This is a genomic window from Ruegeria sp. AF7 (assembly GCF_056541885.1).
In genome coordinates this window covers 1-43,298 of record NZ_JBQFYX010000023.1, presented here as the reverse complement: position 1 = coordinate 43,298, position 43,298 = coordinate 1, and the positions used below count along the sequence as shown (strand labels likewise).

Below are 43,298 nucleotides of genomic sequence, written 5' to 3'. Positions count from 1 at the left end.
CGCCCGGCCTTCAGGGCCGGGCGCGCGCTGCACTTCCATGCACCGCATCAGAAGAGAGATCCCATGACACCCATCGAACCCAGCGATAGCAGCACCTCCCCTTTTCATCGGGGCGAACACATGGCGCAGGCGCGGATGGGTTTCCGCGATATTGAACACTGGGCCCGGAAAGTTGTCCGCGACCACATGCCCGAACAGCATCGGGATTTTCATACCGCCCTGCCGTTTCTTGTGATGGCCGCGCGCGATGCGCAAGGTCGACCATGGGTCACGCTATTGGAAGGGTCAGCCGGATTCGTCACTGCACCAGACAACAAAACGCTTTCCATAACCGCCTTGCCGACCCAAGGTGACGCGTTGCACGGTGCCATTCACCCCAAAAGTGATATTGGCATCCTGGGTATTGAGTTGGCCACGCGTCGGCGCAACCGTATCAATGGCCGCGCCGGACGCGTCACTCCAACAGGTTTTGACTTTCACGTGGACCAGACCTTTGGCAACTGCCCACAATACATCCGCGAACGTGCGTGGCACCGGGTTGAAGACTTAAGGCCTGGACCAATATCGCGCAGCCAATATTTGACGTTGGATCAGGTCCGGTGGGTCGAAACAGCCGACACTTTCTTTGTCGCCAGCGGCTACCGTGAAGAGGGCGAAAGCCCGACCTATGGAATGGATGCGTCCCATCGCGGTGGCGACCGCGGTTTCGTGCAGGTTCTGGACAACCGGAGACTGCGGTTTCCCGACTATGCTGGCAATAACCACTTCAACACAATCGGTAACCTGTTGCTCGACCCAAGGGCGGGATTTCTGTTCGTCGATTTCGAAAGCGGCAGCTTGCTACAACTGACCGGCGTCGCCTCGATCGACTGGGCCAGCGATGAGATCACAAATTTCCCCGGGGCGCGGCGGCTGGTGACTCTGGAGATTGACGAGGTCGTGGAAATCCGCGCGGCAGTCAGCCTCAGATGGACTTCGGATGCAGATTCAGTCCGGTCGCTCCGCCTGATCGAAAAGACCCGTGAAAGCGTCGATGTCACCTCGTTTGTTTTCGAAGCCCGCGATGGTGGCCCGCTAGCCGGGTTCGAGCCCGGCCAACACCTGCCAATCGAGCTTAAAGTTTCAGGGATCGCCGAACCGGTGCGCCGTACCTATTCGCTCAGCAACGGACCGAACAAGCATCGCTATCGGATCACGGTCAAGCGTGAGCCGCAGGGGATCGCCTCGCAATTTCTGCACGATCATTTGGAGCCAGGCGCAATCATCAATAGCCGTCGGCCTGCGGGTGATTTCGCAATGACCTGCGACCGGTGCCCCTTGGTTCTGGTCAGCGCAGGTGTTGGGATCACACCGATGTTAAGCATTCTGAATAAGGTTGCAGGCGAGCGTGGCAATCGCCCTGTCTGGTTCATCCACGGCGCTCGGGACGGTCAACACCATCCTATGGCCGGTGAAGTTCGCGATATGGCCTCCAGGCGGCCGGGGATCACGTCGCATGTGGCCTACAGCCAACCAACGGCAGAGGATGAGTTCGGGGTGAACTATGACTCGCATGGCCGTGTCGACGGGGCACTTGTGGCGCACCTGATCGACGATGCCAGCGCGCATTATTTTCTATGCGGCCCTGTCAATTTTATGGCCGAGATACAGGCAGATCTGGAACGCCGGGGCGTCCCTGCAGACCAAATTCACACCGAAAGTTTTGGCCCAGTTTGACGATCTTTCACGATCCTCAAGTGTTCGTGAAAGTCAGCCTATGAGGTCAAGGGTAAGTGAGCATTCCCTGATGTGACGCGTGTAGGTAATAACTATGCCGGCCAACAGGCGTCTTGGCTTTTGGGCGGCGAGCTGCACTATCGCACTTCGCCGCCGCAGCCCGCACATTCAGAAACTACGCAGAGCAGCCGCGTCAAGTCAGGTCAGATCGTCGACACGTGCGTCTGGTGCATTCCGTTTGACGGAATCGATCCCGTTATCCCGCCCTGAAGCGCTGGTATAGCTTTCACTGGTGCCGATGACCTGACCATTGCTTGCCTTCAAGTTGAACATATGGCCGCCGGACTTGGTTTCCTTGCGTTCATACCGACTGTCATCCGGCGCGTTTTTCTTAACAGACTCGATCCCGTTCGTGGCACTTGCCCTCTGAACATATCCTTCACTGGCCAGAATGGTTTCACCATTCCCCGCTTTCAGGCGAAACCGAAATTCACCGGCCTTATCTTTGTATAGTTCGAACTTTCCAGCCATTTGACGTCAACTCCCTTGTTCTACGATCAAATTTTTCGAAGACATTCCTATAATTACACAAACGTCTCAAGAAAAAAGATGACACTTTCATTCGCCTGCCGACACAGCAATTTCCTCGAAAAACGGTAAGAGTGGTGGGTCGAGATGCGATGCTTCAGTATTCCAATGCTGCCTCACGCTTCAGGCGACTTGCGGCAAATTCGACAAACGCGCGAACTTTTGCGGACACCATCCGCCCTTCGTGGTGCACGATGTGAACCGGCGCAGGAGCCGGTTCGAAATCAGATAATACAGCCCTGAGTCGTCCGCCCGCCAGATACGGTGCGATTTGATAAGACAAAAGCCGGGCCAGACCCTGACCGCGAAGCGCCATCTCGATCACGGCATCGTTCGTATTCATGCTGACCCGTGGATGAACACGCACAAGTTTCGGTTTGCCCAGTTGATCAAACTGCCATTGGCCCGACGGTGACAGGGGCTGAGAATTGATCAGTACATGACCGTTCAGATCTTCCGGTCTTTCGGGTTCACCTGCCCGTTCAAGGTATTCGGGTGCTGCAAAAACGACCTGTCTGACTGAACCACAACGCACTGCCATAAGGCTGGAATCCGCGAGCGGACCAATCCTGACACCAACATCCACACCTTCGTCGATTAAATTCACGACCCGTTCTACATAAAGTGTTCGCGCCTCGATTTTTGGATAGCGCTCCAGAAAATCAGCAAGAATTGGTGTGATGAACAATCTGCCAAACAACACAGACGAAGTGAGGTTGAGCAATCCTTTAGGTTCCGCATAGGTCCCGACCGCAGCGTTTTCTGCCTGTTCCAGATCAACGAGAATGCGCTTGGCATCTTCCAGAAATCTGCGCCCGCTTTCGGTCAGCATGACAGATCGTGTCGTTCTTACGAACAACCGGATGCCAAGATCCCGCTCCAGCAACAAGATAGTGCGCGTCACAGCCGGCGGCGACATGTTCAGGTTGCGCGAAGCAGCAGCAAAACCACCCAGGTCGGCCACTTTCGAAAAGACCAGAAGCGCGCGAAACTTGTCCATGCATTATTCCAAAATTGTAAATAACAAATTCAAACATACCATTATTCTGCTGACTGTTGAAACACACTACGTCTCAGGCGAAGACACTTTAACAAAGCAAAAGCGCCCGCAAGAAATGGGAGAAACGCCATGAATACAAGCCAAGCCATCGACCATAACGTGACTGTTCAGATCGTGCACGGTTTTGTGGACAACGGAGTAGGCGGCAACCCTGCCGGGGTTGTCCTGGACGCCGACGGGTTAACAGAAGCGCAGATGCTGAAGATCGCGTCACAGATTGGCCTTTCCGAAACCGCCTTTGTCTCGCAATCTGCGACCGAGGGTTTCAAACTGGACTTCTTCACCCCGAACCGCAGGATCGCGCATTGCGGTCATGCGACCATTGCCGCTTTTTCCCATCTGGATGCACTTGGGCGTATTCCTGATCCCGAAACCTCAAAAGAAACTGTAGACGGCCCCCGCCGGATCATGAACAAGGATGGTGCCGCGTTTATGGAACAATTGGCCCCTAGATATGAAACGCCTGAAGATTGGACCTCTCAGGGTGTCAGTTTGCAGGACGTTTTGGGTTCTCTGGGGTTGTCCCCGAGCAATCTGGATCAAGAAATGCCGCCCGTCCTGGTAAATACCGGCAACAGTTTTGTCGTGATCGGAGTTGCCGACAGGGAAACCCTGGCTTCGATCAAACCCGATTTCGAGCAGATCAAAACGATCAGCGACCGTCTGGACCTGATCGGATATTACGTGTTCACAACGGCCCAATGCTTGGACGGACGCGACGCTACCGCACGCATGTTTGCCCCCCGTTACGCAATCGATGAAGAGGCCGCGACGGGAATGGCCGCAGGGCCGCTGGCCTGTGTCCTGCACGACCTGGGCCACCGCCGTCAGCACGGATTTCTGATTGAACAGGGCATGTTCATGGACACCCCCTCGCCTAGTTTGATTCAGGTTGAACTCGAAGTTTGTGACGGCGCGATCACCGGCCTTATGGCCGGCGGGCATGGAAAAGTTATGAAATCCCTTCAAATTTCAGTTTGACGCGGACCGCATTTTGTGCGGCATCTACGTCGCTGTTATTGGAAGGGGTGCAGACGCCCCCTACCCTTTCTGGAGTGCCCCGCCAGTTATGCGCCGTGAGTTTTTGCAGCTGTAATCTCGGCGTGCTGTCGCCCGCTGACGTCGAAATCTGACAACACAAATTGACCAAGGTAGGTGGCTCGGAAACTGGAGGTACCTCACTCCTCCGAGGAATAGGCCAAGATCGCACCGGAAAGCCTCCGAGACGAGGAGCGAGATGTGGTGTTGTGCCAACAATAGGGTGTTGCCCAAGGCCTGCTTTTCGATGTTTTTTAACTCTGAGTTACCGTTCATCGGTCCGGACCTTCCCGGTGCTGGCTGGATCCAGCAATCGCTAGCCCCGGCTCCCCTTCCGCCATGTCTTATCAAGTACAGGAAGTTGGGCTATTGTTCCTAGCATTGCGCCTACATATGACGCGTCTAAAGCGCCGGAACCCCGTTTCATATGGTTGTTGTGAATTACAGGCAAAAAGACGCGTTGACCAACAAACCTGAAAGGTGACCCATGTCTTTCTCCAGCCGTTCTACAATTTCGCGACGCCGCTTCCTTGCCACGACAACCGCTGGTGCAGCGGCAATTACCCTGCACCCGTTTTCGGTGGCGGCGGCTAATAATCAGGCACATCTGCGCATCATGGAAACCACCGACATCCATGTCCATGTGTTCCCTTACGATTACTATTCGGACAAACCCCGTGACACGGTGGGCCTGTCCCGCACAGCGTCGATCATCAACGAAATCCGGTCCGAGGCGAAAAACTCGCTTTTGGTGGATAACGGCGATTTCCTGCAAGGCAACCCGATGGGTGACTACATCGCTTATGAGCGCGGCATGAAGGACGGCGACAGTCATCCCATCATCACGGCCTTCAATACGGTCGGGTATGATGCCGCGACGCTGGGCAATCACGAGTTCAACTACGGTCTGGAATTCCTGAACAAGGCTTTGGCCGGTGCCGAGTTCCCTGTTGTTCTGGCCAACGTCGCCAAGGAAAAAGGTGCAAACCCGCGTGACGACAAGACCCTTGTTCAGGCCTATGCCATTCTCGACCGAGACATCGAGATGGGCGACGGCACCAAACATCTAATCAGGATCGGTGTCATCGGCTTTACACCGCCACAAATCGTGAATTGGGACCGCAGGCACCTGGAGGGTAATGTTCAAGCCCGCGATATCGTCGAGACGGCTCAGGCCTATGTGCCCGAGATGAAGGAACAGGGATGTGACCTGATCATCGCCCTGTCGCATTCGGGGATCGGGGGTGCCGATCATGAAGACGGCATGGAAAACGCATCGGTGGTTCTGGCAGGTGTCGACGGGATCGACGCGCTGGTCACCGGCCACAATCACCTGGTTTTCCCGTCACCGACATTTGCTGACCGCCCAGGGATCGATGTGGAAAAAGGCACGCTGATGGGCAAACCTGCCGTCATGGGCGGTTTCTGGGGGTCGCATCTTGGCCTGCTGGACCTGCTTTTGGAACGGGACGGCAATGAATGGCGCGTCGTTACCACAACCTCCGAGGCGCGACCGATTTCCAAACGCAACGAAGACCGCTCGATCACCGCTCTGGTCGAAGATGATCAGAAGGTTCTGGATTCGGTTGCGAAAGCTCATGACGAAACGCTCGCCTATGTTCGGCGCGCGGTCGGCAAGACCTCGGCTCCGCTGCACAGCTATTTCGCATTGGTCGCGGATGATCCGTCTGTGCAGATCGTCTCGATCGCGCAGAAATGGTATGTCGAAGACATGCTGAAAGGCACCGAGCATGAAGGGCTGCCGATCCTGTCTGCGGCAGCACCGTTCAAGGCTGGCGGCCGAGGCGGTCCGGAGTATTACACCGATGTCCCGGTCGGGGACGTTGCCATCAAGAACGTGGCCGATCTGTACCTCTATCCAAACACGGTCCGCGCTGTTCGAGTGAACGGAGCGCAGGTGCGTGGCTGGCTGGAACGCTCGGCCGGAATGTTCAATCAGGTCGAGGCCGGATCCAAGGATGCGATCCTTCTGAACCCCGAGTTCCCGTCGTACAATTTCGACGTGATGGACGGCGTGACCTATCAGATTGACCTGTCACAGCCGTCGCGCTTTGGACCAAAGGGTGAAGAGGTGAATCCCGATGCGGCCCGGATCGTGAACCTTGCCTTCAATGGGGCCCCTGTCACGGATGACATGGAATTCATCATTGCCACCAACAATTACCGCGCATCAGGCGGCGGCGCGTTCCCGGGCGCATTGGGCGACACGATCGTGTTCGAAGCACCGGACACCAACCGCGACGTCATTGTGCGCTACATTGTCGAACAGGGCACAATCGATCCCAAAGCGGATGCCAACTGGTCGTTTTCGCCGCTGGCGGACACCACTGTGTTGTTCGAGACCGGTCCAAAAGCCCGCGACTATATGGGCGATGTCAAAGGTGTGACAATCGAGGACGCAGGGGAAGGCGCAGACGGTTTCGCAGCCTTCCGCATTAAACTTTGATCTAACCGGCTTGCTGCTTAGATAATCTCACCCACCACCATTTACACTGGTAGTGGGTGAGTACAAAATGTCTGTCCATCCAGTTCTGCAAAATCTAGCGCCAGATTGCCCGCACCATTCACCTGTCACTAATCTTGCCAAGCCATTCGGATGTCGCTTCTAGCCCTTCTCGCAGAATAGCAAACATATGTTCGATTTCGCTTTTTGAAATGATGAGGGGCGGTGAAAGAACACACATGTTGATCACGGGCCGTACAAGCAGACCGCGTTTTTGGCATTCCATATCGATACGGCTGCCAATCTCATAGTCGCGCCCCAGCTCGCTTTGGGGATCGCCATCGACTGAGCACTGAACACACCCCATCAATCCCATCCCACGCGCATCAGCCACGATGTCAATCTGACGTAACTGCTGAAGTTGATCCTGAAAAACCGGACCGACTTCTCGAACGTGTTCGAGTATCTTTTCCCGCTCGATAATCTCGATGTTTTTCAACCCGGCTGCCGCGCTGACCGGATGGCCCGAATAGGTATATCCATTCGAAAAGGTGGCATCTTTTCCCGCAACATCCGCAATCAACCGGTCTGAGATAATCGCGGCCCCCATCGGCGCATACCCGGATGTCATCCCCTTGGCGCAGGTAATTATGTCAGGTTGAATGCTAAAGACAGCCTCGGAGGCGAACCAATGACCCAATCGCCCGAAAGCCGTAACGACCTCGTCGGAAATATACAGAACATCATACTTCCTGCAGATGTTCAGGCAGCGTGCGTGATACCCAATTGGTGGCACAATGACGCCGCCCGAGGCCAAAACCGGCTCAGCGATAAAAGCGGCAACGTTTTCCGGGCCAAGTGCCACAAAGGCGTTTTCGAGATCAGCAACTTTCTCGTTCAGAAAACCTTCATCGCTTTGACCGGGCGTGCGGTAAAGCGGGTTCACGTTCGGCAGGAAATGCGCCAGGTCGTCAGCCTTGTCGAGCCAGAGCCTGTCACGTTCCTTCCCACTGACGCTGGCTGCCAGATATGTGCTTCCGTGATAGGCTTTTTGCCTTGAAATGATTTTCTTTTTCTCCGGCCGACCCGTAAGGTTGTTGCGGAAATGAACAAACCGGATGGCTGTATCAACCGCAGTCGAACCGCCGGTTGTAAAGAAGACATTATTCAGGTCGCCCGGCGCGCGTTTGGCGATTTCGCGGGCAAAATGTGCCGCAGTAGAGTTGGTGTTGTTGAAGGGCGAGAAATAGGCAAGGTTCCGGGCTTGCTCGGCCATTGCTTCGGCCATTTCCGCGCGCCCATACCCGATCTGAGTACACCACATACCCCCCGGTCCGTCGATCAGGCGTGCGCCCTTTTCGTTTATCAGATGAATGCCGCTGGCTCCTTCGATAAACGTGCGGTCGTTTTCACCCAAAGCCTCCATCCCTTCCCACGGATGCAGGAAGTGATCATTGTCCCATTGCTTGGCGTTTGAGTTATCCATGGCGGGCCATACTTTCTGCGCTAAGTATAATGGGGAATTCTTCGCGCACCCGAGCGTCCAAGGCGCCAAAATAGTTCGGGAAATGGCTGTCGAGGATGGAATTCGCCTTGTCGCGGGCGCGGTCCAACAGATCAGTTTTCCCCTCATTCTCCCAAGTATCCGTGCGCTCACGGTCCATCAGCTGAGGGTAGACGAATTCGCTGTTCATATAGCTAAGCGTGTGAGGATTGCCGAGGAAATGACCCGGATCTAAGGCACATTGGTGGATCACATCCACCGCCATGGTTTCATCGGTAACCTCTATCCCGCGCAACGATCGCAGAATCATGCCGCCCGCTTCGTCATCGATGACCATGCTTTCAAAGCTGCACCCCATAAGACTACCGATCATGCCACCAAACTCGCACAGGCGATTGGCACCGGCATGCGCTGCAAGGGTAAAGGTCAGCGCCTTTTCCAGCCCGTATTGCGCATCAGGTATTTTTGCATCGGTCATACCTGCACCCACCGAAGTAGGAAGGCCGTAGAAGTTGCCCATCTGAATTGCTGCGGCACCGATCAGCGCCTGTTCGCCGCTGCCGCCAGTAAAAGACCCGCTGCGCAGGTCCGTAATGAAGGGCCAGGCCGCAAAGCAGATGGGGCAACCCGGCGTGATCAGGTTGACGATGGCGACACAGGCAAGTGTTTCGGCCACGGTCTGAACCAGCGTTCCCGCAAGCGTCGCCGGAGCCGTGGCCCCGGCTTGAGGCGGCACGGCCAGATCGACAGTCAGGCCCAGCTTTGCAGTATCGATCAGGATTTCCATGTTTTCCTTGCCGATCCGCAGAGGGGAAACAATGGGGCAGCCGCCAAATATGACGCTTGGCTTTTTCAGGAAAGCCCCCTCGCCGCCCTGAGCCAGGTCAAACATGCGGATGGCATGTGGGATGTGGCTACGGTCGCGGAACGTCAGGCAAGCGGGTTTTTGGCTACCTGCAAGCATGGCATAAATGGTGTTCATGTCATGGGTGAAATCATCGGTCACATCCGTCGCCAGAACTGTGTCGCCCAGCATGTGGATGTTTTCCAAACGGTCGACCAGGCGGGTGAAATCATAAACATCACGCAGAACCGACGGACGATAGGTTTTGGTTTTGGAATCGAATGTTGTCACCGCGGTACCGGAATTGGCGAAATAGACGCTTTCTGCCGTGCAATGCATGTCGTCCTTGCCTTCGCGTTCCCCTCGGGCATAGACGTAAAACTCCTTGGCGGCGCCTGCCAGGATGTCTTCCATCAAGGCGCGTGGAAAGCACAGCCGGTTGAGGTCACTCAGCACTGCACCTTTGGGAAGCACCAGCTCAAGCAACTCGGGGAAATGATCGGTAATGCCGGTTTGTTCCAGAACGGTCAGGGCTGCATGATGGATGTTCTCCATATCGATTTGAGTCAGAGGTTTATAGCGTCCGCCGCTCAGACCCCCACGTACGGCTTCGTTACCCGTGGTCGTCTGTTGTACCTTCAGACGCGCTGCCCGCCCGCCGCCCCCGCGACGACGTGAACGGGTTGTTTCATTGGTGCTGTTCATGTCGCATCCTCTGCCAAATTAATAATCTCACGGCGAAACCAGTCTTTGTCTGCATCGGCCTTTGGGCGCTCGAAATCGCGGGCGGCGCGATGGCCGGCAAAAACCGCGTCTGCGATCAATCCCGGCGACGCGGCATCACCAATGAGGTCAAGGGTTTTCAAACCGGCGCCCTTCAGGCTGTCGAAAAGGGCGGTTTCACGCTCGCGCTCGGTCACCAGAACAGTTGAGGCGCACGGGATTTCAGTTTCGCGACCAGAAAATACACAGCCGATCCGCACCGCGCCGCCCTGAACCGCCGCAAGCACCTGATTGCAGCGGATATCCACCCCCAGTTCGATCATTCGGGCCTGAATGCGGGACTGTTCCAAAGTATGAACGGCGTAGGCTGAAACCAAACTCTCTGGCGTGGCAAAAATGACCTGATATCCGGCTGTCGCAAGTTTATCGGCAATCACTCCCGCCAGATAGATATGATCATCATCATAGATCATCACCGGACCGTCCGGGGGCAGAACGCCTTTCATGATGTCATCAGGCGTCAACACCTTGGCATCCGGCGTGACCCTAGGCAGGCGGCGTTGCGTATTGCGACCCACTCCATCGGCACGCCAATGGCTGCCGGTTGCAACAAAGACATGCTCGATGCCAAGCTCGGCGACTTGTCCGGCTTCGAGCTTGCTGTCAGTGAATAACTGAACGTTGGCCCGCTGTTTCAGATCGTTCAGGCGATAGTCAACCACGCGCGACCAGGCGGCGAGGCCGGGAAGTCTGCTTTCCATACCTACCCGTCCACCAAATTCGGCCGAGGCCTCGGCCAGAGTCACCTGATACCCGCGCCGTGCCAATTGCATCGTGCATTCCAACCCCGCAGGTCCGCCGCCGATGACCAGCACTTCGGCCTCGCTTTTTTTCGGCGCGATGATCTCGGGGTGCCAGCCACGGCGCCATTCCTCGCCCATGGTCGGGTTTTGTGTGCAACGGATCGGAATACCCAGATTGTCCGACGACACGCAGATATTGCAGCCGATGCATTCGCGGATTTCGTCGATCCTGCCTTCCTCGATCTTTTTTGGAATGAAAGGGTCCGCAATGGATGGCCGCGCGGCACCGATGAGGTCGACAATTCCCTTTTTGACCATCGACAGCATCATGTCCGGGGACGTCAGTCGGCCCACGCCAACAACAGGTTTTCGGGTGATCTGTTTGACGTGGGACAGAAACGCGTTCTGATAGCCATCTTCGGGCTGGAAACGGGTCGTTGCGCTGTCATTGGACCAATCCGCGACATTCACGTCCCACAGGTCGGGAAGATCGGCCAATAGCTCAACAACCGCGCGGCCTTCTTCTGCTGCCTGCATACCGTCGGCGCCCATCATCTCGTCAATGGCAAAGCGGAACGCAACGGCACAGCTGTCGCCTATGGCATCGTGGGTGTCTTCCAGCAACTCACGGGTCAGCCGCACACGGTTTTCAAGCGACCCCCCATATTCATCGCTGCGCTGGTTCATATGGGCTAGCATGAAATGTTGCGCCAATGTCATGTTGTGCCCGGCATAGACATAAACGATGTCAAAGCCGGCCTCTTTCGCGCGCAGGGCCGCGTCGCGGTGCCAGCGGCGGAGTTCCCGGATATCGGCCTTGTCCATGGCCTGCGCGTGCTTTGGTTGCGTCGTATCCACAGACATCTCGGACGGTGCAAGAACCGGAGCGCGGGTCAGCAGGTTTTGCGCGTGGTTGCCGTTATGAACCAGCTGTATGGCCGCCAACGCGCCATGTGAATGCACTGCATCTGTCATCAGCCGCAGCGCAGGCACATCGCGTGCGTCCCACAATCGCCCTTCGGGGAACGGGGACAAGTCCGAGGTCGGGTGAATCTCGGTCTCCTGATTGGACACCACGGCCCAGCCACCTTCTGCTTTCATTCCCCGAACGGCAGCGTCCGCCCGCGGCCTGAGATGCCCCATCCCGGTGCAATGCGGCACCTGATAAAAGCGGTTTCTGGCTGTGACGGGCCCGATCTGGACCGGTTCGAAAAGCAGAGCATATGGGTTCGCGTTCGACATAATCACGCGTTTTCCTGTAGTTGAGTTCCGGAGCCTAAAGGCTCCGGATAGTGGGTTATGTTAGAAGCCGGCTTTGATCCGCTCGAATTCGGCCAGCATCTTCGCCTCAAGCTCGGGGTTCACAGCATCAAAGAACAAACTGCCTTCGAAGAAGCTTTTGGGATCGGAAAAACCATAGGCTTCTATACTGCCCTGATCGGCGATTTCGAACGCTTTTGCGTTGGAATGCGGGTAGCCCCAGTTGTCGATGATGTACTGACCACTGGCAGGGTCCGTAAGCGCGTTCAAAAGGTCATAGACCTGATCGACCGGTGTCGTGGACGATTTCAGATGCACATAGCCACACGCCCAGGTCGCGATGCCCTTGTCCACGTTGCGCATCATGGCCGCGGGCACTTCGTTCCAGATCAGGTTCAGTTCGGACTGGTTCCAGGCCCACCCCATTTCGATCTCGCCACTGGTCATGGCCTGGTCAAACTGACCCGCATCGGACCAATAAAAACGCATATTCGGGTGGATCGAGCGCAGGAAATCCGATGCTTCCTTGAATTGCTCATCGCTCAGGTTGGTGTAGTCATCCGCGTTTCCGGTGGCCAGCGCGGCCAAGGCATAAGCAGACGATGCAGCATCCGGGATGGCGATTTTGCCTGCATAGGCCGGGTCCGCCATCAATTGCAGTGAGATGTCATCCCCTGATATCTTGTCGGTGCGATAGATAAGACCTGTGTTCCCCCATTCGAACGGCAGCATGTAAAGCTGGCCGTCCAGAACGATGGCGTCGACCTCTTTGATCTCGGGCAGCACATCCGCCCAATTGGTCAGCTTGCTTTCATCCAAAGGCTGAATCAGATCAGCTGCGACCCATTTTCTGACCGCGTCAGAACAAGGATGTGCCAGATCAGCGGTAAAACCGGAACTCAGCTTGGTAAAGGCTTCTTCCTGGCTTCCGAAATAGGAATAGCTTGGCGCTTCATCCCCGTATTTTTCCATGTAGCTGGCAAAGAATCCGGGATCTTCATATCCCGACCAGTCAAAAACCGTCAGATCGGCGCCACCTGCACTGGCACTGCCTGTCGTTATTGCCGTCGCACACGCGAAGGCCGCAATTCCCTGAAGTTTCATTCTATCCTCCCTCTGTTTTATTCCGAGATCGTACCAAGATCGATCACGCTAGCCGCCTGAAGCCCCAGCCAAACGACATCGCCGCGTTTAAAGTCGACCGTGTGGAAATAGTTCGGAACCGAGACCGAGATTGGTTTCTCGGCCCCAGCCACCTGAATGTGGTAGTGAATATTCTCACCGTAGAAGGCGACGTTGCTGACAGTGCCCTGAACCGTTGATGGGTAGTCTTCAGGACGGTCCTCAGCAATCTCCAACTGTTCCGGTCGAATACCGATGTTCATGTTTCTGGCGCTGGTCGCCACATTGGGGTTTCTCTCGATTTCCATCCGCCCGAAGGCAGCCGCATCGATTGACAACATGTCACCGCTTTCGCTCAGTAACCGGGCCGGCAATATGTTCATCTCACCGATGAAGCTGGCCACTTGTTGATCACAGGGACGGGCATAAAGCGTCGTTGGCGTGTCAACTTGTTTGAGTTGTCCGTTGAACATCACGCCGATACGGTCGGACATGGTCATAGCCTCGTACTGGTCATGCGTGACCATCACAAAGGTAATGCCAAGCGACTGTTGCAGATTGCGCATTTCAAACTGCATCTGTTCACGCAGCTTCTTGTCAAGCGCTGACAAGGGTTCATCCAAAAGCAACACCTTTGGCCGCATGATCAGCGCGCGGGCAAGCGCCACCCTTTGACGCTGCCCGCCCGACAACTCGCTTGCGCCGCGATCCTGAAGACCACCCAGTTCGACCATTTCCAAAGCTTCGGCGACGCGCTGGTCGATCTCGGCCTTGGGCGCTTTGCCCCGCAACCCGTAGGCTACGTTGTTCCCGACATTGAGGTGTGGGAAGATTGCGTAGCTTTGGAAGACCATGTTCGTCGGTCGGTTGTTGGCCGGCACTCCTTCCATATCCTGACCGTCAATCAGCACCTTCCCCCTGGTGGGTTCCTGAAAGCCCGCGATCATGCGTAAAACCGTGGTCTTGCCACACCCTGAAGGACCGAGGAGCGAAAAGAACTCACCCTCTTTGAGGTCAAGGTTTATTCCGCTCGCGGCCACAAATGTGCCGTAGCGCTTTTCGACGTCCCTGAGCTCTATGATGTTTCTGTTTGTCATCGGACCTCTGATGCGGATGAACGGCGGCGGAAGTATTCGGCCAGAACCAGAAGAAGGACCGAGGTTAGCAACAGGATCGATCCCAGTGCCAAAACGTTTGGAAGCTTGGCGGGGAAGCGGATCTGGCTCCAGATGTAAACCGGCAGGGTTGGCTGATTGCCGGACAGGAAAAAGGCAAGGACGAACTCATCGAAACTGACGGTGAATGTGACCAAAACACTGGCTACGATACCGGGGGCGACGACCGGCAGCGTCACGCGGCGGAAGGTTTCGAACACACCGACGCCCAGATCGTAAGATGCTTCCTCCAGGGATGCGTCGAAGTCATCAAAGGCGGACTTCAGGATCGAGACAGAGAACGGCAGCGCGAGAAACGTATGGCCCAGAATGACGGTCAGCAAAGACGGCTTGAGACCGAGGAACAGAAACAGGACCAGCATTGAAGAGGCGACTATTATGCCCGGGATCACCAAAGGCAGCATCACCAGACCTTCTGCCGCGCGTTGACCCCGAAAACGGTACCGAACGAAGGCACGGGCGGCGAACAATCCCATGGCAGTCGACAGAAGGGCAACAACAGTGCCGACAGCAAGCGAATTCCAAAGCGCCTGGATCAACGTGTCCTGCTCGCCCAGCTTCCGATACCAGTCCAGTGTCCAGCCCTTAATCGGGAACGCAACGATTGTGCCGCTGTTGAAAGAGAACAAAGGCAGGAACAAAACCGGCAGGTACAGAAACAGCAGATACAGGAACGCATAGGCTGTCAGGGTCGTAGGACGTCTCATCTGATCCGCCTCCCCAGCCGTGTGGCGGACATGACAAACACGATGGCCACAAAGCCCACCGACAGCATTGCGATTAACGATAGCGTAGCCCCAAGTGGCCAGTTGTTGGCGGCCCCGAACTGCACCTGAATAAGATTGGCGATCATCTTCCCATCTGAACCACCAACCAGAGCCGGGGTCACATAATCACCGACTGTAGGGATGAAGATGATCAGGCAAGCAGCAATGATACCTGGGATCGTCAGCGGCAGCGTCACCCGCATAAAACGTTGAATGGGGCTGTTTCCAAGATCTGTTGCAGCCTCAAGCAGACTGGGATCGATCTTTTGCAATGAGACATAGATCGGCAGGATCGCAAATGGTGCCCAGGCATGAGCGAGTGTCAGCACGACTGCGAATTCGTTGTAGAGCAGGAAGTCGAGAGGTTCGCTGATCAAACCCAGCGCCAGAAGCGCAGAGTTCATCACGCCGTTGAACCCCAGAATGAGCTTCCAGGCAAATACGCGCAGCAGATAGCTGGACCAAAACGGAATGGTGATGAGCAGAAGCCAGATGGTCTTTTTCTGGGCCTTCATCGCGATAAAATACGCGATGGGATAGGCCAGCGCGACGGTGACTATGGTCACCGCTCCGGCAATCCAGATTGATCTGAGCATCAGGTGCCGGACCAGCGGATCCGCAAACGCATCGCTGTAATTCTTCAGTGTCGGTGTCTTGTCGAGCGTCACATAGGTTTGGGTCCAGAATGAATAGGCAATCAGGATCACCAATGGCGCCGCGACCAGAAAGCCCACGTAAGCCGTGGCTGGCGCGCTGAGGGTATATCCCCGGGACGCTTCGCTGCGAAAGATCACCCAACCTCCCTTCCCGCAATTCACGAGTCACTAATGGACGATCGTCCATTAAATGTTGCGCCAGAATGGCCTTTCGTGTCAATATTCCTGTGAGCTACCTCTATGAGACATTCACAAACGGTTGGTAACATTGAATAAAGCGCAAAGTGTCAAGGAACAAAAACGCGGTTCAAAGCGGGATCCGGAAGCCAATAAACAGCTACTGATCGACGCGACTCTGGACACGATTGCCGATATTGGGGTTACCGATACCTCGGTCAGCCGAATCTGCGAGCGCTCCGGTCTGTCACGCGGAATGATCCATTTGCATTTCGGGGGTAAGGACAATTTACTGACCGCAGCCGCCCAGCATTTCAGCACCGAGTATTATGCCGAGATGGACAGACGGACAGATCTGGGCGCGAGCGCAAGACCCGAAGACCGTGTTATGGCAGTGATTGAGGCCGACCTGTCAGAAGCACTGCTCAATCCCCGCAGTACTAAAATCTGGCATGCGTTTCGGGGTATCGCAAGCTCTCATCCAGGTATCGCCCGTTACAGCAGCACTCAGGATGACAAACTTGTCGAAACCTTGCGGTCCGCGTTCACAGAGATAGCCTCGGAAAACAGGGGCGACCCGAACCTGGTAGATGACGCAACCAGCGGAACGCTGGCCTTGCTGGAGGGGATGTGGGTGAACTACCTAACCGATATGCAGGGATTTTCACGCCGCCGCTCTGTCAACCTTGTTCGAAGGTTTTTATGCGGACTCTTTCCCGGAAGATTTGAGCGTTAGGTGATGGCGGCACTCAAATTCGACTACCAAACTTGTCGCGTATGTGCGAGTGATCCCAAGGAATTTCTTACTATATCCGTGCGATCGGCAAGCTTCGTCGATACCTTGTTTCTTACAATAATCGGGGAAAATAGCGGATGAAGTTCATTCACATCACTGACATTCACTTCGTCCGCGACTCCGGTCCGCTAAATGGCGGCTTTCCGTCTCAGCGGCTGGACGCCTGTTTGGACGATATCACTCGGTGGCATTCCGATGCGGCGTTCTGTGTCATCTCTGGCGATTTGGCTGAATTTGCCGAGGAAGAGGCCTATCGGGCGCTCAAGGCGAGAATGGTCGCCTTTCCGCTCCGCTCTTTTCTGCTGATAGGAAATCACGACGACCGAGCTGTTTTCCAATCGGTCTTCCCGGATCATCCAAAGGATGCCAACGGGTTTGTCCAGCACCGGTTCGAAACGGATGAGGGTGTTTTCTTGTTTCTCGATTCAACCAAAGACGGGCGCGATGTGCATGAAGGGCAGCTTTGCCCTGCTCGGCTGGACTGGCTCAGGCAGCAACTGACCCAAGCCGAGGACAAGCCAACCTATGTGTTCCTGCACCACCCGCCCTTTGACCTTGGCATTCCCCTTGTGGACGAGATCAGGCTGGTCGAAGCGGACGCCTTTGCTGACGCACTCAAACACGGGCGCAACATTCGGCATGTGTTTTACGGCCATGTGCACCGCATGACCTATGTGAACTGGCGTGGCATTCCATTTACCAGCCTGCCCAGTCTCAACCATCAGATTCCGTTGAATGCGGCTAGTGTAGATGGCGAGTTCTGCGACGAACCTCCGGCCTACGGTGTCGTACAGATCGCCGAGGATCAGCTGACGGTGCATTTCAACACTTTCCTGCAACGCAACCCATTGCATCAGACCTGAGGTATGGAAGCCTATTGGATCGCATTGGTTCTGGTTTCGGCGGCAACCCACCCATTGCGCGACCTTACGCTGAAAGGGGTTGCGCATCCGGTGTCGTGCTATGTCGGAGTGTCTCTGACCTGGGTGATCATGGCTGCGGTTCATACGCTGGTCATGGGACATGATCTGAGCTTACCTTATGAGGTCTGGCCCTTTGTCGCGATTTCGGCCCTTGGACTAACCTTCTATTACTACGGCACGTTGTCGGCCCTGAGACGTGGGAACCTGTCGGTTTATTATCCGATTATCCGTTCGTCGCCGATTGCTATTGTCGCCTTCAGCTGGCTGGCCCTTGATCAGCATTACTCGTGGTTCACCCTGCTGGGGATCGCATTGGTCCTGCTAGGCAGCCTGATGATTCAGAAGTCGCCTGGCGGGCTGCTGCATGATCACAAAGCATTCGCGCTGGCAAGTATGGCGATGCTGGGATCGGCCGCTTATTCGCTAAGCGATGCCCAAGCGATGAAGCTGACCAATCCGGCACCTTTCCTGTTTTTCACCTATATTCTGGTGACACCGCTGCTTGCTGGCATCAGGGCGTGGGAAGATCGCCACTTGTCAGCCCCGTTTCTGGGGGTCGTGCGTGGCTGGGCACAGGCACCGGTGCGGATCGCTTTTGCCGGGATTGCGTCCTATCTGTCTTACTTGTTCATCCTGACCGCATTCCAGCTTGGGGCCGAAGCCGCCACAGTCAGCGCGGTACGGCAAGCATCGATCCCGGTTTCAGTGACCCTCGCGGCGATCATCTTGAAGGAATCCCGTTTTCTGCACCGTATCGGCTGGGCAAGCCTGATCGCATTGGGAATCCTTTTGATTACGCTGTCCCGAGGTTAACCCTGTATCCGCTGAAACTGCCGTGCTTCAGGGCGGGAGAAAACGCTATACTGCGGCGGCCAACACTCAGGAATTCCGACTACGCGGGTCAAGATCAGACGGTCTAAAGCGCTATGTAGCCGGGAAAACCTGACGGTTCCTTTCCTTCAGTAAAAGCGCCCCAGTTCCTTGATCCCTTGCGGATAGTCTTCTGGAAATCGCCAGATGATCTCTCCGGATGCGCGCACCAGGCCGCGCGCGGCTGGGTCTTTGTCGGTCAACAATGACAGGAAAAGATCGCTGCTGGCCCATGGCGAAGATCTGAAATACCAATGCCCGTTGCCGGTGCCCGCCTCTTCGGCATCCGTCACGTCGATGACATGCAGCCTTGGGGTCCGGGCCAGTTCCGCTTGCACCGCAGGCACTGCTTCGCCGGGCGGCGAGGTCTCTCCGACGCGCTTGCGGCCAAAGACAAACCTAGACATCGCCAGCGCGGAATCCGTTTGCGACTGATAGATCGTCAGGTCCGTAACCGCATCGAGAAGACCGTCCTCGATAGCATGAAGGAAATAAGCGCGGTCCAGGTCGCTGCCGATCAGGATGAGTTTGCCCAACCGCGCATTTTCCTCGGCTCCCAACGCGATTTGATAAGCGGCATCAAAGGCCAGCCTAGTCCCGGCGCTGTAGCCGATCAGGTGAATGCGACGGGCATCGGTATGAGTCGAAAGAAAGGCAATCAGCTCGCGCAGATAGCGTCGCGAGGCCAGCGCCGATTCCTGATCGCGGAAATAGGCCAGCGTACTTGGGGTTGCTGTCCAATTGTAACTGATGAAAGCGCCCTGATAGCCCAGGAAATGCTGCAACTGGCTTGAGACCAGGGTGGAATAGTCGAAGTCCACATTATAGCCGTGGATGTAAATGAAAATGTCGTTGTTGGCCGATTGCGCCAATTGCGCATTGATTTGTGACGCAAAACGGCGACCGGCAGATTCGACCTCGGCACGGCTGGGTGGCGTATCCATGTATTTGATTGCGCTGAACGGCAGAATGCCGGTCTCGGTCACGCCCGCCACACGTAGCCTATAGTCCCGATCCCGCGCCGCGGCGAGCGTGATGCGCCTTGCGTTTTCCCAGCTTTCAAGCGGCGGGTCCGACGCAATCTGCGCGACACCCGCCCGCAACACGTGCCCCCGTGCGTTATTGTAGCTTTTCTGTGGGTCGTCCGGTTCCGCAGGCTGGCGGTCGGTTGCGTAAAACAGACGCGTCCGCGCCTCAAAATTGCCCTCGGTCACATCCTCGAACGGATCGAGCGTGCCATTGGCAAAGACCGTTGGCGAAGGCATGATGTCAATTTCATTGTAGGTTTTCGCCGCACACCCTGTCAGGGCGACACAGATCAATAGCCACCAAAACCTATGCATCAGACCCTTTACGCTCCGGATGTTCCCGCCGCTTTGTGAATTCGCGGCACAAGATTTCACACATTTCTTTTGCAAATAGTACGACATTGGCAAACGTTTATTGCCACGCGCGACCATAGGTATCAGTCGCAAAAGGGGTGCGGTTTCGATGCCCGGCGCGACCTCAATGGGTCTAGTCCGCCAGAACTGGGTCAGATCCTGTGCGCCGCTGGGTTCGGTAGAGAGAGGGCGAAACGCCTGTCCAGCGGTTGAAAGCGCGTCGGAAGCTGCGGGGGTCTTTATAACCAAGCGTACTGGCGATCTGGTCAATTGACCTGTCGGTGTGAGTCAGCAGATGCTGTGCCTTGCTTTTTGCAAAGCGGGATTGGACGGCATTGAAGGACGTACCTTCCTGACGCAGCGCGCGCTGCAGGGTTCGCGGCCCTATCGCAAGATGGCTTGCTACGGTTTCCTCGGACATGTCCGCGTTTGCGACAGTGATCTGTAATATCTGCTCCACTGCATCCCCAATGGTCTGCACAGGATTAACGCCCATCAACGCCGCCAGATCATCAAGGTCGATGTTCGCATCCAGACTGCGGGGCGAACGGTTGCGCGTTTGCAAATCGCTCAGTCGGATGGCAATACCAGGCGGGCTGTCCCGAAGACGCACTGGAGCCCCAATCATCTCTTCGATCTGCGGGACATCGACGCGCGCCTCATGTGGCAGTTCAATCCAGTCCGGGTGCCAGCCTTTGCCCAGAAAATGGCGAATAACGGTGACGAGGAGAAACACCGAGCCTTCGTCCAGGTGTCTGTGACCCATGACCGTCAGCCCGACCGCGCTGCGCCCGACCACGACATGTGTCTCGGTCTGACGGAATACGATCTCTGAACCTGGGTGTATCAGCAAGAACGCACGTGCCCCACGCGCCAGCGCGGTAGCCAGGTCAGGCGCACTCAGCACAAAACTGGAATACGCACCATAACGCGCGTAATCGAATTTGCGGCCAATCCGGGCACCAAGAAGCCTGTCGCCCATCGCTCGGGCCACCGTTTCGACCAGAATGCCCTCTGATGCGTAGGGTGCAAAACCCGCTTTCAGAGATAAAACAGAACGGTCCAGGCCGGCCGCTTGAAGTGCGTCAGTGACGGTGCTTGCCCCTGCGAAATCTTCAAGCAGTTCCACGACATGGGCCAACTCGCGAATTGTAACCATGTTTCGACGCATTGGGTTAGTTTGTCGGGAATTGTCCGGTGACACAACCCATCAGGGCGCTGCACAATTGCCCTGCGACAACGGGTTACACCGCCGTTCCCCGAACCCGTAATCACCGACGAAACCTCTGATTTCATAAGGGACATGTTTGTGAGTAAGTCTTCCCCCGTCTCAATCAGTCTGTCGCTGACGTTGCTGGCCACGATCTGGATTCAGGCGGCGTACGCGCAGGAAATGGATACAACCGTCGACAGTTTAAGTGACAGCCGCGAGATCCCGATTACCATCGACAATTTCATCCGCGCCGCGACTGATCTTGAGCTGGGCAAATATGTGTCTCTGGCCGGAGGCGTGAACAGGTTCTTTCACTTTCGCGAGCCGACCCCGGTGGATGATCAACCAACAATCCGAATGAACCGCGACACGCTGTACAGCACCGCTGTTATCGACATCAGCGAAGGCGCAACCCTGACGCTGCCAAATGCAGATGGCCGCTATATGACCGCAATGGTCCTCAATCAGGATCACTACATCGAAGAGGTGTTTCACGGCGGTGGTACCTATGCGCTGGATGTCGAGACTTTCGGCACGCCCTATGTCGTCGTCTTCATGCGCGTGCTGGTCGATGCCGCTGATCCTTCGGATGTGGCCGCCGTCAACGCGTTGCAGGACCAGATGCTGGTCGAGGCCGGATCGGCCCGTCCGTTCATCCTTCCTAATTATGACGAAGCCAGTTTTGAAGGGCTGTTAAAAAGCATTTTAGCCCTTGGCCCCTATGTGCCGGACAGTTCCCATATGTTCGGCGCGCGTGATCAGGTTCAGGCGGTCCGGCATCTGATCGGCACCGCTGGCGGTTGGGGCGGGCTGCCCGAACATGAGGCCTATTACGTCGGTGTCGAGCCCAATCTGCCAGTGGCTGAGTATCGCATCGATGTCCCCGCCGAGGTGCCGGTCGGGGCGTTCTGGTCTGTCAGCCTTTATAACGCCAGGGGCTTTTTCCAGCCCAACGCACAAGGCGCTTATAACGTCAATTCGGTGACAGGTGCGCGCAATGGTGATGGATCAATGACCATTCACCTGGGCGGGTGTATGGATGGGCGGGTCAACTGCCTGCCGATCATGGAGGGCTGGAATTATACCGTGCGTATGTATCAGCCCGGACCCGAGGTTCTGGATGGGACGTGGAGCTTCCCCCCGGCCCGCCTTTTGAATTAACGGAAAGGATTTCTCATGCGACGTCTTCTTTTTGCCCTTGCGCTTTGCGCGCCCACTGTTGCCGTGTCTGAACAGGTGCGCATCCACAACCTTGTGCGAGCGGAATCTGACACGATGATCCGGGCAAATCTTGCCGCCTATGGGGTAGGCGTGGGCGAAATCGTGCACGAACGTGCGCTGGTTTCAGCGGATGCTCCGCAGCCGATCATCCGCGCAAATCAGGACACGCTTTATTCCGCGGTGATCCTAGACCTATCCCAGCCGGTCCAGATCACTTTGCCCGAAAGCGATGGTCGCTTTCAGTCGATGCTGGCTATCAGCCAGGATCACTATGCCTTTGTCGAGGCAACGCCGGGCACCTATGACCTGACCGAGGAAAATGTCGGCACACGCTTTGCGTTTATCCTATTCCGGACATTTGTTGATGCTGCTGACGCAGAAGATCTGAACAAGGCACATGCGGCGCAGGATGGAATCGTGCTCAGCGGCGGCGGCAACGGCCCGTTCGAGGCTCCGGACTGGGATATGGAAAGCCTGGTCGAAGCGCGCAAGGCGGTGAACGATTTGGCAAGCGCGGTCGGCTTTGATGCTGCCAATGCCTTTGGCCGCAAGGACGAGGTCGACCCGATCGATCACCTGGTCGGCGCCATCGCTGGTTGGGCCGGGCAACCGGCGAGCACGGCATCGGCCGTTATCGCCAGTGTCGATGCAAATGATGGCGAAACACCCCATGCGATTACGGTCAGCGACGTCCCGGTCGACGCGTTTTGGTCGATCACAGTTTACAATGCCGACGGCTATCTTGAGCCGAACGAGCTTGGCCGCAACAGTTACAACAACGTTTCAGCCAAGCCCAACGAGGACGGGTCATACACTATCAATTTCGGCGCATGTGACGATGGCCGGAACAACTGTATCCCGACCCCGCCAAACTGGAACTACACCGTCCGCCTGTACCAGCCGCGCGCCGAAATTCTGGATGGAACCTGGACCTTTCCATCGGCCGAACGAGTCAACTGAACCGACAAGGAGACAGAGATATGCCGTTTTCAACAAAGTCACAGGCCACCGCATTCGCCTTGCTGATGGCTGCAATCCTGGCCTTACCACTACCAGCAGAGGCCCAGTCAAAACGAACAAAGAACACGGTTGGCGGCGCCGTCGTGGGGGCTGGTGTTGGGTATCTCGTTTCCGGAAGTGACGGCGCAAAGGCCGGAGCCGTCGTCGGAGCCATCGCCGGCTATCGTAAAAAACGCTAGGGCCACGCTGCACTTGCCGAACGCTATTAGACAAATGAGGTAGATCACATGAAACTTGTTCCCCATTCGGCCATTTTTGGGATGTGCATGACGGCGCTGGCGAGCACTGCCTCTGCCGATGCGGAGATGGACGAAATCATCGCCGCAGCTGCACCGTTCATGCATCTTAGCTGCGCCAGTGTTCTTGCAGAACACGAGGATGACCCCGATCAGGTAAGCCAGATCGTGCGTCTGATGGCGATGGTGTCGCTCTACAACCGTCAGATCGATGTCGTAGCCACCGTCCCCGAAGAATATCTGGGCGACCTCAAGACCGAGTTCGTCGAAGAGCTTGAAGACGCCTGCGACAACGATGGTGGCAGGTTGCTGGCCGGGGCCGTTGACGATGCTGTGCGAGAGACGTTTGAAGAGTTCGAATAAACGAGAACGCTTCGGCGCATCATAGCATGGTTAGAAGATGAGACGGGACGCTGCGAAAAGCTGTGGCAGATCGGGTGATGAAGGGCATCTAACTCAAGGTGTGAAAGAAGCGCTCCTTACAAGGCAAAATCAACCCCGGCAGGTCTGGAAGACGACAGCCTGCATTCCATCTGCGTGCATCACTGATACGTGTCTGTCATGTCGCGCTCCTTTTTATTGCCAAAACCGGTCACTAACCGGCATACGGGGTGTTATGTATTGATCAACCACCACCAAAGCTCTTGGCAATTCTGTGTGTTTCACCACAACAGACCCCGCAAAGTGAACCTTTGAGCAGACTAAAAAAACGGCGTCTGAGGCTTGTCGGAGTATTCCGGATTCTCAAGCGGTATCATCCTCGACAGACGTCCTGACAGCGGAAACAGACAGGCTTGCAACGAGTGATAGATGTCCGGCTTGCCGTCAAAGATGGACGTCACAACAGCCCCTGCCCCATCTACTGCTGGATACCAGCCGCCATGCTGATGATCGACAAATGTTTCATTCGCATAGGTCCAGAGCTTTCTGTACCAGTCCTCGTCTTCTGGCCTTCTGTCTAGCACGATCAGAGCGGCAACCGCCCCGATGGCTTCGGTGATAGGCCACCAGAACCGCGAAGCGTTGGCAACGCGGCCATCAAAATCAAGTGTGTAAGCCAACCCGCCACCAGGCAGCCACGCATCTTTCAAAGCCTGCGCAATCAGGTGGCGCGCCGTGTTCGGAGCATTAGGGTTCGTTCGGCCAGACAAATCCCAATGCTGAAGCTGAAGCCGACCCAATTCGAACGAATGCCCCGGCGTTGTTCCGGAAGGCCTGAACATCGGATTGCCCGTATAATCCCGGTTAATTTGCCAATCAGACGAATAGTGTTCGGGAAGCCGCCAGTTTTCACCGGGTGCAATTTTGCCAATGAAAAAGTCCAGAATGCGACCGGCGCGGGACAGGTAGGTTTCGTCCCCTGTTGCCTCAAAGGCAGCCAGCATCGCCTCAACGCCGTGCATATTGGCATTCATTCCACGATATGCGGAAAACGGCGTCCAATCCCTGTTCCATTCATCGCGAAACAGGCCCGCTTCTTCGTCCCAGAAGTGTTTTTCCAGAACATTTCGGACATCTGTCATTAGTTTGTCTGCATCCGGATGACCCGCCATTTTCGCACTTGCCGAGGCAAGAAGGACAAAGACGTGCCCATAAGCAAGCTTGCGGTCATCCTTGATCTGAGCCCCTTCCAGCGCCCAAAGATATCCGCCGTGGTCGCGATCTCGGTGATGGCTTTCAAGATATGCCATACCGTGATCGATGATCCGTTCAGCACCTTGAAAACCAGATAGATGTCCTAATGCATAAGAATGAATCAACCGGGTTGTCGTGTGCAGCTCCTGCAGCTTGCCGGGCAGCGGGCGACCATCGTGACCAAGTGTATAGAACCCGGGCTCATCCCGGCAACTTGCGCTGAAGAACGTAAGTTGCCGCTTGGCCTGGTTCATCAACCAATCGCGGTGTCTTGGCGTTTCAATCCAAAACCCGGTCTCGGACTGTGACCCCGGAAGCAATAACTGATTGTCGGTCATCTAAATATCCCGCGGATGGAGTCCTGTCGTGCGCGACTTGGCCCGATCTTCCAAATTGCCCATCATCTCAGCAAGCCCGTCGCAACGCTGTACCATCCGAAGCAAACAGATGTGCATTCTGTGCTTGAATGCGCAAACCGAGGCGATCCCCGGATTTCACGGGGATATTGCCATGCTTGCGCACCATCATGGGGCCGATCCCCTCGGCATTAACGTAGATGTTCGTGTCCGACCCCAGATGTTCAACAACATCCGCAACGGCCGACAGATCACCGGCACCGTTTTCCACAACATCGATGTGTTCCGGCCTTACACCCAGTTCTTTGGCCTGAGCGGCAAGGGGTTGATCGAGAATTTTAATTTCAACCCCATTCCCGACATTCACGCCAGTTTCAGTTCCCAATACAGGCACAACATTCATGGTGGGTGAGCCGATAAACTGCGCAACAAACTTGTTGGCCGGTCTTTCATAAAGCTCAAGCGGGCTGCCGACTTGCTGGATGTCGCCTGCGTTCAGAACAACGATCCGATCTGCCAGCGTCAACGCTTCGACCTGATCATGGGTCACATAGATCATGGTCGCGCTGAGCTTTTGATGCAGCCGCGCAATCTCCAGCCGCATCTCGACACGCAGAGCGGCGTCAAGGTTTGACAATGGCTCGTCAAACAGGAAGGCCCGCGGGTCTCGGATGATGGCCCGCCCCATGGCAACCCGCTGACGTTGACCACCCGAAAGGGCCTTGGGCAAGCGATCCGTCAATTTGGTCAATCCCAGCGTCTCTGCCGCCTGGGCGACCTTTGATATGCGTTCAGCCACCGGAGCTTTGCGGATTTCCATCGAGAAACCCATGTTCCGAGCGACATCCATATGCGGATAGAGAGCGTAGGATTGGAACACCATCGCGATGTCCCGGTCCCTTGGCCTCACATCGTTCATACGCTCGCCATCGATCAGAAAGTCGCCGCTTGATATCGGTTCAAGACCAGCAACCATGCGCAGCAAAGTGGATTTGCCGCAGCCTGACGGGCCGACCAGAACGATGAACTCACCATCCTGAATTTCAAGATTGATGTTGCGCAGGACCTCAACGGATCCATAGCGTTTTGCAACGTCACGAAGTTCGATACGTGCCATGATCTGGCCTCCTATCCTTTGACCGCGCCGGACGTGAGGCCCTGCACGAGATAGCGTTGAATGAAGATGAAGAAGAGGCAACTTGGGATCAGAGCCAGCACGCCGGCCGCCATCATTTGTCCCCAATCGACCGAGAATTTGGAAACAAATGTCAACAAGCCAACCGGGAATGTCATCGCGTCGTTCTTTGAAATCAGCATCAACGCAAACAACAGCTCGGACCATGCGGCAGTAAAGACAAATCCAAGCGTCGCCCCGAGACCGGGCAATGTCAGTGGGAACACCACTTTGCGCAGCGCCTGAAACCGCGTACAGCCATCCATCATCGCAGCGTCTTCCAGATCTTTGGGAATGCCATCAAAGAAAGACTGCATCAGGAAAGTAGCAAAGGGGATGTTGAACGCAGTGTAGACAACGATCAGACTTGTCAGCGAATTCAGCAGTCCGAGGTCGGCAACAATCTTATAGATCGGTGCAATGATCATCAGAAGCGGGAACATCTGGGTGATAAGCATCAAGGCAATGATGATGCGTTTGCCCGCGAAAACGAAGCGCGAAAAGGCATAGCCCGCCCCAGCCGCAAACAGAGTAGTAAAGAACGCAGCCCCCAGCGACACCACAAGAGAGTTCCGGAAATAGGCCACAAAGTCGGTCTGAAAAATGACCGTCTTGAAATTTGAAAAGGTGACCTCGCTTGGAAACAGCCGGGTGCCCTCTGAAAAGATCAGCGCGTCCGGGGTCAACCCGATCTTGAGCAACCAGTAAAGCGGGAACAACGCAAAGATCAGATAGAACGCAAGTGCCGCGTACTTGCCCACAACCAGCAGGGGGTTGGGTTTCCTGACAGCTGACATGGCCAACTCCTCAAATCTTGACCAGCTTCTTGCGAAGCCAGAGCAGGATAACGGCGTAGATCAGAAGGATCAGCAACAGCGCCACAGCAATGGTTGACGCGTAGCCGAAGTCCAATTTTCGAAAAGCGGTGGTGAAGATATAGGTCGACAGGATTTGCGTCGAATTCGCAGGCCCGCCACCGGTCATCACATAGATCAGGTCGGCAAAGTTGGCGATCCAGATTGTCCGCAGCATCACGGTGATCGCGATCATCGGAGCAAGGAATGGCAACGTGATCTTGGTGAAGGTCTGCCAGGGGGTCGCGCCATCGACTTCTGCGGCCTCATAAAGCTCATCGGGTATTGATTGCAAAGCCGCCAGCAGCGTGATCGCAAAGAACGGCACGCCAAACCAGATATTTGCTGTGATCGGACCCCAAATGGCAAGCTTGGGGTCGCCAAGGATATTGTAGGGCTCTGACAGAATGCCAAGCGCGGCCAGCCAATGCGGCAGCGGGCCGATGACAGGGTTGAAAAGCCACGCCCAAGTCAGCGCGGAAAGGAAGGTCGGGACAGCCCAGGGTAGGAAAACAAGCGCCTGAAAAAGTTTCTTTCCAAAGAACTGCGTGTTCAAAAGCATGGCAAGGCCAAGGCCAAGCAGAAACTGGAGCGTTATCGACCAAAAGGTCCAGAACAGCGTGTTCTCCATCGCGATCCAGAACTTGCGGTCTCGCCACAGGTCAACGTAGTTTTCAAACCCGATCCAGCCAGAAGCAAAAGGCTTTAACAGCTCAATGGATTGGAACGAATATGAGATTCCGATGATTAGCGGAACCATGATCACCGCACCGATCAGAAGAATTGCGGGCGACAAATAGAAAAAAGGCTCGACCATGTATTGCAGGTAGAGCGAGCGTCTTGCCCGGGCTTCCCCGGGCCGGACAGTTTTCTGAGTGCGCGAAATCACTGTTTTGCCTTCCACTTGGCATGCTCGTCGGTGAGGAACTCTGCCCACTCATCCGCGACGTCCTGCGCGCTGCGCTGCCCCAACAGGGCTTCCTGACTGGTTTCCAGCAGAAGTGTGCTGCCGAAGTAGCCCCACTGCTCCAGGTTGGTTGGCATTGTTGTCGGCACATATTGCTCACCGTTCAGTTCTTCGAACCAGCCTTTGAATTGCTCGGTCTGGAAATGAGGATCCTGGTCGGCGCCTTTGTGGATCGGAATGACGCCAACACGCTTTGCCCACGTGGCGTTGGCTTCGGGCGTCGACAAGGCCGCAACCAGATCAAAGGCTTCGGCTTCATGTTCAGTCGCATTGAAGATCGACCAGCCTGCGAACCCAATTGTTGGGAAAGCTTTGCCCGAAGGCCCAACAGGCATCGGAATGACCGCGAAATCTTCGGCAGGCATCCGCTCGGCAATAGCGATCAGTGCGTCCGGGTCCTGATCGAGGAATGCACAGGTGCCGGAATAGAAACCAGCCACAATCTCGTTAAAGCCCCAACTGACGGCATCCTTGGGCGCATATCCGTTCTGATACATGTCGATCATGAACTGGATGCCTTCGACCGAGCCGGGCTCGTTGATGCGGCTGGTGCCGTCTTCTGTGAAAAACTCGTTGGTGCCGTTCATGGCTGCGGCGAACATGATCCAGCCATTTGTTCCACCGGGACCACCGCGCAGACAGTATCCGTACTTGCCTTCAAGCTCGGACACCGCGGCAGAGGCAGCCTTGAACTCCTCCATCGTAGTCGGAGGGGTGTCGATACCGGCTTCGGCCAGCAGTTTTTTGTTGTAGAACATCGCCCGCAGGTAGAAGCCGTACGGGATCATATAGAGATCACCCGCCTGGCTGCCCATGGCAACGGTCTTGTCTGTCAGCGTTGCCCCGTGTTCCCATCCAGCGACATGGTCCTTGAGACTGACCAGCTGGTCGGACCCGGCATAAAGAGCCTGCCAGGTATCAGGCATTTCAACCACATCCGGGATGTCGCCACCTGCCACCATTGTCGCCAGCTTTTCGAACGCGTTGCCCCACGGCAGCGATACAATCTCGACAGTGACGTCGGGATTATTGGCTTCAAATTCATCAACCAGCCCCTGAAGCACCTCTGTACGCTCGGGGCTCGTAATAACCTCGACCAGTTTCAGTGTGGTCTCGGCATAAGATGCCGAACCCATGAACACGGCCGCAGCCGTCATTCCTGATAGTAGTTTTTTCATGTTTTCCTCCTGTTGATTTTATTGAGCGAACAGTTCTAAGCCGTGCTTTCGGCGAGAGCCGAAGCAAAATCGGCCCACAAGTCTTCTGCCGACTCGAGCCCCAAACTCAGGCGCACCAGATTGGGTGAGACCCCAAATTTCTGCATTGAGTTCTGTTCGCCAGCCTGAGCAAGCCCAACGCGTGCAGGCAGGATCAGACTTTCGAAGCCGCCCCAGCTCACGCCGAGGCGGAATAGGTTCAAAGCATCAGAAAACTTTGCGATGTCGACACTGTCATCAAACTCAACCGACATAAGTCCGGACCGCCCCGTCAACCCGGGAACGTCGTTGGCCCCGGGTGAGTTGACTCGCCTCACCTGCGGAACAGTGGCCAGGTGATCGACGAACAAGTTGGCCGTCGTCTGATGCTGCATCATGCGCGCATGCAAAGTACGCAGGCCGCGCGTCAACAGGAACGCTTCAAAAGGTGCCAGTTTAGCACCAAGCAAAGGAAGTGTCAGATCACGGATGCGGGCGATATGGTTTTTGGAGGCAACCGCCACGCCCGCAACCGTGTCCGAGTGCCCCGAGATATATTTCGAGGCTGAGTGGATGACGATATCGATGCCCAGTGTGAGGGGGCGTTGGAATACCGGGCTTGCCCATGAATTATCGATCATCGTCAGCACATTGTGGCGTCTGGCATGCTCTGCGACGCGGCGCAGATCCATCGCCTCAAAAACGACGGAACCGGGACTCTCCAGATAGGCAAGCGTTACATCGGCAAGCAGTTCGGGGTCGTTTTCGAAACGCTCCGGCGCGTGATAGTCGATATGCACCCCGAACGGGCGCAGGATGCGCTCCATAAACCGGAATGTGTCCGGATAGACATGTTCGACGCAGGCAATCCGGTCACCGGGTTTGACAAATGCCAGCAGCGTCGAAGATATTGCGGCCATCCCGGAAGCAAATGCAACGGCTGTCTGACCTTGTTCGGCTTCAGCCATGAGCGTTTCAAACGCGGCGACGGTCGGGTTTTCCACGCGCGTGTAGATGGCTGTTTCTGATCTTCCCGCCATCCGGTCTTCAAAACTCTGATAATTGTCGAAAGTGAATAGTGAGGTTTGAACAATAGGCGGCGTGACCGAACCTGCCGCGTCCGGGAAGATTGCTGCAAGACGCGTTGCAAGGTCTTTGTAATCAGACATTCTGACTTTCCATGATTTCCAGGACTTCTGCTTCGACCATGTCCATGATCTCGCCGACAATCCTTGCGGCTTCTTCTGCTCTGCCAGCGACGACTGCTTCGGCAAGTTGCGTGTGCATTGGAATTGAGGCCTGACCCAAGTGCGGTTGGCCGAATGGTGCTTCGTATACTTCGTTAAAGGCTTCTTGAATCTGCCGGATTAGCTGCCCGAACAATGGGTTTCCGCACGCTTCGTGCAGTGAAGCGTGAAACCGGTAGTCTGCCTGACGCCAGTCCTCACCGGCAGAATGAACAGCTATGAGTTCTGCAACGCGGGCCGAAATCAAAAGCCGCTGCGCGTCTGAGCAATTCAGTGCTGCCAACCTTGCTGCCTCAATTTCCAGTGGCCGACGCACGGCGTGCGTCCGCAAAAGGCTTTCGGCTTCGAGCTTCAGCGTGAATGGAAGGTGGATCGTGTTGGCAGATACCTCGGCCGCCAATCGCGTCCCGGCTTTCTTGTTCCGCACAACGATGCCCATGTTCTGCCAGCTTGTCAGAGCCTCCCGAACCTTCGCCCTTCCGATCCCAAGCTGATTTGCAATTTCGATCTCTGGCGGCAGGCGATCGCCTACTTTCAAACCTTCCAGTTCGATCATTCCAGAGAGAGCATCCAGAACGTCCCGGCTACTACTGCCAGGCGGCAGCGCCCTCAGGGAATTGCCGACACTCTCAGCCGTTTCTTGTGGAGGTGTTCTTGTTTCCACGTGCCACTGCTCCGAATCATAGTCCATTCATTACTACATTTAATGTCCGACAAAATAAACCATAATGTCGGACATTAAATTTCTTCGTAAGACAACCCGAAAGAGTTCAGCGCAGATTATCCGCAGTCAATTGCAGCAGGATCGTCACCTGTCACAGGTAAGCGAAGGAAGGTGTAGCGGCCCAATATCTGAAGCCACTGACCTGGTCCCCATAGTCGCAAAGACGAGGGGATCAGCAGTCAAGCAACTGAATCGCATAGGGATTAACCGAGTTTGGAAAACGGAAACCCTTCAGGCGCGTGTGGGGATTTGGATTGCGACCTTCAGGTTCCGCTACCGCAGGTGCAATCTAGAATCTTGGCCACCGATACCGCACCGATCGATCTTCTGGCCATCTAAGAGTCGGCGTGCAACTAGACAGAGATTGTCCCATCGGCCCGCCAGCCGTCGAAAATCTCCAGCGCCTTGTCCGAGAATGCCTTGTCGTTGATATGACAGGCCAGCCTGTATGCCTCGACCGTCTTGGGCAAGTTGGCTTCAATTCCTGTTAGAAACGCCTTAAGGCCATCCGGATTATGGAGGTCCGCGCCCTCGCGATCCCATTCCCCCAGGCCATGCTCAGGTAGAATGATCGCTGTGGGCCCCTTCGCCTTGGCGAGTTGATCACAGTGGGCCAGCGCTACCAGGTTCGTTTCGGCGGCTTGCAGAACGACCGAAGTAATCAGGCGGTTGTGGGCGTGCTTGAGGTGACTGTCCCACTTTGTTGCAACAGGCTGCCAGCCAACCACATCGACAAGATCATAGCACCCGGGAGATACGATCTGTGGCGTTCCGGTCAACCCGGCATTTGTCAATCGATCCGCACCAGCCGAGATGTTTGATCCGTTGACATGGTTGCCCAGCTCCTGCGTGCAGAAATCGAACACACAGGCAAAGGCTCCTTGTGCTGCGAGGCTTTCAAAGGCGCGCCCGCCCATGCCGGTCGCATGGAATACAGCCACTTCGAAACCGCGCGCCTCTAGCGCGGGTTTCAGCGGGATCACGTATTTCAGTGCAGAGGTGCCAAGTGACGTCATTCCAACAAGCGGCTTGTCAGGGTTTGGCCTCTGCGCCGCCTTGGCAGCACCTAGTACAGCGCCCGCAGCCTGACTGAGGGAGGCCTTGCAGACCGAGTTCAAACCGTACAGCCCACCAGCCCAGAGGATCATCTGCGTGTCAGCAGCTAGTCTTTCGGCAGGGATCAGTGGCGAAAAGGATACCGTTGAGACGATGTATTTTGGGGTGCCGAGTGGCAGAGCCGAGGCCACGTCCAGCGCAAGATCCGTACCCATCGTACCGCCCAGCACAATCATGCCGTCAAATTGTCCTTCGGCGTGAAGGCGCGCCGCCAGCAGACTGGCACCTCGGGCCATGATTTGCATCGCGTGGTTTTCATCACCGCTATCGATAGCGGCCTGTATCGTGCTGCCACCTTCTGCGGCGACATCATGTTTCGAGTAGTCCGTAGGCTTTGACGGGTCTCCAAGTACTGAGACATCCATCGTCAGGACTTTACCGCCCTGGTCGCGGATCACGCCCGAAAGAAAGCCAAGCTCATCATCTTTGGTGTCAAAAGTGCCAATGACCAGAATTGTTTTTGCGTCATTCATAGCTTTATCCACGCGGTTTTAAGATTCACGTATTTCTCGATGGCATGCAAAGACTTATCGGATCCATTTCCGGATTGCCCTACACCACCCAATGGCACCGTACCATCGGCCCCGCCATATGTGTTGATATGCATGACCCCGGTTCGAACGGACTTTACCATGTGGTGAGCGCGGCTGAGGTTGCTGGTCCATGCCGCCCCGGCAAGCCCGAAAACTGTGGAATTAGCCAATGAGATTGCTTCTTCCTCTGTTGCGAACGAGGTAACGCCCAGAACCGGACCGAACACTTCCTTTTGTGCCAAAGTCGCGTCGCGGGTCACACCGGTCACGATTGTCGGGGCCATGTAGTAGCCGCCCGTGTCTTGCAAAACACGGGATCCACCCATGACAACCCGCCCACCTTCCCGTGTTGCGGTGTCAACGAAAGCAAGGTTCGCTTGCAACTGCGCTTCTGAATTTACAGCCCCGATTTGAGTGTCGATCCTCAACGGATCACCCACACGCATTGCTTCGGACACCTTTACGACAGCGGCGACAAAATCGTCATGGATCGCATCCTCAACCAGCAGACGCGACCCAGCCACGCAAACTTGACCTGCATTACGGAAGATCCCGGCGGCCGTAACCTTGGCGGCTTCATCCAGATCTGGGGCGTCGGCAAAGACTATGTTGGGGGACTTGCCGCCCAACTCCAGATACACCCGTTTCAAATTGGACCGCGCTGAATATTCCATCAGCCGCCGCCCCGTCATCCCCGAGCCAGTAAAAACAAGGACATCCACATCCATCGACAAGCCCAATGTCTCGCCTACGACATGGCCCTTGCCAGTGACGGCGTTAAAGACACCGGGTGGCAGTCCGGCTTCTAGCGCCAGGTCCGCCATCCGCATTAACGACAGCGAAGCGGTTTCGGCCGGTTTTAGGACCACAGAATTGCCCATTGCCAAGGCAGGTCCCAGCTTCCACGCACCGATCATCAGCGGAAAGTTCCAAGGGATGATTGCCCCCACGACACCCACAGGCTCTTTATGGATCATACCGAGGATGTCGCCGGGCGTCGGAGCGATCTCGCCATAAATCTTGTCGAGGGCTTCTGCGTAGTACCGGATCGTCGCGGCGGCAGAGAGAGGCTCGGCCTTCAGCGCCATGCTGATTTCGGTTCCATTGTCGCGCACACCAAGGACAGCCAGTTCCAAGGCGTTGACCTCGATCAGATCGGCCCATTTCAACAGCACTTTCTTGCGAGCGGCTGGTGGTTGACCTGCCCAGCGGCCATCGTCGAAAGCGGCGCGGGCTGATGCGATTGCTGCTTCCATGTCGGCAGGTGTACCAGCCGCTACCGTGGTCAGGACCGTTCCGTCGATTGGCGAGATTATCTCCATCCGCCCACCATCGGAAGCGGCGACATGCCTGCCGTCGATCAAGTGATCAAACGCGGCCACCGGTCGGGCCCGCAGGGCATCGATCTTGGACTGATCCATCACGTTACCTCGTATGGCTGTCGTGCATGTCGTGATCTTCTTCCGGCTGATGAGCGCGCCATTCCTTGATCAGCGTCCGTAAGTGCAGCGCCAGAACAATGACGATCAGACCGAATATTATTGCCGCAATCGGTCGGTCGATCATGTCCAATGGTGTCTTCAACCGTGGCAGAGCCGAGCGCAGCTTTACCTCCATGATACCACCAAGGACCATGCCCAGAATGATTGGGACAATCGGCAAGTTCAGTCGCTTTAGAACAAGGCCCAACACGCCAAAGCCTGCCGAGATCATGCAGTCGGTCAGTGAATTGCGGAGCGAATAGACACCCACAAAGGACAACAACAAGATCATCACACCCAGAAAGCGTGTCGGTACGCGGATAATCTTGGTCATAAGGTTTGTAGAAAACAGCAGAAAGACCATAACGATGACGTTTAGAGCGATCAGCGCAAAGTAGAGGCCGTAGACCAGATCAATATTGTTCTGGAACAGCTGCGGTCCCGGGATAACATTGTGAACATAAAAGACCGACAGCATCATCGCTGTCAGCGCCTCACCCGGAATGCCAAGCGCGAGCAGCGGGATCATTGCCGCAGCTGGAACCGCATTGTTGGCCGCCTCCGAAGCAATCAGACCTTCCGGGGATCCTTTACCGAAACTATCCGGATCTTTCGAAGTTTTTTGCGCGTAGGTGTAGGACATGAACTGGGCGGTGAACTCGCCCGTGCCGGGGATCATCCCCAACAGGACACCAAAGCTCGAGGCAACAGTTGCTACGCGCTTGTGGCCCAGCAGTTCCTTAATACCGGCCCCCATCCGGCCGGTAACTGGCTGGGCGTCGGGGCTGTTATCGGGTGTTGTTAATAGAAAAAAAGCTTGGCTAAGCGCGAAGAGGCCCAACACCACCACAATAAGGTTCACCCCCGACGACAAGAACGATAGCCCAAACGTGTAGCGTTGTGTGTATGTCACTGCGTCAAGGCCAATGGTCTGCAGGAAGATTCCGAACATCGCCAACAAACCTGCTGCAAAGATCTGCCCCCGATGCGCAAGGATCACCAGAATGATGCCTAACAAAGCGGCAAGAAAGATTTCTCGGCTACCAAACATTGGCGCGATTAAAGCAAGCACCGGAGACAGCAGGATCAGGCACAGAATGCCAAATATACCACCCCAGAACGATGCTGAATATGCGAGTGATACCGCACGGTGTGCCTCACCCCGTTCTGTCATCGGATAGCCATCATACGAGGTCAGGGCGTTTACCGCCGTGCCTGGCGTGTTGATCAGAACTGCTGGAATGGCACCTCCGTACATTGACGATCCGTAAATTCCCAACAGCATCGTAAGACCAACGATTGGATCTAGGGAGAATGTCGCCGGTAGCAAAATCGCAATAGCGACAGCCGGTCCGACGCCGGGAATTGCTCCGATAATCACGCCGCCGATTGAACCCACGAGCAAAGCCAGCATGACATCCCAGCGCGCAAGCATTTCCAGTCCAGCAATCAGGTTTTCCATATTTTGCGGCCTCTAGAAATGCGTCAGCATGATCTGCCGCAGACCTTCGGGCAAGCTCTCGTAGATCAGCCCTGACGGCAGATTGACTTTCAGAAAGGTCTTGAACAGAAGTACGATCACAACCGCCGAAAAGGCCGCAGCGATCAGGGTAGAAACCTTTCGGTAACCGGCACGCAAGGACAATGCCAAAGCGAACACGACGGTGGACGGCAGATATCCCAAATACTGAACGACCAGAGCATACAGGACAAACCAGCCTGCATATTCCAACGACGCGAGCCAGAGCTGAACTTCTTGCCAGCGGCCATTTAAGCGCTCGGACAAGACGGACCCCAAAAGGTGAAACGCTGCAAAGATCACCATACCGCTCAGCGACACCGCTGGCCAGAACCGGGGTTGCGCAAACAGTTTCCCGCCATTGCGCCACGCGGTTTGGTCCATCAGTTGCGACAGAAGAAAGACCGAGACGACTAGAACTAGCCACGCGAAGACAATATCGCCGGGCCTGCGGTAGCGCTTGAAGAGCGACTGGAGCGTTTTGACGCGCGACATGGATTTATCCGTTCCAGGAGAAAGCAGGTGGATGGCTGGGCAGTCCAATGCTGCCCAGCAGGCAGGTCCAGTCCTATTCGGACAGCATGGATTCGATTCCGGCCAGAGTCTGCGTATCCTTCTCAATTTGTGAGACTACGTCCGCTGCAGGCTGCCAGTAAACCAATGCGCCAGTCTCGGCAGCCAGCGCTTGGGCGCGGTCGGACATCACGGTCTTTTCCGCGACTGCGATGATTTTGTCCTGCACGTCCTGAGGAGTGTCGGCACGGACAAAAAGTCCATTCCAGAGAGACACGTCCAGAGTAGGTGCAAGTTCTGCCACAGTCGGTGTGTCCGGCGTCAAATTGATGCGCTCGGACCCGATGGATGCCAGAACGCTCACATCTTCGAGGCAGGGCAGGATCAGCTGCAGCGTAGTGTTGATGACATCGACGTCGCCCGACGCCAGAGTGTTGCAGTCAAGCGCGTCAAAAGCGGCGTCAGAGGCGTAGGAGAAACCCATCTCCTTGGCCAGCCCAAGCGTCACCTGCGTCGGAACCAATGGCGCGCCGAAGTGACCGAGCACAACGTCGTTGTCCTGTGCGTAGGCCGCCAGTTCTTCCATCGTCGTATAGCCCGAGTCACCGCTCGTCGCGATCACGAAAGGATAGGTTAGAAAGTTGCCAAGCGGCACGAAAGGGTCGGGGTTCAGCTCTGGGATACCGATTTGTGGGCCCACAACCGGGATGGCGATGATGAATGACCCAATCGTATAGCCATCAGCGGGGGCATTTGCGACTTCAATCGCACCGGGGAATGGACCACCGCCGCCACCGGGCTTGTTCACGACAGCGGTGGGAACGCCATAAGCCTCTGAGAAGTCCTCGGCGATCATACGCGTCAAGACATCTTCCAGGTCGCCCGGAGGCCATGGAACAACAAACTCAACGGGTTTTTCCGGATATTCTGCCTGCGCTGCTCCAGCAACCGCTGAAATCGCAATCGCCATGGCCGTTGCGGATTTGGTTAGTTTCAACATTTCGCGCTCCCAGTTGGTGGTTCATATAACGAACCGTTGTTTTATAAAAAAGGTTGCCTTGTTAATGAACTTCTGTCAAACTTTTTTTGCGCCCCGCAATTGAAAGGTTCTCAATGTCGTCGGCTACGAAAGCTCTTGAACTGCTGTCTTACTTCTCGATCTCTCGCCCGGAAATCGGGTTGTCGCAGCTGTGCCGGATTGCAAAAAGAGACAAGGCGACAACATATCGACATCTTCAATCCCTTGAAAATGCAGGGTTTATTGAACAAAATGCACTTACCAAGCAGTACCGCTTAGGTCCTGCGGTCATGCAACTTGCGCAGATACGCGAGGCCACGGTTCCCCGTAAAGAAGGCGCACGCCACGCTCTTACCGCCCTCGCGGATGCGACGGGCGAGACTGCGCATGCCACAGTACTCTCCGGGCAAACCCTTTATGGACTATGCGAATGCGAATCCCCTCGCCACGCGATCCGTGCCGTCATTGACCTGAACACCTTTCCCCTTCATGCGACTGCATCTGGCCTGTGCGCACTGGCGTTTGGGCCAGAAGATCTTCTCTGCGTCGCGGCACAGGATCTTGAAAGATTCACCGCGAACACACCAACTGATACCGATGGCCTGACCTCATTGGTTGACGCCGCCCGCGCAACCGGTATTGGACGCGCCTACAAAAGTTATGCGGAAGAAACCTATGGGCTGTCAGCCCCGGTCTTTGACCACACAGGTCACTTCGCCGGCGCGGTGGCTGTTGCTTCTGTCGCCACGCGCTTCACTCCGATGTTAGAGCAAACAATCCTGGCAGAACTGATCATCGCCGCACGCGAGATTACCCGAAACTGGGGCGGAGTAATTCCCGCCCATGTCGAGGCGGCCTGGGCTCTCTCCGTCAAGCAATCGAATGCTATGGAACCTGCATCATGAAAGATTCAAATTTCCTGAAAGAACACAACGGTCGTCTGATGTGGCACCCGATGACCTCTCCGAAGGACAGTGCCGACCATCCGCCGAAGATTATAACCGGTTCAGAAGATGTATCAATTATTGACGTCGACGGGCATCGGGTGGTCGACGGCGTTGGCGGTCTCTGGAACGTCAATCTCGGCTATTCTTGCCAACCCGTCAAAGATGCAATTGCTGCCCAGCTTGACACCCTCCCCTATTATTCCACGTTTCGCGGCACTTCGAATGACGTCGCCATCGAGCTCTCGTTTGAGCTAAACGCATTCTTTGCGCCCGATGGCCTTTCGCGTGCGTTCTTCACCTCGGGCGGTTCGGACAGCGTCGAGACGACTTTGCGCCTCGCACGGCAATATCACAAGCTTCGGGGTGAGGCCGGGCGCACAAAATTCCTCAGCCTAAAGAAAGGATACCACGGAACGCATGTCGGTGGGGCCTCTGTCAACGGAAACGCGAATTTTCGCAACGCTTACGAGCCTTTGTTGCCTGGCTGTTTCCACATCCCCGCGCCTTACACATATCGCAACCCTTTCAACGAAACAGACCCCGAGAAGCTGGCACAGCTATGCCTACAGGCATTGGAAGACGAGATTACGTTTCAGGGAGCCAACACAATCGCAGCCATGATCATGGAACCAATCCTTGGGGCGGGTGGCGTGATCCCACCGCATCCGTCTTTCGCTCCTGCAGTGCAAGAGATTTGTAACCGAAACGGGATCCTGCTGATCACGGACGAAGTCATCACAGCCTATGGCCGTACCGGCGCGTGGTCTGGTGCCCGCCTTTGGGGCATCAAGCCAGACATGATGGCCACCGCGAAGGCGATTACCAACGGATACTTCCCGTTTGGTGCGGTGATGCTTGGCGACCGGATGGTCGAGACCTTCGAAAACAACCCTGACGCCAAGATTGGCCATGGTTACACCTATTCCGGCCATCCAGTCGGGGCTGCCGCTGCGCTTGCTTGCCTTGCTGAAACCAAACGGCTCAACGTGGTCGAAAACGCAGCGGCACGCGGCACCCAGCTTTATGAGGGTTGCATCGCACTGATGAAGAAATACGACGTCATCGGAGATGTGCGTGGTGGCTACGGCCTGATGACTGCAGTTGAAATGGTCAGCGACCGTAACACCAAAAAACCGATAGACGCACCAACCGCGTCAACCGTTCAGGAGGTGGCCTATCAGAACGGAGCAATGGTACGGGTCTCGGGACCCAACTTGATCCTTTCACCGCCTTTGGTGCTGACCGAGTACGATGCCAGCTTAATCCTGGCCGCGCTTGACGCCGGTTTCACAGCCGCAATGGAAGGTTAAGCGTGCCCGAGACCGGCATTGCCTTTCCGGGGGCAAATAGCAGACCTGCGATCCGGGCCGGAACCGCGATGCGCCAAAAACCTCTCGTGCGATCAACGGCCACAACATCGTCGTTGAGCTCAGGTCATGACGGAATGGGGATTAAGCTTTGACCCGCAGTACAGCAGATCTGGTGGCCGCGCGCAGGCGGCTGATGGGGCCAAATGTTTCGACATTCTATGAGGACCCCGTCCACATTGTGAAAGGCGACGGGGTGTGGCTCTGGGATGCGGGCGGCCGCAAGTACCTGGATTGCTATAACAACGTGCCGCATGTCGGGCATTGTAACCCCCGGGTGGTCGACGCGATTTGTCAGCAAGCCAGCACATTGAACACCCACACACGCTATCTGCACGAGGGAATCCTTGAGTATATCGAGCGTCTGACTGGAACGATGGCCGCTACGTTGGATACGGCAATCTTGACCTGCACCGGGTCCGAGGCCAATGACATCGCCTTGCGGATGGCCGAGGCCATCACCGGCAAACGCGGTATCATCGCCACGGATGCCACTTATCATGGAAATACCTCACTCGTTAGCCTGCTCAGTAAGTCTAACGAGCCCACTGTGAGCTTTGGTCTGGAAAAGTACTTCCGCTTTGTCGATGCCCCGGACAGTTATCGTTCACCTGACGCCAACGGGGTTCACTTCGCCAACACAGTAGCGGCCCAGATTGCACAGCTGAAAGCTGACGGTACCGGTTTTGCGGCCCTTGTCGTTTGCCCCTACTTCCTGAACGAGGGTTTTCCCAACAATCCGGATGGCTGGCTGAAACCCGTGGCGGAAATCGTGCGCAACGCGGGGGGCATGTTGATATGTGACGAAGTTCAGTCGGGCTTTGGTCGCACAGGCACACATATGTGGGCCCATGAAAAGATGGGTGTCATCCCTGATATTGTGACCATGGGAAAACCGATGGCCAATGGTCATCCGGTTGGGGGCGTGGTTGCGAATGCAGATACAGTCGCGGCTTTCCGAAAGGGTTATCGTTATTTCAACACCTTCGGCGGAAACCCCGTCTCTTGTGCCGCTGCGATGGCCGTACTCGAAGAGATCGAGAACAGGGCACTTATTGAAAACGCAAAACATGTCGGGGACTATGCCCGCGAAAGGTTGCGGGCGTTAGCCAAACGGCATGATGTCATCGGGGACGTCCGTGGGTCCGGCCTGATTTTCGGAACCGAGATGGTCATGGATCGCGACAGCAAGACACCTGCGACCGAATTCACAGATCGCGTTATCAATGCGATGCGACAACATGGAATTCTGTTGTCCAGATTAGGGCGCCATAAGAACACGCTGAAAATACGACCACCAATGCCATTTTCCAAAGAGAACGCCGATCTGTTGGTCGATACACTGGATTTGGTCCTGAACGAGGTGCCGCTGCACCCATGACCAATGTTGAACTCGCATTATCTCTCTGGGGTCTCGAGAACACAGAAACGACGCTCATCGCAGAACGGGAAAACGCCATCTACCGCGTTGATACACCGTTGGATCGGTATGTCCTCCGACTCCACCGCCGAGGCTATCGAACAGACGCACAGCTGCAAGCGGAACTTGCGTGGATGGCTTGGCTGGATAACGCAGGCCTCTCAGTACCCGCCCCGGTTCCAAGTCTTGCTGGTCCAAATTTACAGTTCGTCTCAGGGACACAAGTCGACATCCTGACATGGCTGGATGGTAAAACTCTTGATGTAGCTTTGTTGTCCTTGCCGTTATCCCAACAATGTGACCTCTTCTTTCGCCTCGGTCAGACCATGGCTCAACTTCATGACACTAGTGACCAGTGGCCGAGTGCTAAGAGATGTGACAGACCGCATTGGGATATTGATGGACTTGTCGGCAAAGATCCCATGTGGGGCAGGTTTTGGGACAATCCAGGGCTCACACCTGACGAGAAAGCGCTTTTCCTCGCCTTTAGAACCAAAGCCCGGGATCATCTGACGCGGCTTTCTGCAACGTTGGATTATGGCCTCATCCACGCTGACCTCGTGCCTGGCAATGTTATGTGCTCAGCCGACGCATTGCATCTTATCGACTTTGACGATGGCGGCTTCGGTTTCCGTGTGTTTGAACTGGCCACGGCGCTGCTGAAACATCGCTGGGACCCAGGTTATCCGGCTTTCAAAGCCGCGATGATCGACGGATATACGCGTACTCGCCCAATGAACACAAACCACCTTCTGCTGTTTCTCGCTCTTCGCGCCGCGACCTATGTGGGCTGGAATATCACGCGCGCAAACGAAGATCCGACACAAACCCGAAATGCACGTTTCATCGCGCAAGCCAAGGAACTGGCGGTTGCGTATCTTGAGCGGTATCATCAAGTTTTAAGGGATTGAGCTATCGGATCGACGAAACAACAGACCGCTTTAAAGTACGCAATGCAGATGCGGTGCTTTCATTCGCCAATGTCGTTCAAGTCGGTAGTGCGTATATTTCACTCATAACTCAGAATGATCTCTGTCAGACCTGCCGGGATCAAAGCAGGAGGCGGATGGTCAGTGTCTGGAGAAAACACTTTGTACCGTACCACAACGCCTTCCATGTCACCTGCAATGCGCCCGGATGGCGGCGCTTGGGACTTCTCGCTCTGGCGGGTATTTCTACCTGAAACGATCTGCACCGCGTCCTCACTTGCACCGGTTTTCCACCTCCTCATCTCTGAGTAAGTCGAGTCGAAGTTGTTCCTTCTAGGTTGGACTGAAATTCAGCAGGGCGCCATCAATGTCTCCGGAAGACAACAGATACTTCTCTCCCAGTTTTGGACTGTTTGTTTCTTACCTATTTCCAGACAATCTTATCTCGGCCAACATCCTGATATTATGATTGAAAATATGTTCAAATACTCGGGACGAACAACTCGAAGACCTGCCATTGTTGCGTTGGTATCGGCGAGGTGACATCAACCTAGAAAGTCTAACGAAGGGATGGCTGGGCACGTTACGACCGCAAGAGGACATCACTATCGAATGGCCTGAGCGAATAACTGTTGACCCAACCCCCTGAAATCAGGCCATCGAGGTGTTAGTAATCCGTCCAAGAAAAGGATGGACCATGAAACGCAGATTTTCAGACGAACAGATTATTGGAATGATCAAGGA

37 protein-coding genes and 1 pseudogene are annotated in these 43,298 nt (G+C 55.6%); 15 read left to right on the top strand and 23 right to left on the bottom strand.

What is annotated here, in order from left to right:
* A partial coding sequence (locus ACR0AP_RS19545) for an FAD-binding oxidoreductase (RefSeq protein WP_480508790.1) occupies positions 1-1,716 on the top strand: 1,716 nt, incomplete at its 5' end.
* Positions 1,717-1,914: 198 nt separating this feature from the next.
* Here ACR0AP_RS19545 and ACR0AP_RS19540 read toward each other — a convergent pair.
* The gene (locus ACR0AP_RS19540; protein WP_209506795.1) at positions 1,915-2,247 is read right to left on the bottom strand and encodes a YegP family protein; all 333 of its coding nucleotides are present in this window, start codon (positions 2,245-2,247) and stop codon (positions 1,915-1,917) included.
* Positions 2,248-2,401: 154 nt separating this feature from the next.
* Positions 2,402-3,304 carry a LysR family transcriptional regulator gene (locus ACR0AP_RS19535; protein ID WP_480508788.1) on the bottom strand — a complete coding sequence of 301 codons (903 nt, stop codon included), beginning with the start codon at positions 3,302-3,304 and terminating at the stop codon, positions 2,402-2,404.
* 129 nt (positions 3,305-3,433) lie between these two features.
* Between ACR0AP_RS19535 and ACR0AP_RS19530 the strand changes: the two genes are divergently transcribed.
* Positions 3,434-4,345 carry a PhzF family phenazine biosynthesis protein gene (locus ACR0AP_RS19530; RefSeq protein ID WP_480508786.1) on the top strand — a complete coding sequence of 304 codons (912 nt, stop codon included), beginning with the start codon at positions 3,434-3,436 and terminating at the stop codon, positions 4,343-4,345.
* A 544-nt stretch (positions 4,346-4,889) separates the two neighbouring features.
* Positions 4,890-6,869: a bifunctional 2',3'-cyclic-nucleotide 2'-phosphodiesterase/3'-nucleotidase gene (locus ACR0AP_RS19525; protein ID WP_480508784.1), complete on the top strand. Its 1,980-nt coding sequence runs from the start codon at positions 4,890-4,892 to the stop codon at positions 6,867-6,869.
* A 118-nt stretch (positions 6,870-6,987) separates the two neighbouring features.
* Here ACR0AP_RS19525 and ACR0AP_RS19520 read toward each other — a convergent pair whose 3' ends face one another.
* The 7 genes from ACR0AP_RS19520 to ACR0AP_RS19490 are packed head-to-tail and all read right to left on the bottom strand — an operon-like array spanning position 6,988 to position 15,858.
* On the bottom strand, positions 6,988-8,352 hold the full coding sequence (locus ACR0AP_RS19520) for an aminotransferase (RefSeq protein WP_480508782.1): 1,365 nt from the start codon (positions 8,350-8,352) through the stop codon (positions 6,988-6,990).
* Positions 8,345-9,919, bottom strand: a complete 1,575-nt coding sequence (locus tag ACR0AP_RS19515; protein ID WP_480508780.1) for a trimethylamine methyltransferase family protein — start codon at positions 9,917-9,919, stop codon at positions 8,345-8,347. Before ACR0AP_RS19515 ends, ACR0AP_RS19520 begins: the two co-directional genes overlap by 8 nt.
* The gene (locus ACR0AP_RS19510) at positions 9,916-11,982 is read right to left on the bottom strand and encodes an FAD-dependent oxidoreductase (RefSeq protein ID WP_480508778.1); all 2,067 of its coding nucleotides are present in this window, start codon (positions 11,980-11,982) and stop codon (positions 9,916-9,918) included. Before ACR0AP_RS19510 ends, ACR0AP_RS19515 begins: the two co-directional genes overlap by 4 nt.
* Before the next feature lie 60 nt (positions 11,983-12,042).
* Positions 12,043-13,104: an ABC transporter substrate-binding protein gene (locus ACR0AP_RS19505; RefSeq protein WP_480483509.1), complete on the bottom strand. Its 1,062-nt coding sequence runs from the start codon at positions 13,102-13,104 to the stop codon at positions 12,043-12,045.
* Between the two features lie 17 nt (positions 13,105-13,121).
* On the bottom strand, positions 13,122-14,219 hold the full coding sequence (locus ACR0AP_RS19500) for an ABC transporter ATP-binding protein (RefSeq protein ID WP_480508776.1): 1,098 nt from the start codon (positions 14,217-14,219) through the stop codon (positions 13,122-13,124).
* Positions 14,216-15,004 carry an ABC transporter permease gene (locus ACR0AP_RS19495; protein WP_209599079.1) on the bottom strand — a complete coding sequence of 263 codons (789 nt, stop codon included), beginning with the start codon at positions 15,002-15,004 and terminating at the stop codon, positions 14,216-14,218. The genes ACR0AP_RS19500 and ACR0AP_RS19495 overlap by 4 nt, the downstream gene beginning before the upstream one ends.
* Positions 15,001-15,858: an ABC transporter permease gene (locus tag ACR0AP_RS19490; protein WP_480508774.1), complete on the bottom strand. Its 858-nt coding sequence runs from the start codon at positions 15,856-15,858 to the stop codon at positions 15,001-15,003. The genes ACR0AP_RS19495 and ACR0AP_RS19490 overlap by 4 nt, the downstream gene beginning before the upstream one ends.
* A gap of 130 nt (positions 15,859-15,988) precedes the next feature.
* Between ACR0AP_RS19490 and ACR0AP_RS19485 the strand changes: the two genes are divergently transcribed.
* The 3 genes from ACR0AP_RS19485 (at position 15,989) to ACR0AP_RS19475 (ending at position 18,429) form a co-directional block, all read left to right on the top strand.
* Positions 15,989-16,633 carry a TetR family transcriptional regulator C-terminal domain-containing protein gene (locus ACR0AP_RS19485; RefSeq protein ID WP_267366089.1) on the top strand — a complete coding sequence of 215 codons (645 nt, stop codon included), beginning with the start codon at positions 15,989-15,991 and terminating at the stop codon, positions 16,631-16,633.
* A 137-nt stretch (positions 16,634-16,770) separates the two neighbouring features.
* Positions 16,771-17,556 (top strand): phosphodiesterase, encoded by a 786-nt coding sequence (locus ACR0AP_RS19480; RefSeq protein WP_480508771.1) that lies wholly within the window; start codon positions 16,771-16,773, stop codon positions 17,554-17,556.
* 3 nt (positions 17,557-17,559) lie between these two features.
* Complete coding sequence (locus ACR0AP_RS19475; protein WP_480508769.1) at positions 17,560-18,429, top strand: EamA family transporter; 870 nt, start codon at positions 17,560-17,562, stop codon at positions 18,427-18,429.
* Positions 18,430-18,575: 146 nt separating this feature from the next.
* Here ACR0AP_RS19475 and ACR0AP_RS19470 read toward each other — a convergent pair whose 3' ends face one another.
* Entirely contained in the window at positions 18,576-19,751 is a 1,176-nt protein-coding gene (locus ACR0AP_RS19470; RefSeq protein WP_480508767.1) for an alpha/beta hydrolase, read from the bottom strand.
* 250 nt (positions 19,752-20,001) lie between these two features.
* Positions 20,002-21,027, bottom strand: coding sequence for a helix-turn-helix domain-containing protein (locus ACR0AP_RS19465; protein ID WP_480508765.1), 1,026 nt, complete (start codon positions 21,025-21,027; stop codon positions 20,002-20,004).
* A gap of 150 nt (positions 21,028-21,177) precedes the next feature.
* On the opposite strand from ACR0AP_RS19465, the gene ACR0AP_RS19460 reads away from it, so the two are divergent.
* From ACR0AP_RS19460 to ACR0AP_RS19445, 4 genes are read left to right on the top strand one after another with little or no spacing between them, the layout of a single operon-like run.
* Complete coding sequence (locus ACR0AP_RS19460; RefSeq protein WP_480508763.1) at positions 21,178-22,242, top strand: DUF1214 domain-containing protein; 1,065 nt, start codon at positions 21,178-21,180, stop codon at positions 22,240-22,242.
* 15 nt (positions 22,243-22,257) lie between these two features.
* On the top strand, positions 22,258-23,262 hold the full coding sequence (locus ACR0AP_RS19455) for a DUF1214 domain-containing protein (protein WP_480508761.1): 1,005 nt from the start codon (positions 22,258-22,260) through the stop codon (positions 23,260-23,262).
* Between the two features lie 20 nt (positions 23,263-23,282).
* Positions 23,283-23,501: a glycine zipper 2TM domain-containing protein gene (locus ACR0AP_RS19450; protein ID WP_480508759.1), complete on the top strand. Its 219-nt coding sequence runs from the start codon at positions 23,283-23,285 to the stop codon at positions 23,499-23,501.
* 48 nt (positions 23,502-23,549) lie between these two features.
* Positions 23,550-23,921 (top strand): hypothetical protein, encoded by a 372-nt coding sequence (locus tag ACR0AP_RS19445; protein WP_480508757.1) that lies wholly within the window; start codon positions 23,550-23,552, stop codon positions 23,919-23,921.
* A 338-nt stretch (positions 23,922-24,259) separates the two neighbouring features.
* On the opposite strand, the gene ACR0AP_RS19440 is transcribed toward ACR0AP_RS19445, so the two are convergent.
* From ACR0AP_RS19440 to ACR0AP_RS19385, 12 genes are all read right to left on the bottom strand, one after another.
* Entirely contained in the window at positions 24,260-25,531 is a 1,272-nt protein-coding gene (locus ACR0AP_RS19440; protein ID WP_480508755.1) for an AGE family epimerase/isomerase, read from the bottom strand.
* A 67-nt stretch (positions 25,532-25,598) separates the two neighbouring features.
* Positions 25,599-26,666, bottom strand: a complete 1,068-nt coding sequence (locus ACR0AP_RS19435; protein ID WP_480508753.1) for an ABC transporter ATP-binding protein — start codon at positions 26,664-26,666, stop codon at positions 25,599-25,601.
* 11 nt (positions 26,667-26,677) lie between these two features.
* Positions 26,678-27,520 (bottom strand): carbohydrate ABC transporter permease, encoded by an 843-nt coding sequence (locus ACR0AP_RS19430; protein ID WP_209506774.1) that lies wholly within the window; start codon positions 27,518-27,520, stop codon positions 26,678-26,680.
* A 10-nt stretch (positions 27,521-27,530) separates the two neighbouring features.
* Positions 27,531-28,481 (bottom strand): carbohydrate ABC transporter permease, encoded by a 951-nt coding sequence (locus tag ACR0AP_RS19425; protein WP_480508751.1) that lies wholly within the window; start codon positions 28,479-28,481, stop codon positions 27,531-27,533.
* On the bottom strand, positions 28,463-29,722 hold the full coding sequence (locus ACR0AP_RS19420; protein ID WP_480508749.1) for an ABC transporter substrate-binding protein: 1,260 nt from the start codon (positions 29,720-29,722) through the stop codon (positions 28,463-28,465). The genes ACR0AP_RS19425 and ACR0AP_RS19420 overlap by 19 nt, the downstream gene beginning before the upstream one ends.
* Before the next feature lie 35 nt (positions 29,723-29,757).
* Positions 29,758-30,909, bottom strand: coding sequence for an aminotransferase class I/II-fold pyridoxal phosphate-dependent enzyme (locus tag ACR0AP_RS19415; protein WP_480508747.1), 1,152 nt, complete (start codon positions 30,907-30,909; stop codon positions 29,758-29,760).
* The gene (locus tag ACR0AP_RS19410) at positions 30,902-31,678 is read right to left on the bottom strand and encodes a FadR/GntR family transcriptional regulator (protein WP_480508745.1); all 777 of its coding nucleotides are present in this window, start codon (positions 31,676-31,678) and stop codon (positions 30,902-30,904) included. The genes ACR0AP_RS19415 and ACR0AP_RS19410 overlap by 8 nt, the downstream gene beginning before the upstream one ends.
* 386 nt (positions 31,679-32,064) lie before the next feature.
* The gene (locus tag ACR0AP_RS19405) at positions 32,065-33,300 is read right to left on the bottom strand and encodes a Tm-1-like ATP-binding domain-containing protein (RefSeq protein WP_480508743.1); all 1,236 of its coding nucleotides are present in this window, start codon (positions 33,298-33,300) and stop codon (positions 32,065-32,067) included.
* Positions 33,297-34,781 (bottom strand): aldehyde dehydrogenase family protein, encoded by a 1,485-nt coding sequence (locus ACR0AP_RS19400; RefSeq protein ID WP_480508741.1) that lies wholly within the window; start codon positions 34,779-34,781, stop codon positions 33,297-33,299. The genes ACR0AP_RS19405 and ACR0AP_RS19400 overlap by 4 nt, the downstream gene beginning before the upstream one ends.
* Before the next feature lie 4 nt (positions 34,782-34,785).
* Positions 34,786-36,303 (bottom strand): tripartite tricarboxylate transporter permease, encoded by a 1,518-nt coding sequence (locus tag ACR0AP_RS19395; protein WP_480508739.1) that lies wholly within the window; start codon positions 36,301-36,303, stop codon positions 34,786-34,788.
* Between the two features lie 12 nt (positions 36,304-36,315).
* The gene (locus tag ACR0AP_RS19390; RefSeq protein WP_480508737.1) at positions 36,316-36,855 is read right to left on the bottom strand and encodes a tripartite tricarboxylate transporter TctB family protein; all 540 of its coding nucleotides are present in this window, start codon (positions 36,853-36,855) and stop codon (positions 36,316-36,318) included.
* 73 nt (positions 36,856-36,928) lie between these two features.
* Positions 36,929-37,873, bottom strand: a complete 945-nt coding sequence (locus tag ACR0AP_RS19385) for a tripartite tricarboxylate transporter substrate-binding protein (RefSeq protein ID WP_209599094.1) — start codon at positions 37,871-37,873, stop codon at positions 36,929-36,931.
* 113 nt (positions 37,874-37,986) lie between these two features.
* On the opposite strand from ACR0AP_RS19385, the pseudogene ACR0AP_RS19380 reads away from it, so the two are divergent.
* The 5 genes and pseudogenes from ACR0AP_RS19380 to ACR0AP_RS19360 form a co-directional block, all read left to right on the top strand.
* A pseudogene (locus ACR0AP_RS19380) lies at positions 37,987-38,133 on the top strand (helix-turn-helix domain-containing protein); the annotation flags it as partial.
* Positions 38,134-38,181: 48 nt separating this feature from the next.
* Positions 38,182-38,796 (top strand): IclR family transcriptional regulator domain-containing protein, encoded by a 615-nt coding sequence (locus tag ACR0AP_RS19375; protein WP_480508792.1) that lies wholly within the window; start codon positions 38,182-38,184, stop codon positions 38,794-38,796.
* Entirely contained in the window at positions 38,793-40,148 is a 1,356-nt protein-coding gene (locus tag ACR0AP_RS19370) for an aminotransferase class III-fold pyridoxal phosphate-dependent enzyme (RefSeq protein WP_480508735.1), read from the top strand. The genes ACR0AP_RS19375 and ACR0AP_RS19370 overlap by 4 nt, the downstream gene beginning before the upstream one ends.
* Before the next feature lie 148 nt (positions 40,149-40,296).
* Entirely contained in the window at positions 40,297-41,586 is a 1,290-nt protein-coding gene (locus ACR0AP_RS19365; RefSeq protein WP_480508733.1) for an aspartate aminotransferase family protein, read from the top strand.
* A complete protein-coding gene (locus ACR0AP_RS19360; protein ID WP_480508731.1) occupies positions 41,583-42,536 on the top strand; it encodes a phosphotransferase enzyme family protein in 954 nt (317 codons plus the stop codon). The genes ACR0AP_RS19365 and ACR0AP_RS19360 overlap by 4 nt, the downstream gene beginning before the upstream one ends.
* Positions 42,537-43,298 lie beyond the last annotated feature (762 nt).

What these genes read in the sequence shown, in the direction of transcription:
- ACR0AP_RS19445 (WP_480508757.1), top strand. Translation starts at nt 23,550, where the DNA reads ATGAAACTTGTTCCCCATTCGGCCATTTTTGGGATGTGCATGACGGCG.
- ACR0AP_RS19395 (WP_480508739.1), bottom strand. Translation starts at nt 36,303, where the DNA reads ATGGAAAACCTGATTGCTGGACTGGAAATGCTTGCGCGCTGGGATGTC.
- ACR0AP_RS19535 (WP_480508788.1), bottom strand. Translation starts at nt 3,304, where the DNA reads ATGGACAAGTTTCGCGCGCTTCTGGTCTTTTCGAAAGTGGCCGACCTG.
- ACR0AP_RS19435 (WP_480508753.1), bottom strand. Translation starts at nt 26,666, where the DNA reads ATGGCACGTATCGAACTTCGTGACGTTGCAAAACGCTATGGATCCGTT.
- ACR0AP_RS19520 (WP_480508782.1), bottom strand. Translation starts at nt 8,352, where the DNA reads ATGGATAACTCAAACGCCAAGCAATGGGACAATGATCACTTCCTGCAT.
- ACR0AP_RS19465 (WP_480508765.1), bottom strand. Translation starts at nt 21,027, where the DNA reads ATGGTTACAATTCGCGAGTTGGCCCATGTCGTGGAACTGCTTGAAGAT.
- ACR0AP_RS19530 (WP_480508786.1), top strand. Translation starts at nt 3,434, where the DNA reads ATGAATACAAGCCAAGCCATCGACCATAACGTGACTGTTCAGATCGTG.
- ACR0AP_RS19390 (WP_480508737.1), bottom strand. Translation starts at nt 36,855, where the DNA reads ATGTCGCGCGTCAAAACGCTCCAGTCGCTCTTCAAGCGCTACCGCAGG.
- ACR0AP_RS19525 (WP_480508784.1), top strand. Translation starts at nt 4,890, where the DNA reads ATGTCTTTCTCCAGCCGTTCTACAATTTCGCGACGCCGCTTCCTTGCC.
- ACR0AP_RS19410 (WP_480508745.1), bottom strand. Translation starts at nt 31,678, where the DNA reads ATGGACTATGATTCGGAGCAGTGGCACGTGGAAACAAGAACACCTCCA.
- ACR0AP_RS19405 (WP_480508743.1), bottom strand. Translation starts at nt 33,300, where the DNA reads ATGAATGACGCAAAAACAATTCTGGTCATTGGCACTTTTGACACCAAA.
- ACR0AP_RS19505 (WP_480483509.1), bottom strand. Translation starts at nt 13,104, where the DNA reads ATGAAACTTCAGGGAATTGCGGCCTTCGCGTGTGCGACGGCAATAACG.
- ACR0AP_RS19360 (WP_480508731.1), top strand. Translation starts at nt 41,583, where the DNA reads ATGACCAATGTTGAACTCGCATTATCTCTCTGGGGTCTCGAGAACACA.
- ACR0AP_RS19470 (WP_480508767.1), bottom strand. Translation starts at nt 19,751, where the DNA reads ATGCCTTCGCCAACGGTCTTTGCCAATGGCACGCTCGATCCGTTCGAG.
- ACR0AP_RS19375 (WP_480508792.1), top strand. Translation starts at nt 38,182, where the DNA reads ATGCAACTTGCGCAGATACGCGAGGCCACGGTTCCCCGTAAAGAAGGC.
- ACR0AP_RS19495 (WP_209599079.1), bottom strand. Translation starts at nt 15,004, where the DNA reads ATGAGACGTCCTACGACCCTGACAGCCTATGCGTTCCTGTATCTGCTG.
- ACR0AP_RS19515 (WP_480508780.1), bottom strand. Translation starts at nt 9,919, where the DNA reads ATGAACAGCACCAATGAAACAACCCGTTCACGTCGTCGCGGGGGCGGC.
- ACR0AP_RS19440 (WP_480508755.1), bottom strand. Translation starts at nt 25,531, where the DNA reads ATGACCGACAATCAGTTATTGCTTCCGGGGTCACAGTCCGAGACCGGG.
- ACR0AP_RS19370 (WP_480508735.1), top strand. Translation starts at nt 38,793, where the DNA reads ATGAAAGATTCAAATTTCCTGAAAGAACACAACGGTCGTCTGATGTGG.
- ACR0AP_RS19420 (WP_480508749.1), bottom strand. Translation starts at nt 29,722, where the DNA reads ATGAAAAAACTACTATCAGGAATGACGGCTGCGGCCGTGTTCATGGGT.
- ACR0AP_RS19415 (WP_480508747.1), bottom strand. Translation starts at nt 30,909, where the DNA reads ATGTCTGATTACAAAGACCTTGCAACGCGTCTTGCAGCAATCTTCCCG.
- ACR0AP_RS19480 (WP_480508771.1), top strand. Translation starts at nt 16,771, where the DNA reads ATGAAGTTCATTCACATCACTGACATTCACTTCGTCCGCGACTCCGGT.
- ACR0AP_RS19500 (WP_480508776.1), bottom strand. Translation starts at nt 14,219, where the DNA reads ATGACAAACAGAAACATCATAGAGCTCAGGGACGTCGAAAAGCGCTAC.
- ACR0AP_RS19400 (WP_480508741.1), bottom strand. Translation starts at nt 34,781, where the DNA reads ATGGATCAGTCCAAGATCGATGCCCTGCGGGCCCGACCGGTGGCCGCG.
- ACR0AP_RS19475 (WP_480508769.1), top strand. Translation starts at nt 17,560, where the DNA reads ATGGAAGCCTATTGGATCGCATTGGTTCTGGTTTCGGCGGCAACCCAC.
- ACR0AP_RS19450 (WP_480508759.1), top strand. Translation starts at nt 23,283, where the DNA reads ATGCCGTTTTCAACAAAGTCACAGGCCACCGCATTCGCCTTGCTGATG.
- ACR0AP_RS19510 (WP_480508778.1), bottom strand. Translation starts at nt 11,982, where the DNA reads ATGTCGAACGCGAACCCATATGCTCTGCTTTTCGAACCGGTCCAGATC.
- ACR0AP_RS19540 (WP_209506795.1), bottom strand. Translation starts at nt 2,247, where the DNA reads ATGGCTGGAAAGTTCGAACTATACAAAGATAAGGCCGGTGAATTTCGG.
- ACR0AP_RS19455 (WP_480508761.1), top strand. Translation starts at nt 22,258, where the DNA reads ATGCGACGTCTTCTTTTTGCCCTTGCGCTTTGCGCGCCCACTGTTGCC.
- ACR0AP_RS19385 (WP_209599094.1), bottom strand. Translation starts at nt 37,873, where the DNA reads ATGTTGAAACTAACCAAATCCGCAACGGCCATGGCGATTGCGATTTCA.
- ACR0AP_RS19430 (WP_209506774.1), bottom strand. Translation starts at nt 27,520, where the DNA reads ATGTCAGCTGTCAGGAAACCCAACCCCCTGCTGGTTGTGGGCAAGTAC.